A 57,671-nucleotide genomic window follows, 5' to 3' on the forward strand; every position below is an offset into this window, starting at 1 on the left:
GTCACCATGACAGCACCCATCATCGTCGGCGTCGACGGCTCGACGCCCTCGCTACAGGCCCTGACCTGGGCAACGCGGGAGGCGACCCTGAGAAAGGCGCCGTTGCGCGTCGTCCACGCCGCCCTGCGCTGGGCCTACGACGTCCCGCTCGTCCCCCAGCCCGGTCACTGGGGCCCCGCCGAGGAAGCCGCCTGCGAGGAACTCCTTCACCGGGCAGCCGAACAGGTCCGCTCCCACGACCCCGCGCCGAAGGTCACCACCGAGATCCTCGACGGAAACGCCGCGGAGGCGATCGCCGCCGTGGCCGAGAGCGCACAGCTGGTCGTCGTCGGCCACCGGGGCCTGGGCGGATTCGCCGGCCTGCTACTGGGCTCGGTCAGCCACGACCTGGCTGCCCGATCCCCGTGCCCGGTAGTGATCGTCAATCAGCCGCACACCACCCGGGGCAGCGAGATCGTCGTCGGCGTCACCGGACGTCCCGACCAGGACCCCGTCCTGGAGTTCGCCTTCGGCGAGGCGGCCCTGCACCGGCGCCCACTGCGAGCGCTCCACGCCTGGACCCACCCGGCCAGCAGAGCGCCCGGCGACATGCAGCCACTCGTCTACGACGTCGAAGAGGTCGGTGACGAGGAGGCCCGCCTGCTGGCCGAGTCGCTCAGTGGCCGGCGGGAGAGGTTCCCCGACGTGCCCCTCATCGAGCAGGTCGTGCACAAGCATCCGGCCAAGGCGCTCATCGACGCCTCCGAGACCGCTGAACTGGTCGTCGTGGGCGCCCGCGGCCGGGCGATGTTCCTCAGCTCGACCGTACGCGCCCTGCTCCACCACGCTCGGGCGCCCGTCGCCGTCCATCACACCTCGCACGACCATCGGAGTTGAGCCCTCCCGGCACAGACACCGTGACGCCACCTGCCAGGCCGGGAGAAAGGCACGTGTGGCGACATCGGGCACCTTACGAGCGAACGACGGCCCGCCTTCCCGTAGCGCACGCCGGACCTGACACGCCTTTGTTATTCAATGCCGTCTTTAGTCCTTTTGTCCTGTTTATCTGTTTTGAGCTAGTCCGCGCCCTTTACAAAGTAGATCAGCAATGCCTTTCACACCCCCTTCGAACCTTTCGAGCGCGCGCACCACCACCGGACCGGCGGCACAGCGCATGCCCACCGTCATGCCCACCGCGTCCGGCGATGATCCCGATGGTGCGCCGGCCTACAGCAGGGGCGGGAGGACGAGCAGGTCGTCGTCACCGTGCTCAAGCCGTGAGGTGACGTCGACGACGCCTTCGAGTCGGCGGATCGCCTCGACGAGCTGGACGACCTGTGAGCGGTGTTCGACCTTGCCGTCGAGCGTCACCACACCGTTCTCGACGCCGATCACCACCTCCGAAGCGGTGGTGTTCAGGTCGCGGGCGACGGCTTCGGCCTCGGCGCGCAGTTCGGCCTCGGCGCGGTCGAAGACGCGCAACAGGTTCGCCCGGTGCAGGATGCCGGCGAGGCGGCCGGTCACCGGGTCGATCACCGGAAGCTGCTGGATCCTCTTGTCGTGCATGAGTCGCGCCGCCTCCCTGACGGGCATGCCCGGCGTAACGGTGATCGCGGGCGAGGTCATCAGGTCCTTGGCCACGACCGCCGCGGCCTTCTCGTGCTCGCGCCGGCGAGCGGCGCTCTCGAAGATGGAGATGCTGTGGCGCACCGCGTCGCTCTCCTTGAGCAGCAGGTCGTCCTGCGAGACCACCCCGACCGGACGGCGCTCCACGTCGACGACCGTCACCGCGCCCACGGCGAAGCGTCGCATCACGGCCACGATGTCGGCGAAACCCGCGTCCTGCCGCACGGCGATGGCGGTGCGGCCCATCACGTCACTCACGGTGATCGACATTTTCTTCCCCAATTCCTGCGAGTCCTCACGGATGTTCCCGGCCTCCGGGCGCCGCCCGGAGTGGACGACCGCCACATCGCGACGCGCGTGGTGTCCTCCGTCCTCTCCCCCATCAGACCTCCCTCCCGGCGGTCCGCTCCAGGGCCACAGGTCCCGATCTCACCGCGTGAGGGCAGAGTCTTTCGTCCCGGACCCGGCACGCGTCATCGATCGATGTCCCGTCGGCGTCCCGTCGGCGCCCGGCCCGAGGGCAGATCGTCGGTGATGAAGGGGACTTTCGCCCCTAACGTCGCCGGAGAGCGACCGGGCAGCCTTAGGGGCATGAAGCTCGACTCGGCAGGTCTGCAGATCCTCTCGCGCCAGGAGTGCGTCACGCTCCTGGCGTCGGCCTCGATCGGGCGCATCGTGTTCACCGACCGGGCCCTGCCCGCGGTGCAACCGGTCAACTTCGTGCTCGACGGCGAGAACATCGTGATCCGCACGGGTTTCGGGTCCAAGCTCGCCGCCGCGGCCAGCGACGCGATCGTCGCCTTCGAGGCCGACGAGTTCGACCTCACCGCCCGCACCGGCTGGTCGGTCACCGCCGTGGGCCCCGCACGCGCCGTACGCGAACCGAACGAGATCGAGCGCCTGTCCGCACTCCCCCTGCGCACCTGGGCGCCCGCCAACCGTGACCACTACATCGTGGTACGCGCCGAACAGATCACCGGCCGCCGTCTCTCGTCCAGGCATGACGAGCGGGAGACCTGACAGCCCGTTTCCGGCACGCCCACGGGCCGCGTCCGGTGGCAGCCGGCCAGGGACCTCCGGCCCTGCATACGGTTCCCCGACGGGGGTGAGATGGGGATGAGAAGAGCCGGGCAGATGACCACACTCATCCGCAGGAAGTGGAAGAGACCGTTCCCGGAGAACTCCGCCCGGCTCGAAGGTCCGCCGGGCGGACCTTCGAGCCGGGCGAGTGGGCCCGCATCATCACGGGTGGAGAACATGCCATGCGCACCAAGGTAGAGAACGTCATGACCAGGAACGTGGCGCTGGTCACCGCCGACACCCCGTTCAAGGACATCGCCGAGACACTCATCGCGTGCGCGGTGAGTGCCGTCCCCGTCGTGGACGGGGACGGCCGTGTCATCGGCATCGTCTCCGAGGCGGACCTGCTCGCCAAGGAGGAGTTCCGGGAGCAGTACTACCGCGAGGGCTACCAGCCGCCGCTGCGCGCCCGGCTGCGGCACCGGCTGAACCAGGAGGTCCGCGACCCGAAGGCCAGGGCGCGGGGCGACGTCGCCGCCGAACTGATGTCCTCCCCCGCGATCACCGTCACCGGAAAGACGCCGACGGTCGGCGCCGCCAGGCTCATGGAGGCGCACGGCATCAAGCGGCTCCCCGTCGTCGACCAGGACGGCCGCCTGGTGGGCATCGTCAGCCGCCGCGACCTGATCAGGGTTTTCGTCCGGCCCGACTCCGACATCGCCGACGAGGTGCGCGAGGAGGTCCTCGGCCGCTCCCTGCGCATGGAGACCGCGCAGGTCAACGTCCGGGTCGACCACGGTGTCGTCACCCTGACGGGCACCATGGAACGTCGCAGCGAAGCCGAGATAGCGGCCCGGGTGATCGGCCGCGTCAACGGCGTCGTCGACGTGGTGAACGAGGTGCGCTGGATCCAGGACGACGACGCCTGGAGCGGAGGATGAACCGGCCACTCCCCACCCCTCACGCGTCCGGGCCGGGATCCTTCCGAACGGCGAGCGATCCTGGAAGAAGAACGCGATCCGATCGCCGGAAAGCGCGACGCCACGCGATTCGGCTTCGCGATCCCACGACCGCGCGGCAGCGAAACAAGAACGTAACGCGCGATGGCTCACCGTTAATCACACCGTCCTTAGGACGCTCAATAAAGAACCGTTCTTCCGCCCGCCCGAAAACCCGCTGTCGACACCGACGAAGACCCTTATTTCGACAGACAGCAATCTCTTACCATCGTGGCACCGAATGGTTCTGTGATCTTGCTGACGGTGACACCTGGCTGGTGGAAAAGGTGACGACACCCATCGCCGCAGCATCGAGAGTCGATTGACATTCGCCTCTTGCGCCTCCCGCTCATTTATTTCTCCCACTGCCGGATGACGAGACAGTTGACCGTGCCTACGATAACGATCGTCACCGACACAGCCCGCTCCGGCGGGCAGGAATGGGAGTTCAAATGGCGACGAACGAACCACTCCACCTCGATCTGGAGGCGCTCGACGTGATGACGGTCGAGCTCCCCGGCGAGGATCTCGTGAAGGCCCTGGGCATGGGGCTCGGTAACACCGAGGTGGGCGCCTCGGGTCTCACCGGGCGCACGAGCTGGCTCATCTAGGTTCCCCGCACATGGTCTCGACGCGTCGTGGCCTGCCGGGACGCGTCGAGATCGACGCGGCTCGTCGCACGGTGGACGCGACCGTGGTCGCCAGAATCGCCGCGCTGCCGGTGGCGGCACTCGCGGAGCTGAGGTGCACGGCCACCTGGCGGAGCGTCCGGGAGATCCTGGTGATTCGTCGCCGGCTGGCCGACGAGGGCCGGCGGCTCGCGGACGAGCTGGAGCCGGTGATCGGAGCGGTCGGACCAGGTCCGCGGCGGCCGGCGCTGGTGGCGTTGCGCCGGGCGCTGTACAACGCGAGACGCCCGGCGGGCCGCGCCTGGCCGGTGGAGGTCGGTTCCGGCCTCGCTCCGCGCGTCGCGGACTGGATCGCGGACCTCGACCGGCATGACGCGCTCGTCCGGCGACTGCCGGAGGAGCTCGATCAGGAGCGCCGGGACGCCTACGAGGTGCTGCGCCGGTGGGTCGGCACCGATGCCTTCGGCCATGGCGTGCTCCAGGCGGGACCGGCGATGTCCGCCGCGCTGCACCGGTGGCTGGCCGCGCCGCCCGGCACCGCCCCGCCGCGCCAGGTCGCGCTCCGCCTCACCCGCTACCTGGCCCGCGTCGTGGCGAAGACGAGCCCGCACGCGACCTTCATGATGGCGGCTCTCGGGCGGTGGAGCGACGACGGCGAGCCGGTCCGCTGGGAGGGGGCGTGGGCGTGGCGCAGCGCGGTCGAGCCGAACGTCCCCCTGCTGCTGCGGCTGCTCACCGACCTGGCCCGCGCCGACGACGGCCTCGCGGACCTCTTCGTGGTCAGGCCCAACCCGAGCCTCGACGAGGACGACGGCCGCCTGTGGTACGTGACCGGCCAGGAGGACGCCTACCACGGCATCGCCGCCTCCGAGCCGCTCCGGCGGCTGCTGCGCCCGCCGTACGACGATCTCCGTACCAGGGCCGGTGGCGCGCTCGGCAGGCTGCTCGACCTGGGAGTGCTGGAACTCCATCCCCCGGTCGCCGACCAGGCCGCCGCGCACCTCGCCGACCTGACCGATCGGCTCGGCACGCATCCCGCGGGCAAGGCGCTCGCCGCCGCGCAGGAGGCGCTCGCCCGTTACCCGGAGGCGGCCCGCGTGTCGGAACGCGAGGCGCTGCGACGGAAGGTGCGCTCGGCGTTCATCCGGCTGGCCGAAGACGACGCCGACCGCCTGCCGGACCGCAACCTCTTCCACGAGAACGCGGTGCTCACCACGCCCGGACCTCGGCTGGGCCTGACCGCCTGGCGTCCCGCCCTGGGCGACCTGCACGCGATCACCGACTTCGCCGCGCTCTTCGATCGGGACGGCGTCGCCCGGCTGCTCGCCGCCGACCTGTTCGCGCGGTGGTTCGGCGCCGGCGCGCGGGTGCCGTTCGGCCGGTTCCACCGAACGCTCGCCGAGCGAACCCGTCGGGCCGCACCCGGCACCCTCGCCGGTGAGCTGCACGCGCTCATGTATCCGTGGCAGGAGCGGCCCCCGGAAGGCCGGACGCCCGCCGTGCCCCGGCTCGACGAACTTCGAGACGCCCGCGCGGCGGCGCTGGCCGCGGCGCGCGGGCTGCTGCCCCAGACCCCGGACCCGCTCACCGTCGATCCGGCGGTGCTGGCCGGTCTTACCGCCGGCCGTCCCGCGTTCGTCCGTCCCGTGGGGTCGCTGTCGTGCTTCGTGCAGACGATCGGCCCGCCGGAGGAGACGCCGGTTCGGCTGGTGCTCAACGGGCTCGGCCCGGGGCACGGCGCGATGCGCAGCCGCGTGCACCGCCTGCTGCGGGTCGCCGGGGTTCCCGCCGGTGAGAACCGTCCGCTCGGGACGGAACGCGGCGTGCCGGTGGAGATCACCGGGCTGTTCGGCAGCAACGTCAACCTGCGTTCCACGGTGGCGGCCCAGGAGATCGGCTATCCGGGTGTGGTCCCGAGCGGCCCGGCCGTGTTCGACCTGCGTGACCTCGCCGTCCGGCACGAGCCCGGCGCCGGCGGTCTCGTTCTGACGCGCGCCGGGCACGACACCCCGCTCCTGCCGGTGTACACCGGGATGGTCGCGCCCATGCTGCTGCCGCGTACGGCACGCCTCCTGCTCCAGCTCTTCGGCGACATGCCCAGCCCGGTGATGGGGCTGGAGTCGATCTTCTCCCGGCCGCCGGAGTCGGTGCCGGCCCGCGTCGAGCGTACGGCCCGGGTGTCGGTCGGCCGGGTCACCGTGGCCCGTGCCGCCTGGTACGTCCCGGTGCGCGAGATCCCGCGCCGAGGCAGGGGGGACTCCGCCGCGGCGCATCTGCTCGCGCTCGCGGCCTGGTTCGCCGAGCACGCCCTGCCGGAACGTTGTTTCGTCTCCTCGGCCGATCCCGGCGCGCCGGCACGCGACAGGTTGCGCCTGGGGCGGCTCGCCAAGCCGACCTATCTCGATCTGGCCGATCCGGCGCTGGTCGCGCTGTTCGACCGAGGGCTGGACGCGAGCGGATCGATGGTCGTCTTTCGTGAGCCGCTCCCGGACCTCGAGGCGGCGGCCGACCTCGGAGGCGGCGGCGACCACCCCGATCACCGCCGCCATGTGAGCGAGTACGTGGTCGAGGTGGGCCATGCCTGACCGCTGGATCTCCCTGCACGCCTTCCACCGGACCGACACCGACCTGCTGCTCCGCACGGCCGTCGACGGGCTGGTGCGGGAGCTGGACGAACGGCTCGACCGGTTCTTCTTCCTGCGGTACTGGGAGGGCGGCCCGCATCTGCGGCTCCGCCTGCTGCCGCGCGTCCCCGGCGACGCGACGACGATCGAGAAACACGCCACGGCCGTGCTGCGAGAGCACCTCGCGGCGCATCCGACGACGGCCCCGTGGGACCGCGAGGGCTACACGCTGCTCGCCCGGGAGTTCGCCGGGCGGGAGGGCATGGACGCCTACGACAAGCGACTGCGGCCCGACGACCACGTGGAGGCCGTCGCCTACCGGCCCGAGTACGCGACGTTCGGCGGGCCGGAGGCGATCACCGCCGTCGAGCGGCACTTCACCGACTCCAGCAGGATCGCACTCGCGATCCTGCGCGGCGAGCACGACCACCGGCGGCGGCTGGGCCACGCCCTCGCCGCGATGATGCTCACCCTCATCGCCTGGGAACCCGGCCCCCGCCGCCTGGGCCTCCTGCTGGCCGGAGAGCGTGACCGATGGGATCCGGCACCGGCCCGTGCCCGGCAGGTGGAGATCTTCACCAAGCAGCGCGAAGCCCTCACCGCACAGGCGGAGAGGTGCCGGCTCATCGCCGCCCGCGCCGTCTCCTCCCGGAACCACGTCACAGCCGGCCGCTCCGCCGGCGGGCCGTCTTCCGGCGGCGTCCCCGACACCGGCGACGCGTACGACTCGCCCGGCGCCTGGTGGCGCTCGGTCGACACCCTGCACCGGCGCCTTGTCGCGCTCCAGCGGGCCGGGCGCTTCTCCCCGGTCCGCGCCCGCAAGGCATTCCGTACTTCCGGCGCCGTCGACGCCCCGGCGGACGCGGACCGCCACGACGTCCTGAGCGTGCTGGACCGATGCGTCCACCTGTTCTGCAACCGTCTCGGCCTGTCGATCGCCGAAGAGGCGCACCTGCGCTACCTGACCGCAGTCACCCTGGAGGGGTTTGCACGATGCGAGGGAACCCCGTGAGCGACCTCCCCTGGCACGGCATCCAGATCCGCTACTACGACCGGGACAAGGACGCGCTGATCCTGGACTGCGTCCGCCCGCTGTTCCAGCGCCTGGACGGCCTCATCCGGCAGCCCTACCTCGTCCGCCACTGGCGCCGGGGGCCGCACCTGCGGCTCAACTTCCGCGCGACCCCGCGAGACTGGGAACGCGAGATCCTCCCCGTCGCGACCGAGGCGATCACCGGTTATCTGCGTGAGCATCCCTCCACCACCCGCCTCGACGAGCACGAGCATCTCGCCGCCCACCGCCTGCTCGCCGTACGGGAGCACGAGACCGGGCCGCTGCTGCCGTGGTATCCGGACAACTCCCTGCAGACCGAGCCGTACGACGACCGGTTGCGCGTCTTCGGCGGCCGGTCGCTGGCGGACCTGATCGACGCGTCCGCCGCGGAGAGCACCCGGCTCGTCTTCGGCACGCTGGACCGGGTCCGCCGGGGTGAGCTCGCGCTGTTCGCGGTCGCCATCGACCTCATGGTCGCCGTGGCGCACGTGAGCGTCCCTCCGGTCAGCCGCGGTTACATGTCGTACCGCTCGCACGTCGCGGCGGCCACCTCGTGCTGTGAGGACCGGGACGCGGTCATGGCCGCGTTCGAGGCCAGGTACCGCGAGAACGCCAGGCAGATGCGCGCGACGGTGGTCGACGTGGTCGCGTCGATCGACGCGGGCGACCCGGCGCCGCACGTACGCGACTGGATCGCCTTCACCCGCCGCCACAAGGAGATCGCCCTGCCGCTGCTGGCCCGTAAGGAGATCGATCTGGACGCCTCCGAGCAGCCGGTGCTCCAGCGCCACCGGGTCGACTATTTCGACGTGCTCATGTCCACCGACCGGCACCGCACCGAGATCCTCGAATCGGACTGGTTCCTCGCCCACCGCCTCGTGGTCAACATGCTCTACGCCCACCTGGCCCGGCTCGGTGTCACCCCGATCCAGCGGCACCTGTTCTGCCATCTGATCGCTTCTGCGGTGGAGGAGGAGTACGGCGTCTCCCCGCTGGAGAAGGCCCGCGAGTACCTGCTCAGCGGCTGAGCCACCGTCCGCCGGACAGGCCCGGGCACGGCGTCGCTTGACAGGCCGCCTCCGGCGAACGCTAATCTTTATATATGAATAGTTCTTCAGATGAGCGATTCGTGGCGATAGATGGGTGTACAGCCCGGATCGTGGACGCGCCGCGGGTGGCGGTGGTGCGTGAGCGGATGCCCGCCGCGCAGGATCTGACCGACACCGCCGAGGTGTTCGGGCTGCTGTCCGATCCCGGCCGCCTGCGGTTGCTGCTCGCTCTGCTGGAGGGCGAGATGTGCGTGTGCGATCTGGCCGCGGTGAGCGGCCAGAGCGAGTCGGCGGTCTCCCACGCGTTGCGGCTGCTGCGGGCGCACCGCGTCGTGACGGCTCGCCGGGCCGGCCGGATGGCCTTCTACCGGCTGGAGGACGCGCACGTGCGGATGCTGCTCGACCTCGCGCTCGCCCACACCGAGCACACCCAGGCCATCCATCCCGAACGCGACGGAACCCGCTGATGGGCACCGGGCACGGCCACGGGCACGCGGCGGGCCGGCACCGATGGCGGCTCGCGGTCTCCTTCGCCCTGATCGGCTCCTTCTTCGTGGTCGAGCTGGTCTACGGGCTGATATCGGGCTCGCTGGCACTGCTGTCGGACGCCGGGCACATGGCCGCCGACGTGGTGACCCTGGGCGCCGCCCTGGTGGCCACCCGCATCGCCACCCGTCCCGACACCACGGGGCGCCGTAGCTACGGCTCCTACCGCGCGGAGGTGTTCGCCTCCCTGCTGGCCGTGCTGCTGATGCTCGGCGTGGCGGTGTACGTGGTGGCCGAGGCGGTGGGCCGCATCGGCGCCACCGCCGAGGTCTCCTTCGGCCCGATGCTCGTCGTGGGAGCCATCGGCCTGGTGATCAACGTGATCGTGTTGCTGCTGCTGCGCGCGGGCGCGGCCGAGAGCCTGAACGTCAAGGGCGCCTACTACGAGGTGGTGGCCGACACCGCCGGGTCGGTCGGTGTCATCGTCGCCGGATGGCTGGTCGCGACGACCGGCCAGCCGGTCTGGGACACGCTGATCGCACTCGCCATCGGTGTCTTCGTCGCGGTGCGCGCCATCTCGCTCGGGCGGCAGGTGTTCGCGGTCCTTGGCCAGCACGTACCGGCCGGGATGGACGCCTCCGCCGTCGCCAGGGACCTGGAGTCCGTCGAGGGCGTGCGCGACGTCCACGACCTGCATCTGTGGACGTTGACCTCCGGCATGAACGTCGCCACCGCCCACCTGGTCACCTCCGACGGCGCCGACAGCCACGCCGTCCTGGACCAGGCCCGCGACCTGCTGCTCAGGCGCCACAACGTGGCCCACGCGACCTTGCAGGTCGAACCGGCCGACCACCTGGGCTGCGACGAGCTGGGCTGGTGAGAGCCTCACCGTCGCCGCGCTCACCCGGCGACGGTGTCGGCACGGTGGAGGACGTCCGGACCGCCCCGGGCTGCCCCGGGCCGACACGAGAAGGCCCGCTCCCCGTACGGGGGGCGAGCCTTGGGTGATCCGGGGGTGGTGTTCGGAGGACGGATGTGTCCGGGGGACGGTTATCGAAGGACGGGGTAGCGACGCACCAGGGGGGTGGCGGCCCACCAGGTGCCCAGGCCCCAGGTGGTGCCGGCGCCGCTCAGGGCCAGGCCGGTCAGCACGACGGCGTAGACGAGGTGGTCGTCCATGAAGGGGTTGGTCTGCAGAGGGAGTTCGGCGGCCCACATCAGGACCATCATCAGGCCGCCCGCCACGGCGGCGACGCGCAGGCCCGCGCCCAGCAGGAGGGCGGCACCGACGCCCAGCAGGCCGAGCATGAACAGCCAGTCCACCCACGCCTGTCCGGCCAGGCCGCCGAACACCCCGCCCAGGGCGTTCTCGCCGGTGCCCTTGAGGAAGCCGGTGGTGGGGCTGCCGCCGTTGATCCAGGCGCGTTCGGCGGGGGTGGCGAACCCCCAGCCGAAGGTCTTGTCCAGGAACGCCCACAGGAAGATCCAGCCCAGGCTGATCCGGGCGATCGCCCAGACGTAGTCGACCGGACGCCTGGCGGCCGGCGCGGGGACGGTGTCCATGACCGGCCCGGTGTGAACGTCGTGCCTGTGAGTGGTGGCCATGACGGCTCCCCTTTTCGTGGTGTCGCGTGATGCTCGGCGGTCTTCGTGACGTACTCATCACACCGTTTCCCGGAGCCCGGCCACAGTGCCGTACGGACCGCGTCGCGCTCTCGAACGTCCCTCCCCCGCGGGACCTTCGGCCCTGTCACGCCGCGCACGACGGGAACGGGGAGTCTCACCACCAGGGAGAGGACAGCACGCACGCGAACGCCGGCGACACACACCGCCTCCGGCCATGCCGCTCCCCGACCGTTGCCGGCCGAAGGGCACACCGGTCGCGGGAGGGGCCGGTCAGGAGGAGCCGGGAGAGGCCGGAGCGGGGGTGACGACCAGGGGGCAGCCGGCGTGGTGCAGCAGCGAGTGGCTCACCGACCCCAGCAACAGGCCGGTCAGCTCGCCGCGACCACGTGAGCCGACGACCAGCAGGCCGGAACGGGCCGAGACCTCGGCCAGGACACGCACCGGGTGACCGTCTTCGAGCTGCTCGGTGACCTTGACGTCGGGATAACGCTCGCTCCAGCCGGCGAGGGCCTCGGCCAGCAGACGACGTTCGACCTCGGCGCTATCCTCCGCGAAGGGACCGCCCCCGACGACCGGACGGCTCCAGGCGTGCACCGCCCGCAGGCCGACGCCGCGCAGGGACGCCTCGAAGAAGGCGAAGCCCAGGGCGCCCGTACCCGCCTCCGAACCGTCGACACCGACGACCACCTCCCCGGCGGGCCAGGCGGACGGAGCGCGGATGACGGCCACCGGGCAGGCGGCCCGCCCGACGACCCCCAGCGCGACCGAACCGAGCAGCATCCCCGCGAAACCACCCAGCCCGTGGTTGCCGACCACCAGTAGCTCCGCATCCGCGGCGGCCTCGATCAGGATGGCGCGCGGGTCGCCGCCCAGCAGCCGCGGCTCCGCCACGACGCGTGGATCCTCCTGCCGGACGCGTTCCACCGCCGCGTCCAGCATGGACGTGGCCCCTTCGCGCATCCAGCGGCCCACATCGGCGTAACGGTCTTTTTCCGAGATCTCCAAGGGCCAGGCGGGCATGGCGTGCACGACGCTCAGCGTGCCACCGCGCGCCGCGGCCTCCCGCGCCGCCCAGCCCGCGGCCGCGAGCGCGGCCGGCGAACCGTCGACTCCTACTACGATCATGACGTCCTCCCCTCCCCATGGTGCCCAAGGCGCCGTCACACCGGCGGGCGACCGGCCCGCGACGGCGGTAAAGATCCCTTGGCCGAGGAGCCTCCGTCACCGTGTCCGAGGCCCCGGTGCCGTCCCGCCGTCAGGTGAGGGGGACGTGCCAGGTCAGCCGGGTCCCCTCCCGCGGGGAGGAGTCGACCTCGAAGGAGCCGCCGAGCGCCGTGGCGCGTTCCTGCATGTTGCGCAGGCCGCTGCGTTTGCCCTCGCCGGGCAGGCCGACGCCGTTGTCGGTGACGGTGAGGGTGAGCCGGTCGTCGGCCGCCTCGGCGAAGACGTCGGCCTTGGAAGCCTTGGCGTGACGCACGATGTTGGACAGCGCCTCGCGCAGGACGGCCAGCAGGTGCTCGGCGACCGGGGCGGGCACCTTGTGGTCGAGCTGTCCTTCCATCCGCAGGCCGGGCATGAAGCCCAGGTGCCCGCGCGCGCCCTCGACCAGTTCCACGATCCGCGCGCGCAGGCTGGGCTCCTCGGCATCGCGGGGGGTCTGCAGGGCGAAGATGGTCGAGCGGATCTGCCGGATGGTCTCGTCCAGCTCGTTGATCCCGTGCTGGAGCCGCTCGGAGGCCTCCGGATGCTCGACGAGGCGCACGATGCTCATCAGGGTCATCGCGATGGCGAAGAGCCGCTGGATGACGACGTCGTGCAGGTCCTTGGCGATCCGGTCGCGGTCTTCCAGCAGCCCCAGCCGCTCGGCGTCCTGGCGGGCCTCGGCCAGTTCCAGCGCGACCGCCGCCTGCCCGGCGAAGGAGTGCAGTGCCCGCAGCTCGCTGCCGCTGAACGGGATGCGGCCCGGTCGCTTACCCAGCACCAGTACTCCACGCACCACCCCGGCCACACCCAGCGGCACCGCGGCGGCGGGGCCCACCGTCAGATCCCGGATGAGGGCAGCGGGCAGGTCCGCCTCGCCGAGATCGGCGACCATGACCGGCTCGCCGCCCAGCAGGGCCCTGCCGGGGAGCGAACCCGTGACGTCCACCCCGGCCCGGTCGATCCTGCCGGCCTCCGGGCCGTCGGCGATCATCACGCGCAGGACCTCGCGGTCCGCGTCGGGAAGCATGATCATCGTGATGTCGGCGGCGGCCAGGTCCCGCGCCCGCCGCGCGATCAGTCCGAGCACCTCGCGCGGCTCCGCCCCCGACAGCAGACTGGTGGTCACCTCCGCCGACGCCTGCAACCACATCTCCCGGCGCCGCGTCTCCTCATACAGACGAGCGTTCTCGATCGCCACCCCCGCGGCGGTCGCCAACGCCGTCACGATCGCCTCGTCCTCCTCGTCGAACTCCCCCCCACCACGCTTCTCGGTCAGATAAAGATTGCCGAACACCTCCTCACGCACCCGCACCGGCACCCCCAGAAACGACCCCATCGGCGGATGACCGGGCGGGAAACCGTAGGAGGCGGGGTGGTCGGAGATGTGGGCCAGCCGCAGGATCTGCGGCTCCTTGATCAGCAACCCGAGCAGGCCCAGCCCGTGCGGCCAGTGCTCGATCCGCGCGATCTCCTCCTCGCTCAGCCCCACCGGGACGAACTGGACGAGTGTGTTCTGCTCGCCGGCCACCCCCAGCGCGCCGTAGGTGGCGTCGACGAGGGTGGTGGCGGTCTCCACGATCCTGCGCAGCACCGTCTCCAGATCCAGGTCGCTGCCCACCGCGACCACCGCCTCGAGCAGCGCGTGCACCCGGTCACGGGTCGCCAGCACCGCCTCCAGGCGCCCCTGCAACTCTGACAGCAACTCGTCCAGCCGCATGTTCGGGATCAGGGAACGCGACTCCTTTTCCGTCATAGCGCGAAGTCTCGCATCCGGGCAACGCTTAGGACAGTCGGGCGCCGCTCTTCGGCCAGGACACCGCGGTCCCGGCGACGAAGATCACCATGGGTTGTCCTTGAGGTGGCCCTCGACGGTGTCCCGCCCCCACAGCCCGTCGGCGACGACGATCCGGTAACGGCGGGCCAGCGTGTCACCGTCCGGCAGGACGAGTTCCTCGTGGAAGGCGAGAGAGGGGGCGACCGCGGGGAAGGGCTGGTTGCGCACGAACCAGTGGGTGGGCGCGTCGGCGTTGTCCGGGTGCTGCTCGAAGATCAGGGTGGAGGCGGCGTCGACCTCGTCGTGCGGCGAGCCGTAGGCGAGCCAGCCCGCTCTGCGTCCCATGACCTCCTCGCCTTCGAGGTCTCCCTCGGCCAGGATGCCTCCCCAGGTCATGTCGCGGGGCCCTCGCCAGAACAGGCCGGTGTATCCGGCGTTGGGCCGGCCCGCCGTGGTGGGGCTGCCGATCCTGAGCTCCTGCCCGCGCACGTTGGTCAGCTCGGTGCCGAACTCCAGGATCCATGATCGGTTCGCGAGGTCGACGCCGTGGACGCGCACGGTGCGCAGCTCGGTGATCCACCGCTCACCGCGCGCGGTCAGCCAGGTGACCCGCTCGGTGAACGTCAGTTCCCGGCCGTCGCACTCCAGGGCGTCGAATCCCTCGTGGCGCAGGGTCCCGACGTTGTCGCGCTGGACGTAGCCGTGTCCGGGGCCGCCCTCGAAGGTGGGGCCGCCCCAGAAGTTCTGCCCGGACAGGTGGGAGAGGGTCATGGCCAGACCCTTGTGCCAGCGGTGATCGTGCGGCCGGTGCCCCGAGACGACCTGACCGCCCAGGGTACGCAGCGGATGGAAGTAGGGCGCCGGACACTCCGAGGGCGCGGCGCCGGAGCCGAAGGTGTAGCCGAGCAGTTCGACGCCGTGCCCGGTCAGGGTGAAGGCGGTGTCGTCCGGACGGGTCAATGCCAGAGCGGATTCGGTCGAGGTCACGATCGGTTTCCTCCTGTGGTGGCCGTCGGCGCCCAGCCGTCGACGTCGCCGTGCAGCCGGTGGTAGAAGGGGTCGCCGGGGGTCAGGTCGGTGCGCGCCACCGTTGTCCCGGTGAACGCCGAACGGTAGATCGCCGTCACGAGTTCGAGGGTGCGGCGCCCGTCGTGGCCGCTGGCCGGAGGCCGTTCTTCCCGGTCGTAGGCGTCGAGCAGCGCGGTCAGCTGCGCGGTGTGGGAGCTGCGCGTCTCAGAGCCGGGAGCCGACCAGCGCTCCTGGCGTGCCGCGCCGTCCGCGGCTTCGGCCAGGTGCGGCGCCGCGGTGTAGGTCCAGTCGTCGTTGCCGTAGCCGTACAGGTGCCTGAGCTCGACGGTCGCCTCGACGAGGTCGACGCGCACGTAGCTCTCCTCCCGCGGCGACAGCACACTGTTGACGATCGTCGCCAGGGCCCCGCTGTCGAAGCGCACACTCGCCACCGACACGTCCTCGGTCTGCACGTCGCGGTCCAGGCGCCCCGCCATGGCGGCGACCTGCGACCAGTCGCCGAGCAACGTCAGCAACAGGTCCATCTGGTGGATGCCGTGGCCCATGGTCGGGCCGCCGCCCTCGGTGTCCCAGCGCCCGCGCCAGGGCACCTCGAAGTAGGAGTGCGGCCGGTACCAGGTGGTGCTGCAGTGCGCGACGAGGGGACGGCCCAGCTCGCCGGAGGCGATCAGCCTCGCGGCGTGCAGGCCCGCCGCGCCGAACCGGTGCTGGAAGACGACGCTGGCGTAGGCGCCGCCGGCCTGCTCGGCCGCGGTGATCGTGTCGTACTCGGCCAGCGACAGGCACGGGGGTTTCTCCAGCCACACCCACGCCCCGGCGAGCAGGCACTGCTCGGCCTGCCGGGCGTGCAGCCCAGGCGGGGTGCACAGGTGCACCAGGTCGGGCCGGGCGACGTCCAGCATCTCGGCCAGGTCGGTGTGGACGCCGGGAATGGAGTTCTCGGCGCAGAAGGCCTTGACGCGTTCGGTGTCGACGTCGCAGGCCGCGACGATCCGCACCCGGTCGCCCTGGGCTTTCAGTGCGGGCAGGTGACAGACCGTCGCGATTCCGCCGGTGCCGACGATCGCGACCCGTACGGGTGTTCTCTTCGTCATCGAATGTGAGACTCCTTTGGGTTTGACGGCGGCCACCTGACGGTGGAGGCGACCTCTCGACGCTCGGCGCTCAGGCCGTGAATCTCTCCCTCACCTCGGCGATCATCGTGCGGCCGTTCAGCAGGAGCAGCGAGGCCAGCACCGAGGCGAGCAGCACCGCCGCCACCTCGGAGGCGATCAGCGTGACGGTCGCCGCCAGGACCAGCAGGCAGGCGTTGCCCAGCGACGCCCGGGGGGAACGGGTGAGAAAGTACGCGGCCAGGCGGGCGACGTCTCGTGCGCGGAACGCGAAAAGAGAGGTGATCACCAGCGCGTTCGCGATCCAGAGGGTCGCCGCCACGGCGATGACGACCGACGACACCGCCCACCATCCCCCGACGCCGGCGACGGCGAGGTTCGATCCGATGACGGCCATCCACAGCAGCCAGGGGACCCAGAGTTTCACGACCCCTCGGAGGTTGACCCGGTAGCCACGCCAGAACGCCGCCCCGGGACGGAGATCGGTGAGATCCAGGCGGCGGTGGTGCAGCGCGTACAGCGCGGCCGAGAGGGCGGGACCGGCCGGGATCAGGCAGAGCGCCGCCAGCGGGATGTTGCCGGCGTCGCGGCTGAGCAGCACCAGCCCGGCCAGGCCGGGCACGGCCGTGAGCAGGAAGAGCGACTCGACCACCGCGAGGGTGTAGACGAGCGCGCAGGCGCGCGCCAGGGGCCCTTCGCCGAACCGGATTCCGGCCATCCTGTCGGGCAGCGTGTCGCTCATCGAACATCTCCAGTGTGGAAACCCTCGTCCTGGTGGGCGGCCGGCGGTGCGGCGGGGGCCCTCCTCCTTCCGGCAGGGGTGGCTGTCAACCGTGCTGCTTCTTGTACCGCTCGTAGGCGCCGTTCACCATGTCGACGAAGGCGCGCATGTTGTTCGCCTCGAGTTCCTTGACGTAGGCGTCCCACTCGCTCAGATCGCGTTTGCCGAGGATGAACCGGAGCGTGTTCTGGGTGACGTGGTCCTTCAGCGGCGTCTGCCACAGCGTCACCTGCTCGCGCTCCTCGTCGGTGAGCGGGTGCGGGGGCGGCACCGGCAAGGTCTTCCTCGCGTTCATCTCCTTCTGGAACGCGATCTCCTCCTCGGAGAAGGTCGACTGCAGCAGCTCGGTGGACCCGCCGTAGGCGAAGACGCCGTTGGAGAAGCCGAAGTCCTTCTGCAGGTGCTTGGGCGCCTTGGGGTTGAGCCCGACGAAGTCGACGTCGGGGGTGAGCTTGTACTTCCCCGACGCGTCCTTGGTGTAGGTGACCCCCTCGACGCCCCACTTGGCGAACGCCTGCCCCTCGTCGGAGTACCACAGCCAGTCGATGAACTGCATCATGGCGACGAAGTTCTTGCTGTCGCGGGCCTTCTTGGAGATCATGACGCCGTTCTCCAGACGGGTGTTGCCCGCGCCGTACTTGATGGGTCCGAGCGGGCCGACGGGCACGGGGATCTTCACGAGCCTCGCCTTCGGGTTCGCCTTCTGCAGCGGCGGCCGATACTCGTTGACCAGGGTCTGCGCGTTCGAACTGATCACGAAGGACTTGCCGGAGACCAGCTTCTGGATCGCCTGGTCGTCGGACTGCGTGAAGCTCTCCGGGTCGAGCAGCTTCTCCTCCACCAGCGTGTGCAGATACTCCAGCATCTGCCGGTACTGATCCATCGCGCCGGTGAAGGCGAACTTCTGCAGGGCGGGGTCCCATTTCACCCCTTCCCCGTAGCCCCATCCGCCGGGAGCGCCGTAGGAGGTGCCGATGACGTTCAGCAGGCTGGCGCCGGGCGTGAGGGTCCCCCAGCGGTCGGACAGGGGGTAGGAGTCGGGATACTTCTCCTTCATCGCCTTCAGCACGGTGCGAAACTCCTCCCAGGTCCCCGGGATCTCCAGCCCGAGTTCCTCCAGGATGTCCGCGCGCATCGCCAGGGAGTACTCCACCCAGGGCTCCTGGTGAAGACCGGGCAGGAGATAGAAGCGGCCGTCCGACTGCCGCAGCGTGTCCAGGTCAGGCTGCAGGTTCCACTTGGCGACCTTCTCCTTGAAGTTCGGCATCAGGTCCAGGTAGTCACTCACCGGCAGAATGGCGCCGGAGGCGACGAAGGGGGTCTCCTGGCTGGGATACGTCTTGGGGATGATGAGCGGGGCGTCACCCGCGCCGATCACCAGGCTGCGCTTGTTCTCGTAGTCGCTGAGCGGCACCACACTCGGCTGGAACGTCACGTTGGTCCGCTTGCCGAGCTCCGACCAGAACAGCCAGTCGTTCTTGATCGGGTAGATCGGGTGGTTGTTGTACAGGACGGTGAACGAGAGCGGGGCGGTGGCCTTGAACCCGGTGCCGGCGCCGTAGCCGGGCATCGCGCCCTCCCGGTTCGCCGAGAGGTCGTCGGCCTGCTTCTTGGAGTCGTCACTGCCGCAGCCCACGAGTACGGCGAAGGCGCCCATCGCGACCATCGCCTGACGCCGGTTCATCTGGTACATGGAGCCCCTTTTTCTCGGATTCGGAAACGGGTTGAGTGCGGGCGGCGGGGCTACCCCTTGACCGCGCCGAGCGTGACACCGGTGACGAAGTAGCGCTGGACGAAGGGGTAGACCCCCAGGATGGGCAGGATGGTGAGCACCATCGTCACCGCCTTGATGTTGGCGGCCACCGTCATGTTCGTCGCGTCGGCGCCCACCGACGACGCGCCGGTGGCTCCGGCGATCAGGTTGCGCAGGAAGACGGTCACCGGGAAGAGGTCGGACTGGCTCATGTAGAGGAAGGCGGCGAACCACGAGTTCCAGAAGGCGACGGCGTAGAAGAGCACCATCGTGGCGATCACCGCCTTCGACAGCGGCAGCACGATGCGCAGCAGGATGCCGTAGGTGCTCATGCCGTCGATCGCGGCGGCCTCCTCCAGCTCGACCGGCAGCGCCTCGAAGAACGCCTTCATGATCAGAAGATTGAAGACGCTGATGGCGTTCGGCAGGACGATGGCCCAGATGCTGTCCTTCATCCCGAGACTGGTGATCAGGACGTAGTTGGGGATGATGCCGCCGGAGAAGAACATGGTGAAGACGGCGATCCCGATCAGGAACCTGCGCCCCTTGAGATGCTTCTTGGACAGGACGTAGGCGTAACAGGTGGTCATGAACATCGCGATCATCGTGGCCACGACCGTGTACACCACGGTGTTGCGGTAGTTCGTCCAGAACGTCGGATCAGAGATCAGGTACTCGTACGTCGTGAGGGTGAACCCGCGAGGGATGAGGTTGACCTGACCCGAGCGGATGGCGGCCTCGTCGCTCAGCGAACGGGCGACGACGTTGACGAAGGGATACAGGGTCACGATCACGACGGCGGCCAGGACGACGGCGTTGACCGCCTGGAACACCCGGTAGCCCCTGGAGGCGTCCACGGTCACCACAGGCTCGTCCCCACCGTGCGCCGGGAGATGAGATTCGCCGACAGGACCAGGATCAGCCCGATCAGGGCCTCGAACAGGCCGATCGCCGTGGCGTAGCTGAAGTTGTTGGAAACGACGCCCATGCGGTACAGGTACGTGGAGATCACGTCCGCCGTCGGGTACGTCAGCGGGTTGTAGAGCAGCAGGACCTTCTCGAACCCGACCGCCATGAACGCGCCGATGTTCAGGATCAGCAAGGTGACCGCGGTCGGCCGGATGCCGGGGAGGGTCACGTGCCAGGTCTGGCGCCACCGGCCCGCGCCGTCGATCCTCGCCGCCTCGTACAACTGGTCGTCGATGGTGGTGAGCGCGGCGAGATAGAGGATCGTCCCCCACCCGACGGTCTGCCACATCTCCGAGGAGACGTAGATCGTCCGAAACCACTCCGGCTGCTGCAGGAACGAGATGGGATCGTCGCCCGCCGCGCGCAGGATCTGGTTCACCGGCCCGTCGACCGAGAGCAGCTCTATGACGAGACCGGCCACGACCACGATCGACAGGAAGTGCGGCAGGTAGGAGATCGACTGGACGAACCGCTTGAGGCGCCGCTGCCGCACCTCGTTGATCAGCAGGGCGAGCACGATCGGCATCGGGAAGCAGAACAGCAGGGTCAGGGCGCCGAGCACCAGTGTGTTGGTGAACACCTGCCAGAACGTCGGATCGTTCAGGAACATCCGCACGTAGCGCAGGCCCGCCCACTCCTCGCCCAGCACGCTGCCACCGGGCTCGAACTTCCGGAAGGCGATCACGTTGCCGATCATCGGCAGATACCGGAATATCGCGAAGAACAGCAGTGGGAGGATCGCCAGCGAGTACAGCTGCCAGTCGTGACGCAACGCCTGCCGCCAGGTGCGGCCCGAAGTGCGCTTCCGGCGGACGGGGCCGGGACTCGACTCGCGCGGATCCTGATTGTCGGGCGAGGCGTCGATCGTCCTGGTCGCGCTCATTCGCGGGTCCCCGGCCTCATCCGGCGTCCTTGGCGGCTCGGCCCGGCCGGCAGGAGAGGTCTGCGCTCCCCGGGGCCCCTTTCACCGGGCGAACCCACTCGACGCGGAATCCAGGTCGTGGAGTTCCCTTTCTCGCATGCCATCCTTTCGGCCTGCGACGGCGTCACCTGACGCTGCCGGACAGAAGCATCGGAGATCCGGAGACTGAAACTTTCAAGATTTTTTATTAATATTGCGGAAATATAAGCGCCTTACAAAGGCACGTCAAGGCATCAGTCAGATGATCCTGTCACCTGTGAAGGTCGCGCACGCCTCAACCGCAGCTCAGACGTGAGCGATTTGACGGCACCTTCGCGTCCGAAATGTTTCAGCCCGATCGGCGAGCCGGTCTTTTCGCCGGTACACGCCCCGGTATCAAGGCGGTCGGAAAGATCGCGGCCCCCGCGCCGACCGCGGCCGGCCGAAGACGACCGGGCGGCACGTCAGCCCCGTGAGGGTCCGGTGCTCTCCCTCACGATGAGTTCGGGCTCCACCAGCCGCCGTACCTGGCTCGACCTGCCCGCCATCTGGTCGAGCAACACGTGGAAGGCGTGACTGCCGACCTCTTCGAAATCCTGCCGGACCGTCGTGAGCGGAGGCCAGAAATAGGCGGACTCCGGCACATCGTCAAAACCCACCACGCTGACGTCCTCGGGAACGCGCCGCCCGGCCTCGCGCAACGCGCGCAGCACCCCCAACGCCATCTGGTCGTTGCCCACGAAGACGGCCGTGACCTCGGGGTCCTGCGCCAGACGCCGGCCGAGCTGGTAACCGGAGCGCGAACTCCAGTCCCCGCGCGACACCTCGGGCACCCGATGCCCCCCGGCCTCCAGCACCTCGCGCCAGCCCTCGACCCGGCCGTTGGCGTCGATCCAGCTCGCCGGGCCCGCCAGATGCCACACCGTCTCATGGCCGAGGCTGAGCAGGTGCCTGGTCGCCCGCGCGGCTCCCGCCCGCTGATCCACCGTGACGACGGGAACGGAAAGGCCCGCCCCGGCGTCGACCGCGACCACCGGAATCTTCGACGACAGGTGACGCAAGCCGTCGGCCGCCGACTCGTGCGGCGCGACGATGATGACGCCGTCCACCGACTGGGACTGAAACTGGCGCAGGCTTTCCTCGATCGAGCGACGGGTGAGCATGCTCAGGCTCGCGATGCTCACGGAGTAGTCGTTGAGCCTGGCGGCGCGTTCGATGCTGTAGAGGGTCGAGGCCGGACCGTACAGGGTGGTGTCGATGCTGACCACGCCCAGCACCCCGGACCGTCCGGTGGCGAGCTGACGTGCGGCGGTGTTGGGCCGGTAGTCCAGCTCCCGCACCGCGGCCAGCACCCGCTCCCGGGTTTTCGCCTGCACCCGCTCGGGCGCGTTCAGGGTCCGCGACACGGTCATCGCCGACACCCCGGCGAGCGCGGCGACGTCTTCCAGCACCGCGGGCCTGGAACGTGGCAGGCCGTCATTCGATTTCGCCTTCAAAGCAGCTCAACCCCCATGCGGTAACGCTAACAGGACTTCGAGCCTCGCTCCGCTCCGGGCGATACCGTTCACGCGCCGTCGGCGGTGATGTTCTCCCCCGCTCACCGGCCTTTCGCCGTCTCGGCGGCGAAGGCGCTGGATGATACGGCCAAAAATGGACGGAGATCCTGGAAAACAGTAATCTCGGCGTCAGCTGTCCACCGGGTTCCCGGAGGAGAGCGAGCAGATCAGGGAAAGGAGTCGTCAGTGGCTCAGAAGGTGGCTCGAAAGACGGGCGGGCCGGCGGCGGCCCGATCCCAGACCGACACCCGCCGGTCGAAAGCGACCGGCTACGTCGCCGCCGTCCTCGCCACCACCCTGATAGCCGGATCCCTCGGAGCCCTGATCGGCTACAACAGCGGCCGCCCCGACGCCACCCAGAACGCCATCGCCGAGATGCGAGAGGCGGAGGCCAAGCGAGACGTCCAGCAGATCACCGAGCTGACCACCCTGGCGCGCACGACTGCCGACGACCTGAACAAGATCCTGGCCGGGCTCGCCGAGGCACTCCCGGTGGAAGGAACCTCCGACGCGCCACCGGCGGCGCGCGAGCGGGTCGAGGAATGGCAGCGGATCCTCCGCGAGACCGCGGAGAAGCACGCCCCCGCCCCCTCGGGAGCGACCGGGACCAACGTGGCGCGCGGCGGACTCCGCAGCGCGGTGACCGCTCTGGTCACCGCGGTCGACACCTACGCGGCCGGCCTGCGGCTCCCCGAGGGGTCCCGCAAGGACCTCCTCGACCTCGCCGCACGCCAGCGCTCCACCGCCGTCACGATGTGGTCCGTCGCGGCCACCCAGCTCGACCAGCTCAACGTCGACGCCGGCAACGGCCACCAGCACACCTACCTGACGAGCACGCCAGGAGACGGCGCCATCACCTCGGACGGCGTCCCGGAGGGCCACCACGACGACTGAGCGACCGAACTCCTTTGAGCCGTCCAGGACGGGACGGCTCAAAGGAGTCACGCCTCCGGCCGGGCCGCACTGAAACTTTCAGTACCGAGCCGACTCCGCCGCGAAGCGGGAAGACGACGTCGGCCCGCGGCTCCGGCCGCCGGGGAAGCGCAGGTGACGCGCAGGTGACGCGCACAGTGGCCACCGGCCGACGATGACCGCGAGAGCCATGCGGAACACCGGCCGCGCGTCAGGGACTCCGGGAATCTCGCACCTCTCTTGACGGCCGTGACGCCGATGCCAACACTTGGCACACATCCGCCTTCCCGCCTGTGAGGTTCCAGGCATCCGGCGGAAACATCAGCGCCATCAGCATCCGTCGCGCGTTCGTGGACCTATCGTCCGTAACGAGAGGTACCCCCCCGTGAACAGACCCGCCAGCCCTCCCCCGCGACGCGTGCGCCGCCGTACCGGCATCGCCTGCGCGGCAGCCGTCGCGCTGCTGCTCGCGTTGTGCCAGTCACTGGTGGCCGCCGGCCCGGCCGCCGCCGCGACGATCGACACCAGTGCCTGGTATCTCCTGGTGAACCGGCACAGCGGCAAAGCCATCGACGTCCTCGACCTCGCCACCAACGACGGCGCCCCCCTCGTCCAGTGGTCCCGCAACGACGGCGCCTGGCAGCAGTGGCAGTTCGTCGACTCCGGCGGCGGCTACTACCGGCTGCGCTCCCGCCACAGCGGCAAGGTCATCGACATCGCCTCCCGCTCCACCGCCGACGGCGCCAACGTCGTGCAGTGGAGCGACAACAACGGCACCAACCAGCAGTTCCGCGTCGTCGACAGCGACGCCAACCATATCCGCCTGATCAACCGCAACAGCGGCAAAGCCCTCGAAACCTGGGAATGGTCCACCGCCGACGGCGGCCGCGTCTCCCAGTACACCGACCTCAACGGCGCCAACCAGCAGTGGCAACTCGTGAAGATCGGCGGCACCGACCCGGTGCCCGGCGACGCCAAGCAGATGGAGAAGCTGAACCGCGGCCTGATCAGCGTGCGCTCCGGCAACGGCAACCTGGTCTCCTGGCGCCTGCTGGGCACCGAGTCCCGCGACACCACGTTCAACGTCTACCGGGGTGGCACCCGGATCGCCGGCGTCACCGACTCCACCAACTACCTGGACCAGGGTGCCGCGGCCGACGCCTCGTACACGGTGCGCGCCGTGGTGGGCGGCACCGAGCAGGCGGACTCGGAGACCTCGCTGCGCTTCGGCAACGGCTACCTGGACGTGCCGATCAGCCCGCCCAGCGGCAATCACACGGCCAGCGACGCGAGCACCGGCGACCTGGACGGCGACGGCAGGCTGGACCTGGTGCTCAAGTGGGAGCCCAACGACGCCAAGGACAACTCCCAGTCGGGGACCACCAGCCCGGTCTACATCGACGGGATCAAACTCGACGGCACCCGGCTGTGGCGGATCAACCTGGGCCGCAACATCCGCGCCGGCGCCCACTACACCCAGTTCCAGGTGTACGACTACGACGGCGACGGCCGGGCCGAGGTGGCGATGAAGACCGCCGACGGCACGGTCGACGGCCGCGGCACCACCATCGGCAACGCCGGCGCCAACCACGTCAACTCCTCCGGATACATCCTGGCCGGTCCCGAGTACCTGACGATGTTCAACGGCCAGACCGGCGCGGCGATGTCGACCGTCAACTACGAGCCGCCGCGCGGCACCGTCTCCTCCTGGGGCGACAACTACGGCAACCGGGTGGACCGGTTCCTGGCGGGCACCGCCTACCTGGACGGCCGGCGGCCGAGCCTGATCATGGCGCGCGGCTACTACACCCGATCGGTCGTCGTCGCCTGGGACTTCCGCAACGGCTCACTGACCCGCCGCTGGACGTTCGACTCCAACTCCTCGGGCAACGGCGGCTACGCCGGGCAGGGCAACCACAGCCTGTCCATCGCCGACGTGGACGCCGACGGCAGACAGGAGATCATCTACGGCTCGGCCACGATCGACGACAACGGCGTCGGCATGTACCGCACCGGCTTCGGGCACGGCGACGCGTTGCACGTGGGCGACCTGATCCCGAGCCGGTCGGGCCTGGAGGTGTTCACCATCCACGAGGCGGGTGACCAGCCCGCGGCCGACGTGCACGACGCCCGTACCGGGCAGGTCATCTGGCAGCGTCCGGGCAACGGCGGCGTGGAGGGACCCGGCCGCGGCGTGGCCGCCGACATCTACGCGGGCAGCCCGGGAGCGGAGTTCTGGGGCGCGGGAACCAACATGGGCAACCTGTACAACTCCTCCGGGGCCTCGGTCGGCCGCACCCCCTCCTCGGCCAATTTCCTCGCCTGGTGGGACGGCGACCCGGTCCGCGAGCTGGTGGACGCCACCCGCATCGACAAGTACGGCACCGGCGGGGACACCCGGCTGCTGACCGCCTCCGGGGTGCACTCCAACAACGGCACCAAGTCCACCCCGTCCCTCTCGGGCGACCTGCTCGGCGACTGGCGCGAGGAGGTCATCTGGCCCACCTCGAACAACACCGCGCTGCGGATCTACAGCACGCCGATCACGACCACCACCAAGATCCACACCCTGCTGCACGACCCGCAGTACCGGGTCGCCCTGGCCTGGCAGAACACCGCCTACAACCAGCCACCGCACCCGGGCTTCTTCATCGGCGACGGCATGCCCACCCCGCCGCAGCCGAACATCTACCTGCCCTGATCCTTCGCCCTTTCGGACCCCGACTCCGTGGCCCGGCCCCGGCACCGCCTGACACCGCGGACCGGGCCACGGACCGATGGGCGGGTGCCCGCGTCCGCGGCCACCCGCCCATCGCCGCTCCACTCGAGATCACCGGCCATTGACGTGGCAGTGGACCGCTGTCCTGCAACGCCACTCGCCACCCCACAGATCGACCGCGCCACGCACGGCATCCCTACTCGAAGAGGGACGGGTCTCCGGTGCCCCGGCGGAGGATCTCGGGCTCGTCCTGCGAGAGATCGACGACCGTTGTCGGGACGGCGCCGCACTCGCCGGAGTCGATGACGGCGTCCACCGCGTGGTCGAGCCTCTCCTTGATGTCCCAGCCCAGTGTCAGGGGCTCGGTCTCGTCGGGCAGCAGCAGCGTGCTCGACACCAGCGGTTCGCCGAGCTCGGCCAGCAGCGCCTGCACGACGACGTGATCGGGGATCCGGACGCCGACCGTCTTCTTCTTGGGGTGCAGCAGCCGCCGCGGCACCTCCTTGGTGGCGGGCAGGATGAACGTGTAACCACCGGGGGTCGCCGCCTTGACCGAGCGGAACAGCGCGTTGCTCACATGCACGAACTGACCGAACTGCGCGAAGTCCCTGCAGACCAGGGTGAAGTGATGGTCACTTCCGAGGTCGCGGATCTCTCTGATCCGGTCGATGCCCTCCTTGTTGCCCAGCCGGCAACCCAGCGCGTAGCCCGAGTCCGTCGGGTACGCGATCAGCCCGTCGGCACGCAGAAGATCGACCACCTGCCCGATGAGCCGGGGCTGGGGACTGCTCGGATGCACATCAAAGTATTTCGCCACCCCCTGAGCTTAGAAGCAGGAAACCGCCCCGTACGACACACGGGCCCCCGAACATGACACGCGTGCCTCCGGGAACGGCCCGAGGCCGGTCGCCCGCCGAGGCGGTGTCGGGCCCGGCGGCACCGTGGCGCCCCGGCCAGGCCGGTCGTCCTCATCCGATCCTCGTACGGACGCTCAGGTGAAGCGCCGGTAGGTGATGGGGTGCGCCCCGGCCACCGCCTGGATCTTGACGTGGTCTCCCGGCTTCGGGGCGGCGATCATCATACCGTCGCCCAGGTAGACGCCGCAGTGGCTCGCCGGATATCCGAAGAAGACGATGTCGCCCGGCTGCGGCGGGCCGGTGATCGGCTTGCCGCTCGCCTGGTATCCGGCGGCGGTGTTGTCTCCGATCCTGATTCCCGCCTCGTTCAGCGAGACGTGCACCAGGCCGCTGCAGTCGAACGCGTCGGGGCCGTCCGCGCCCCAGACGTAGGGCTTGCCGATGTGGCTCCTCGCGGCGGCCACGATGTCGGCTCCGCTGCCGTCGCCGGTCACCGTGAACGGGATCGCCCGGCCTCCTCCGCCGCCACCGCCCGAGCCGCCCTCGTGGTTCCCCGACGACGATCCCCCGCCACCCTGTCCGCCACCGCTGCCGCCTTGTGAGCCGGGTTCCGTACCGGCGAGCGTGGTGGTGCGGGGCTCGTCCTCCCGGGCCACCGGCACCCATGGGGTGACGCGTCCGGGGCCGGGGACGAAACTCTGGTCTCCCGCGGCCGGGATGGCGGAGAACACCGTGGCGTCGCCGAGATGCTTGTCGATCTCGCGCCGCGCGGTGGACAGCGCGGTCTCGGCCGAGTCGACGTGTCCCCGCACGAGGAACACCGCCCTCTCGACCTCCTCGCCGATGCCCGGTTCGAGCTGCTCCGGAGTGGCGTGCGGGTTGCGACGCCGGTATTCCGCCACCCGGGCCAGCAGGTCGTCGCAGACGCGCTCGGTGTTCGTCCTCGCCGTCTCGACGGCGCCGGCGGCGGCCTCCAGGGAGGTCGCGCAGTCGCCCATCGTGTCCCGCAGGGAGGTGCCCGCACTGCTGTAGCGCCGCATGTACGCCACGAAGGCGTCGGCGGAGGCGCCCTTCCAGGCGGTGTCCACCTGGTCGACCGCCTTCTTCAGGAACGTGAACGGCTCGGCGGACGAGCCGGCCGCCCCACGCCAGCGGGTGGCGATCGCCCGGATCGCGGCGGGATCCCCGTCCGTCCTCTTCACCAGCGCGGCCAGGACCTGCCCTCCGGGCAGCGCCGCCACGGCGTTCATGTCGGTCATAGGACAGGAAGGTGGTTACCGGTGTTCCGCTCGGCCCTGGTCACGTTCTCCTCGATGGTGTCGAGAGCACGCTCGACGCCGTCAAGGCGGCTCTTCACCGTGCCCAGCTCCCGGTCGGCGTACCCTTCGACCCTGCCGATCGCGTCGGCGAGCTCCTGGGCACCCGCCAGGGTCCCGAAGATCGAGGAACTCGTGCCGCCCTTGGCCGGGAAGTCGTCGCCGACGCCGGCGAGTCTTCCCCCCTGGGTGTTCACCGTGACGCGCAGCTTGGCCAGCGCCTCACGGTTCAGGTCGAATCTTCCCACCGGAGCCGGCTCCCCTCCGCGGTCGCCGGGAGACCGGCTGCCCGGACGACGATCTGGCTCGTTGGCCGGTTGCCTGCCCACCGTCCGGCCATGTCCACCAAGAGGCGATCCTATCCGCCCGACAACGATCATCGCAGCACAGAAGCACACCCGTCATCTCGGGTCGCCGCCCGCGACGCGAACGCCCCGGACACCCGCCGGAAAAGGCGCGGGCGTCCGGGGCTTCGGAGCGGGTCAGACCTGCCGGGCGATGCCCTTCTCGACCGCCTCGATGATCCGGGGCCGCAGCTCGGAGCAGCTGATGATCGCGTCCACCGAGCCGACGTCGACCGCCCGCTGGATGCTGTGCACGCGGTCGAACTCGGTGGCCACCTCGGTCAGCTTCTCGGCCCGCACCGACGAGCGCAGCTCGGCCAGCTCGGCGGCGAGCGCGGCCCGGGTGGCGGCCGGCGCCTCCGCGACGCGGGCGGCGAGCGCGAGCACCCTGGGGTCGTTGCCGGTCCGCTTGTCGACGTCTCGCGCGAAGACCACCGCGGCGGCCGGGGCGCCGCCGAGCACCGAGGCGAACGAGCCCTCGACGGCGAGCACGGTCAGGTTCGGGTTGAGCGCCTTGGAGAACACCACGAAGGCGCCGCCGTGATAGCGCGAGATCACGCAGAACACGATCGGGCCCTTGAAGTTCACCACCGCGCGGCCGATCTCCGCGCCGTACTCCAGCTGCAGCTTGCGCATCGACTCGGGGGAGCCGTCGAACCCCGACAGGTTGGCCAGCACGACCAGCGGACGGTTCCCGCTCGCGGCGTTGATGGCCCGGGCGGTCTTCTTGGACGACCGGGGGAACAGGGTGCCCGCGGTGTAGGTGTCCGGGCCGTCGGTGGGCGGGAATCCGCGGCGCGGCACGGACCGCGACTCGATGCCCAGCAGGCACACCGGCCGGCCACCGAGGTGGACGTCCCAGACCGCGGCGGTGTCGGCGTCGGCCATGCCCGCCCACCGCTCCAGCACGGGGTGGTCCTGGTCGGACAGCGCGCGCATGACCGTGCGGATGTCGAACGGCTTCTTGCGGTCCGGGTTGGACTCGGCGGAGAAGATCTGACCCACCGTCGTGAAGTCGCTGTCCGGTACGGCGTGCGGGAACGTCGACACGTCGCGGTCCACCGGGTCGCCGGTGATCGCCTTGCGCGGCCCGCTCTCCCCCGGCGCGACGTAGCTGTGGTCGTAGTGCGACATCAGGATCTCCCGCGCGCCGCGGATGTCCGGCGCCCAGTACTGTGCCTGGCCGTTCGGGCCCATGATCCGGTCGTAGCCGCCGATGCCGTGGTTGTCCTCGGCCGACACGCCGCCGGAGAAGTCGAGCGACTGCTTGCCGGTCAGCACCATCGCGGAGTCCGGCGTCATCACCAGGATGCCCTTGGTGTGCATGAGCATCGTGGCCTCGGCGTTCCAGTACGGCTGGGCGCCGACGTTGATGCCCGCGACCACGATGTTGATCTCACCGCCGTCCTGGGTGAAGGTCACGATCCGCTTCAGCGCGGCCGCCACCCAGTCCATGTTCTCGGTGCCGGACGACATCGAGATCCGGGCGCCCGCGGAGAGCGCGAACCACTCCAGCGGCACCCGCATCCGCTCGGCGAGGTCGAGCGCGGCGATCACCCGTGCGCACTCGGGCTCCGACAGCGCGCCGAGTGCCTTCGTCGGGTCGCCCAGCAGCACGACGCGGGTCATGCCCTCCGGGTGGCGCGGCGTGGGCGTGCTGACGACACCCGCGACGAGCGCGGCGCCGTTGCGGCCCTTGGGCCGGTTCACCGGCACCAGCCTCGCGTACTCGTCCAGGTCGTACTCGGTGAAGGAGCCGAACGGCCCGGCGAGCATGTCGGTCAGCTCGTACGGGTGGTGCGTGCCGCGGCTGTGCGCGCGCAGCACCTCCTGGCGGTAGTCGTCCAACGGCTCGACGGGCTCGGTCGGCGGCGGCACGATGGACAGCCGCACGCCGGAGCCCACGTCGTAGCCGATCCGGACGGCGATGTCGACGAGCTCGCCGGTGACGCCGTCGCGGCGCCTGCCCAGGAACAACACCTCCTCCAGGCCCGCGCCCGCCGTCGTCGGCAGCACGCGCTTCGCCACGGTGTTCAGGTCGTCCGGCGAGAGGTCGTTCGGCGGCCACACGTAGATGACGATCCGGTTCGTGGCGGAGGTCTTCGCGCCGGGCTTCTTGGCCCGGCGGATCGCGTCGAGGCAGGTGGCGAGCACGTTCTCGGCCGCGGGCAGCGCGACGAGCCCTCCCTCGTCGTCGCGCAGCGGGGTCAGGTCGCGGACCTGCCCCAGGGCGACGAGCCGCTCGTCGGACGGGTTCTGCCGTGCCGAGGCCCGGAAGAGGTAGACCTCCTCGTCGGGCGCGGGCAGCCGGGTGAGGTCGAAGTCGCGCAACCGCTCCAGCTGCATGCGCTCGGCGATGCGCGGGTGCAGGCCGCGCAGCAGCCGCTCCTCCACGAAGCCGTCCGCGGACGGCCGGAAGGTGAAGTGGTGGTGCATCACGGCGCCGCTGTCGCCCGTGACGGTCGCGGCGATGCGGCCGATCCGGTGCGACGGCTGCTGCGCGGCCATGACCTCGCGCAGGCGCGCGGCCATCTCCTCGGGGTCGTCGGGAGCGTCCGGCCAGGTCAGGTAGATGTCGGCCACCAGCTCGCCGGTGCCGGCGAACTCGTCGACCGCCTTGACGGCCTCGGCCAGTGCCAGGAAGTCGACCGCGGTGGCCACGACGCGGCCCGCACCGCTCGTGGTGCGGTGGTCGGCGACGACGAACGTGCAGCCCGCCACCTTGCTCGTCCGGATGCCGCTGAGGGCGCGGTTGCCGTAGTAGCGGCGGATCAGCACCTCGAGCAGCGGCACGGGGTCCACGTCCTCGCGGCCGATCCGCTGGCCGACCAGCCGGACGAGCGGCTCGGAGCTGGCGACCATGGCGGAGATCCGCTCGGCGCGGTCGGGCGAGTCCGGGTGCTGGTCGAGGTGGCGCAGGTGCTTGCGTACGGCCGTGTAGACCTTGGCGCGGGTGCGGCGCAGCAGCGGCTGGACGAACCAGGCGAACACCACGCCGCGCGCCAGGTCCGCGACGGCCGGGAACCTGATCTGGGTGGCGGCGATCAGGTGCTCCAGCACCACGCCGACGGCGACGCGGCCGGCCTGGGCGGGCGGGGCCTCCTTGGCCCACTGGCGCAGCAGGGTCGTCACCACGGCGACGTCGGCGGAGGCGCGCCGCTGGGCGAGGAAGATCCGGAAGACCGCGTCCTCCAGCTGCGGCGTGCGCTCCAGGCCTTCGACACCGTAGCGGGACAGCACGTGCGTGAGCCGCTGCTGGAAGCTCTCCGACAGCCCGGACCGGTCGGGGTCGAGGTACTGCAGGTAGGTGTGGAAGTACTCGCGGGGGCTGTGCACCGAGGAGTCGGGCTTGGACTCCTCACCGGCGGGCCGGTTGCGGCTCAGCTCGCTCAGGTCGGCGAACAGGTGCAGCAGCTCGACCTCACCGGCCGGCTCGTGATCGCCCTTCGCGACGAGTTCGGCGCGCGCGGCGAGGTAACCGGTGAGCAGGCGCTTCTCGTCCTGCGGGTCGATGTCGAACCCCAGCAGGAGGCCGCGCAGGTCCTGCAGGCCGCGCGCGGCCCGCTCCGCCGCGGGCACGTCCACCGGCTCCGGCGGCAGATCCAGCTCGATCTCCCGCGCTTCGGCGACGGGACCTGCCGTGCCGTCGCCCAGCGGCTCCAGGCGGAGCAGGCGGGCGCCCGCCTCCACCTGGCTGCCGACCGAGACCGCGAGCTCCCGCAGGCGTCCGCGGAACGGCGCGCGCAGCACGGTCTCCATCTTCATGCTCTCCACCACGAGCAACGGCGCGCCGGCCTCGACCTCGTCGCCCGGCTGCAGTGGCGTGGCCACCACGAGCGCCGGCACGGGCGAGCGCACGATGCCGCCCTCGTCGCGGCTGATCCGGTGCGTGACGCCGTCGACCTCGACCAGGTGGATCGGACCGTGAGTGCTCGTGACGACCTTGAAGCGGACGCCGTTCACGGTGATCTGGCCGCTGTGCTCGTCGAAGCGCTCGATGTCGACGTCGGCCGTGTGCCGCAGGCCGCCCGCCGAGATGCCGACGCGGAACCGGTGGCCGCCGGTGCGCGCGACCTGGACGCGGTAGCCGACGTCGCGGAGCTTGAGTTCCAGCGCGCGGCCGCTCTCGTGCTGCGACTGCGGGCGGCCGCCGTGCGCGGCGGCCAGGAATCGCTGCCGCGTCACGGTCTCCTCATCCTCGTACGCCTCGACGGCGGCGGCGATCAGCGCGATCGCGGAGTGCCGGTGTGACACGAGGGCGCCCTGGGCGCGCACGCGGTCGATCCAGCCGGTGTCGGCCGAGCCGTCGATCACCTCGGGCTCGTCGAGCAGCATGCGGACGAAGCCCTTGTTCGTCACGCCGCCCTCGATGATGACGGTCGTCTGCGTCATCGCGCGACGCAGGCGGGCCAGTGCCTCGGTGCGGTCACGGCCGTGTGCGATGATCTTGGCGATCATCGAGTCGAAGTCGGCGGGGATCGTGTCGCCCTCGCCGAACCCGGTGTCCACCCGGACGCCGGGACCGCTGGGCAGCGCGAGCCGCGCGATCCTGCCGGGTGAGGGCGCGAAGTCGCGGTCGGGGTCCTCGGCGTTGAGACGCGCCTCGACGGCGTGTCCCCACTCCTCGGGGGCCTCGCCCTCCAGGCTGCCGCCCGCCGCGACGTGCAGCTGGGCCTTCACCAGGTCGACGCCGGTGGTGATCTCGGTGATCGGGTGCTCGACCTGCAGACGCGTGTTGACCTCGAGGAACGCGAACAGCCGCTCGCCGGGGTGGTAGAGGAACTCGACGGTGCCCGCGCCCTTGTAGTCCACCGCGAGCACGAGCCGCTCGGCCGCCGCCTTCAGCTCGGCGACCTGTGTGGCGTCGAGGACCGGGGAGGCGGACTCCTCGATGATCTTCTGGTTGCGCCGCTGCACGGAGCAGTCGCGCACGCCCAGCGCCCACGCGGTGCCCTGACCGTCCGCGATGACCTGTACCTCCACGTGCCGGGCGCCCGTCACCAGGCGTTCCAGGAACACGACGCCGCTGCCGAACGCGCGCGCCGCCTCCTGGCGCGTCAGCTCGTAGGCCAGGGTCAGCTCGTCGGGGCCGGAGATCATCCGGATACCGCGGCCGCCACCGCCCGCGGTCGCCTTCAGCATCAACGGGTAGCCGATCCGCTCCGCCGCCGCCTTCGCCTCCTCCAGCGTCTCCACCGGGCCGCGGCTCCACGGCGCGACGGGCACACCGACCTCTTCGGCGATCAGCTTCGAGCCGATCTTGTCGCCCAGTTTGCGCATCGCCTCGGCGCCCGGGCCGACGAACGTCACGCCGATCTCGGCGCACAGCTCGGCGAACGCCGGGTCCTCGGCCACGAAGCCCCAGCCGACCCAGGCCGCGTCCGCGCCGGTCTCGACCAGGGCCTTTCTGAGGACGGCGTGGTCCAGGTAGGGCCGGTTCGCGGCAGGCCCCAGGTCGTAGGCGATGTCCGCCTCGCGGACGAACGTGGCCGTCCGGTCGGAGTCGGTGTACAGGGCGACGGTCTCGATCCGTGTTCCCGTCTCCGCGGCTAGGTCCTGAACGGCATAGATGAGCCGCATGGCGGCTTCACCGCGGTTGACGATGGCGACACGACTGAACACTGAGCGAACCTTTCGAAGCGGTGAACACGGCGGCCGTCCCCGCCCCGATCGTGGTACATACTCCCGGTCGCCCCCCGCTACCGGAAATGGCGGGGACTGAGCGTCTTTCGCGACCGGAGTTGTGAGGCTCGCACAAACGTACCCGCCGGGATGGCGTGGCATGCGACCGACATGATCCCTGACTCGGACTTCCCGGGTACGCGGCTCAACGGCCGTGCTCTTCGCGGGAGCGGTTCAACGGCAGGTCGGCGGCGCGGGCGAGGACCTGTGCCCGGGTGTGGCCGGCGGCGAGAAAGTGCTCGCCGATCGCCACGCGGAAGGCGGGCACGCTGCGGGCCTCGACCCCTCCGGGGGCGGAGCGGAAGGTGCCGATCGGTTCTCGCGGCCTCGCGCGTGACTCACCGTCGCGCGCGAGGCCCACCGTCGCGGTCGTCGTCGAGGCCGCCCGCGGCGAGGTCCGTCACGAGGTGAGGAGCTCCGCGGCGAGGGCCGAGGCTCGTCGCGTGGTGAGCCGCCCGTCGGCGACCACGACGGCGATCGCGCGTTCCAACCGGTCCGGCACGCTCAGCGGGGCGTCCCAGGCCAGGGCCGGTCCGACGCCCGGGTACTCGGCGACGCGCACGAACCACGGGTCGAGCCCGAGGGTCTGCACGAACAGCAGGCTCCAGTCGTCACAGGTGAGCGCGAGCCAGGGCGAGAGGCCACCGTGCACGGCCCGCTCGCCGGAGGTGCCTTCGGTGAAGACCTCCAGCCCGGTGGAGTCCTTGGGCGCCCGCCAGAAGAACCCCCCGTAGCCGGCGCCGGTCCTGCCCTTGCAGGCCGAGCTCTGGATCGACAACGGCGCGCCGGTCCGGTTGTCCAGCGTGAAGGCGACGTCCAGCGCCCAGGCGCCGGGCAGGACGCGGGTGGTGAGGGTCCGCTCCTCGGAGGCCAGGACGGTGCCGTCCGGTCCGACCCAGTCGAGGCTCTCGGCGAAGCCTCCGGGCACGGGACGCAGGGAGCGCCGCCGCTGGCGCCCGTGGTTGGGCAGGATCCGCGGGCCGGTGCCCGGTACGTAGGTGGAGCCGCCCCAGAAGTTGACCCCGTTGACATCGGAGATCGCCACACTCGCCCCGAAATGATGCACGTGGTCGGCGGGCCGGCTCTCGGTCACGACCGTTCCGCCAAGGGTGCGGACCGGATGCAGGTGGGGGCGCGGCGCGTCCGTCGGCTGCAGGTCGCCCCGCTGGAGGTAGGTCGCGACCTGCCGCGAACCGGCCCTCAGCACCGTCTCAGGCCAGACCGTCTCGGACCGGACCGTCTCGGACCGGACCGTCTCGGACCGGACCGTCTCGGACCGGACCGTCTCGGACCGGACCGTCTTCGGTCCGGTCGCCGCCCGGGAGCCGGGGCCGCCGGGGAAGCCGAGTTCCGAGAGGGTTTTCAGCTCGGCCGCCGCGCGCGCGACCAGACCCTCGATGCCTGGCAGCACCAGCCGGGACGGCTCCGTGCGGAAGCCGTCGACGGGCAGCGGATCGGGAGCGCGCCGGATCTCGTCGAGCAGCCGGGTGAAGCCCCCGGTCCGCTCCAGCGGCACCAGCAGCTCCGCCTCCTCCCTGATGTGCGCCAGGAGGTTGCCGAGCAGATCGACCCGGTCGAAGCCGGTGCGGACACCGTCCACCTCGATCTCGTCGAGGGTGTAGAAGAGCAGGGCGGAGCGCGTCTCGCCGTGCAGGTGCAGGTAGGGCTCGGTCCTGCGGTCGCCGCACAGGCTCACGGTGATCGCGATGACGGTGCCGTCGGCGAGGCGGAGCCGCGCGCTGGAGGTGTCGTCGCAGGAGATCGCGTTGGCCCGGTACAGCTCCAGCTCGACGCCCTCGACCGAGGAGGCCGTGTCGGCCCCCGCGACGGCCAGCGCGGTGGCCGTCGCGTGCGCGAACGGATTGGTGAGCGCGCCGTCCATCACGTCCACACCGTCCAGCCTGCGGTGTCCCGCCCAGGGGGCGCGCGAGTAGTAGGTGAACGGGCGTGTCCAGGATCCGGCGACACCGACGCCCCGGAGCGGTTCGCCCAGCACCCCGGCCGCGGCGGGGACGGCGGCCGAGCCGAGCGACTGGAAGCCCACCTGGCAGGCGAGCCCCGTCTCCGCCACGGCGGCGGAGATCCGCTCGAACTCCTCCACCGACGGCGCGGGCGGTTTTTCCAGCAGCACGTGCGCGCCGGCCCGCAGGGCCGCGACGGCGAGCGGAGCGTGGGTGTGGATCGGCGTCGCGATCACCGCGACCTCCGCGCCGGTCTCGGCGATCAGCGACGGCAGGTCCGCCGAGAACGGTACGTCGAGGCCGGGCGAGGGCGACAGGGTGTCGCATACCCCGGCGAGCTCGGCCCGGCCCGCCGCGGCGAGCCGCCGGACGTTCGCCAGGTGGTTCCTGCCATAGCCGTGCACTCCGGCGACCACCACTCGTACCGGCTTCACGACGCCCACCTCGTCGGCGCCCCGGTCGCCCGCAGCTCCGGCCCGCTGATCTCCACCGGGAAGGGCGGGGCGAGCAGCCCGAGGTCGGTCAGCGCGGCCTCCTCCACCCTCTCCACCATCGCGGGGTGGTGCAGCGCGAGGGCGAGCTGGCCCGACAGCTCGGTGAGCAGGTGCGGGTAGACGGGGACGCCGAAGGCGCGGGCGAGCTCGGCGATCCGCAGGAACGGTGTGATGCCGCCGACCCGCACCAGGTTCGGCTGGACGACGTCGCAGGCGCCCCCGGTCAGCAGGTCGCGGAACCCGTGGACGGTGGCGACGTTCTCGCCGACCGCGATCGGGACGGTGACGCCGCGCCGCAGTTCCACGTGGGCGGACAGGTCGTCGGCGGGCAGCGGCTCCTCGATCCAGAACAGGTCGTAGCGCTCCAGGGCCCGCAGCGCGACGCGGGCCCGGTGCAGATCCCAGCGCTGGTTGGCGTCGACCATCAGCAGCCGGTCGGGGCCGATCACCTCACGGACCGCCGCCACCCGCTCGACGTCCTCGGCCGGCGAGGGGCGCCCGACCTTGATCTTGACCGCGGTGTATCCGGCTGCGACCCATCGCCGGGCCTGCGCCCGGAGTTCCTCCAGCGAGTAGTGGAGGTTGACCCCGCTGCCGTAGACGGGGACGCTCTCGCGCCGCGCGCCGAGGATCTCGACCAGCGCCCGCTCCCCACAGCGCAGGTCCCAGAGCGCGAGATCCACCCCGGCCAGGGCGATCGGGACGATCCCGGCCCGGCCCGCCTCGCCGAGGTGAGCCGACAGCCGGTCCCACACCAGCTCCGGATGCGCCGGCAGGCCGATCACCGCCTCGCGGATGTCGTGCTCCAGCAGTGCCCTGATCGCCTGGGCCCCGATCTGCGGTGTCCACGCCATCCCGGTGCCGCGCCGCCCGTCGTCCAGCGTGATCGTGACGAGCAGCGCGTGGTTGTGGGAGACGTCCGGGCCCCAGGGCCGGCTCAGGGGTACCGACCGTGGCGTGACCGTCAAGTCCTTGATCATGACGCTACCAGGGCGAGCCCCGACTTGATCAGCGCCTCCAGTTCGGCCTCGTGCTCGGGCGCGACGGGCACCAGCGGCGGCCGGACCTCGCCCGCGTCCAGCCCGCGCAGCCGCACCCCGGCCTTGACCAGCGACACCGCGTAGCCCGGAACCCTGGAACGCAGCCGCACCAGCGGCGCGTAGAACTCGGTGATCAGCCGCTCGTCGCCGTTCAGGTAGGCGTTGGCGATCTCGGGGGCGAAGCAGAACACCGCGCTGGAGTACAGGCCGACACCGAGCGCCCGGTAGGCGGGCTGGGTGAGCTCCGCGGTCGGCAACCCGTTGAAGAACAGGAAGTCCGGGTGGGTCTCCCGGACGGCCAGCACGATCCGCTGCATCCGGTCGATGTCGCCGAGGCCGTCCTTCAGCCCGATGACACCGGGGATCGCGGCCAGCTCGACCGCCGCCTCCGGTTCGAGCGCGATCGGCCCGCGCTGGTAGATGATCACCGGGAGTTCGGCGGCGATCGCCCGTACGTAGGCGGGGAAGCCGGGCCCCTGGACGAGGTAGGGCGGCATGAGCAGCAGCCCGTCGGCGCCCGCCTCCCTGGCGGCCCGCGCCTGGGCGAGTGCCGCGCCGATCGGCCCGCCCGCTCCGGCGAACACCGGGACGGCCCCGGCCGCCTCCACCGTCACCCGGACGACCTCGGCGTGCTCGGCCTGCGACAGCGCGGTGAACTCGCCTGTCCCGCAGGCGGCGAACACGCCGCCCGGCCGGTGCTCAAGGCCTCGCCGGACGTGGTCGGCCAGCACGCCGGGCGCGAGGTCGCCGTCCGGGCCGAAGGGGGTGACGGGGAAGAAGAGGACACCGTCGAGATTCATGATCAGGGTCTCTTTCTGGAGAGTCAGGAGAGTTCGGTGCGCCAGCCGCGCTTGGCGGTCCAGCCGAGCAGCCGCTCGGCCTTGGCGGAGGAGAAGGCGGGGGCGGTGCCGGTCAGATGGGCGGCGAACGTCTTCGTCTCCGGCATGACGGCCGGCAGCAGCTCGGCCAGCGGCTCGCGCGCCAGGGCGTCGCCGGCGCCCGCGAAGAAGACCTCGCCGTTCGTCTCCAGCAGGGGGAGCCTGGTGAGCAGTGTGTCGACGAAGTCGCCGGCGTCGCGGGCGTCGAGGTAGTTGAACAGCGAGGCTCCGCCTATCTCGGGCCGGTTCAGCCGCTCGGTGATCGTGTGCCCGGACTGGGTGGGCGCGCCCTCCCACTCCTCGGGCGCGACGACGAAACAGGGGCGGAACGCGGCCATCCGGGTGGTCTCGGTGGTGCGGGCGAAGGTCCGTACGGTCTGCTCGGCCACGACCTTCGACAGGTTGTAGGCGTTCCAGGGCTCCGTCGGGTGGTCCTCGTCGAGCGGCAGGTAGGCGGGGGTCCATCCGCCCGGCGCGCCGTATCCGATCACCGTGGGGCTGCTGGCCACCACGAGCTTCTCCACCCCGAGGGCGACCGAGGCCGTGCAGACGTTGAAGGCGAGCTGGGTGTTGACGCGGAACGTGGTGGGCTCGGAACGGCTGAACGGCACCGCGATGGCCGCCAGGTGGACCACCGCCTGCGGCCGGAACCGTGCGATCACCGAGTGGGTCTCCCCCAGGTCGGTGAGATCCGCGGGAAGGGCCGAGGCGGCCTCTCGCGGGGTGCCCGGCGCGCTGTCCACGCCGATCACCTCATGTCCGGCCGCCGCGAGCGAGGTGACCACGCTGCGGCCGAGCCGGCCCGCGCTACCGGTGACGAGCACTCTGCTCACCGTGTGGACTCCTTCTGAAGACTGCAATCAGTTGCAGTAAACAATCGCGTCAGGCGAGACAATACGTCAAGTGAGCGGGGTCAATCGCCCGCAACCGGTCTCAGGATGGTTAGCTGATCTGCAAACGATTGCGTTAGGGTGTGCGCATGTCAGTGACCATTCGGGACGTCGCCCACGCCTCAGGTGTTCACGTGTCGACGGTCTCCCGAACCTTCTCGGCACCTCATCTGGTGAACGCCGAGACCCGGACCCGGGTGCTCGCGGCGGCCGAGAAGCTCGACTATCGGCCCAACCGGGCGGCCCGCTCCCTCAAGACGGGCCGCACCAACAACATCGGGCTGATCGTGGCCGATCTGGCCAATCCGTTCTTCCCTCCGCTGATCAAGGCCGCGCAGGCCGCCGCCCGCCGCCAGGACTACCACCTGTTCGTGGCCGACACCGGCGAGGACCCCACCGAGGAGGAGAACCTCGTCCTGGCCTTCTCCAAGCAGGTCGACGGCATCGTGCTGTGCAGCCCGCGCCTGTCGAACAAGGCTCTGGAGAAGCTCTCGGAACGTGTCTCGTTCGTGCTGGTCAACCGGCGTATCCGCGGGCTGACCACGGTCGTGATGGACGTCGCCCACGGCGCCCGCGTCGCGATGGAGCACCTCGTGCGACTCGGCCACCGGCGCGTCGCCCTGGTGACGGGCCCGGCCGGATCGTGGACCAGCGGGGAGATCCGCAAGGCCGTCGCGGAGATCCCCGGTCTCGACACGGTCGTCATCGGCCCCAACTCCCCCACCGAGGAGGGCGGCATCGCCGCCGCGGCCAAGGTGGCCGAGGCCGGGGTGACCGGCGTGCTCGCCTACAACGACCTCGTCGCCATCGGCCTCATCGGAGGACTGGAGGTCCTCGGCGTCGACGTGCCGGGCGACGTCAGCGTGATCGGCTTCGACGACAGCATCACCGGGCGGCTGCACCGCCCCAAACTCACCACGGTCGCGATGCCCGCGAGCGACGCCGGCCGGATGGCGGTCGACCTCCTCATCCAGTCGATGAGCGCCACGACCGTCCTGGAGACTCACCTGGTGGTCCGCGAGTCCACCGCACCTCCCAGACAGACCCCGTGAACTTCCCGAAGGCAGCCGGGCGGGCAGCGCGCCCGCCCCACCGGCCGATCGGCTGAGACGGGCGCCGCCCTCGGCGACCACACCTCCGAAGGAAGGCGCGTCCGCCCGCAGGGGTGACTCCCCGGCCGATGAGACCCGGGCCACCGCAGGCACCCGGCCCGGCGCCCCTGCCGGAAACGGGTGCGCCGGGGGCCGCCCGCACGGCGTTGACCAGGCGTTTTCCGCTCGCCGCGACGGGGGCACGCGTATGCCCACAACTGCAATCGGTTGTACAAACTCGTCTCCGTGCGAGATTTTTCCATTCGGAACCCGACAGGGAATACCTCGTCTGACCTGCGGTAATACTAAAAGCTAACGTTACGATTCGTGATCCAGCTCACTGCAAAGGGTTGACGTATTAGTTCGTGACGCTATAGGAAAAGCGCATCCCATTCACCAACTCCCCGAAGGGCCAGTGATGACGCTGAGTCCCGCACCGGCGGGGACGGCCGAGATACCGGTCGCACCCCGGGAAAAGGCGGGTGCCCCCCGCCCAGGGCGTCTCAAGAGCTCCCGCGGCCGATCGCAGGCGCTGGCCGCCTATCTGTTCCTGGCCCCTTGGTTCATCGGCCTGTTCGCGATCACGCTCGGTCCGATGATCGCCTCGCTCTACCTGTCGTTCACCGACTACAGCCTGCTGAGCGAAGCCCACTGGGTGGGCCTGGACAACTACGAGAAGATGTTCGTCCAGGACGACCGATTCATGGCCTCGCTGCAGGTGACGACCACCTATGTGGTGGTCTCCGTCCCGCTGCAGCTCGCCTTCGCCCTGGCACTCGCGCTCGTGCTGGACAGGGGCCTGCGCGGCCTGCCGTTCTACCGCTCGATCTTCTACCTGCCGTCGCTGCTCGGGGGCAGCGTGGCGATCTCGATTCTCTGGCGGAAGATCTTCGGGACCGACGGCATCGTCAACTCGTTCCTCGGCCTGTTCGGCTACGAGGGCCACGGCTGGGTGACCAGCCCCGACACCGCGCTGTGGACGCTGATCATCCTGCACGTCTGGACGTTCGGCGCCCCGATGGTCATCTTCCTGGCCGGGCTCCGCCAGATCCCGCAGAGCCTGTACGAGGCGGCCGCGGTCGACGGCGCCGGCAGGTGGCGGAAGTTCCGCTCGATCACCCTGCCGCTGCTCACCCCGATCATCTTCTTCAACCTGGTGCTGGAGGTGATCAAGTCGTTCCAGTCCTTCACCCAGTCGTTCATCGTGAGCGGCGGCAACGGCGGACCGGTCGACTCGACCCTGTTCTACACGCTCTACCTCTACATCAAGGGCTTCAAGAACTACGAAATGGGTTACGCGGCCGGCATGGCCTGGGTGCTGCTGCTCATCATCGCCGCGCTGACCGCCGTCAACTTCCTCATGTCTCGATTCTGGGTTTTCTATGGCGACGACAAGTAAGCGCGTACCGGCCCTCTTCCGGCCCGCCCCGCGCCTGGTCAGGCACCTGCTGCTCATCGCCGCCGGGCTGCTCATGCTCTATCCGCTGCTCTGGATGGTCTCCAGCTCGTTCAAGCCCGAGGAGCTGATCTTCCGGGAGCCGGGGCTGATGCCGACCGCGGTGACGGCCGAGAACTACACCGAGGGCTGGGGCGCGCTCAAGCACTCCTTCGGCTACTACCTGTGGAACTCGGCGGTCCTCACCGCCCTGGCGGTGATCGGCAACCTGGCCGCCTGCTCGCTCGCGGCCTACGCCTTCGCCCGGCTGGAGTTCCCGCTGAAGAAGATGTGGTTCGCGATCATGCTCGGCTCGATCATGCTGCCGCACCACGTCACGGTCGTCCCGCAGTACATCGTGTTCGCCAAGATCGACTGGATCAACACGATCTGGCCGATCGTCGCGCCGAAGTTCCTCGCGACCGACGCGTTCTTCATCTTCCTGATGGTGCAGTTCATCCGCACCCTTCCCCGGGAGCTGGACGAGGCGGCGGCGATCGACGGCGCGGGCCAGTGGCGCACGTTCACCCGGGTGATCATGCCGTTGTGCGTCCCGGCGCTCGCGACCACCGCGATCTTCACCTTCATCTGGACGTGGAACGACTTCTTCACCCAGAACCTCTACCTGACCAACTCCGACAACCTCACCGTTCCCGTCGCGCTCCGGCAGTTCATGGACTCCAGCGGCGAGTCCTCCTGGGGGCCGCTGTTCGCGATGTCGATCATCTCGCTCGGCCCGATCTTCGGATTCTTCCTGGCGGGCCAGAAGTATCTCATCCGCGGTATGGCGACCACCGGTCTCAAATAACCCTCCCCATCCCCCACCCCCCGGAGGTATCCCGATGAAGCGCATCCTGGCGGCCACCGCCATCACCCTGCTCGCCGTGTCGGCAACCGCCTGCGGCAGCGACGACAGCGGTGATTCCGGCGGGAAGACGAAGGTCGTCTTCTCGTACTGGGGCAGCGACGCCCGGCAGAAGCTGACCGAGTCGGCCATCGCCGCTTTCGAGAAGAAGAACCCGACGATCGACATCGAAGGCGACTTCTCCGACTGGGACAGCTACTACGAGAAACTGGCCACCAAGACCGCGGCCGGCGACGCCCCCGACGTCATGTCCATCGAGATCCGCGGCCTCGCCGAGTACGCGGGCCGCGCCACCCTCGCCGACCTCACCGGCAAGCTGAACACCGCCGACCTCGACCAGGAGGTGCTCAAGGCCGGTCAGATCGACGGCAAGCAGTACGCCGTCCCCACCGGCGTCAACACCTTCCCGATCATCGTCAACAGGGCGACGGTGGAGAAGGCGGGCGAGAAGGTCCCCGACGACACGACCTGGACCTGGGACGACTACATCTCGATCTCCCAGAAGGTGACCGAGAAGGGCGACGGCAAGATCTGGGGCACCGAGTGGAACGTGAACCCCGCCTTCCTGCAGCTGTTCGCCGCCCAGCGCGGGGAGCAGTTCTACAAGGACGGCAAGATCGGCATGTCGGAGCAGACCATCAAGGACTGGTGGGCCCTGCTGCAGAAGATCGTCTCCACCAAGGCCGGTCCCGGCGCCGCCCAGATGCTGGAGACCGGCACCAAGGTCGACCAGGCACTGCTCGCCACGAACGCGAGCGCGTTCGGCAGCTGGTGGAGCAACCAGCTCACCGCGCTGAACAAGGGCTCCGGCCAGGAACTCGACCTGCTGCGGATGCCCAAGGCCGAGGGCGCGACCACCGCCGGCATGTTCCTGCAGCCGGCGATGTACTACACGATCTCGTCGAAGACCGAGCAGGCCGAGGCCGCGCAGAAGTTCGTCGAATTCCTCGTCAACGACCCCGAGGCCGGCGCCATCCTGCTCAGTGACCGCGGCCTGCCGACCAACGCCAAGGTCGTCGACGCCGTCAAGGACAAGCTCACCCCGACCGACCAGAAGGTGCTCGCCTTCATCGACTCGATCAGGAGTGAGCTGAGCCCGATCGTGATCCCGCCGAAGGGCGCGATGGAGATGGAGGACATCCTCAAGCGCGCCAGCGACTCGGTGCTGTTCGGCAAGGCCTCCGCGGACGACGCGGTGAAGTCCTTCCTCAACGAGGCCAACGCCGCCATCTCCCAGTGACCGGCCTCCCCTGACGTGTGCCGTACGGCTCGCGCCGAGCCGTACGGCACACCTGCCACTTTCCCGTCCCCTGATGGAGTTCCTGATGCGATACGCCTTCGTCGGACTCGGCCACCGGGTGCAGCTGTACATCGACGCGCTGCTCGGCGAGTGGGGCGACACCGGCGAGATCGCCGCCCTCTGCGACGTCAACCGGACCCGGATCGGCTACTACCTCGACCGGATCGGACGCGACGTCCCGAGCTTCGCACCGCACGAGTTCGGCAAGTTGCTCCAGCTCGCCGACGCCGTCGTGGTCGCCACCGTCGACGCCGCCCACGCCCGTTACGTCGTCGCCGCGCTGGAGGCGGGCAAGGACGTCATCGTGGAGAAGCCGCTGTGCACCACCGCCGAGGACTGCGCGGCCATCGTCGAGGCCGCCGAGCGCAGCACCGGCCGGCTCGTCGTCACCTTCAACTACCGCTACTCGCCGCGCAACAGCGCCGTCCGCCGGCTGATCGCCGACGGAGCGATCGGCGACGTCGCCTCCGTGCACTTCGAGTGGGTGCTCGACACCATCCACGGAGCCGACTACTTCCGCCGCTGGCACCGCGACAGGTCCAGCTCAGGCGGGCTGCTGGTGCACAAGTCCACCCACCACTTCGACCTGGTCAACTGGTGGCTGGCCGACACCGCCCGCTCCGTCTACGCCCGGTCGGCGCTGCGCTTCTACGGAGCCGCCAACGCCCGCGCCCGTGGCCTGCGCGACCGGCCACAACGCGCTCACGGCGCACCGGAACTCGGCACCGACCCCTACCTCCTCGACATCTCCGCCGATCCCCGGCTCAAGCGCCTGTACCTGGACGCAGAGCACGAGGACGGCTACATCCGCGACCAGGACGTGTTCGGCGAGGGCGTGAGCATCGACGACAACATGGCCGTCCTCGTCGGCTACTCGCGCGGGGCGACGCTCACCTACTCACTCAACGCCCACGGCCCCTTCGAGGGCTACCGGGTGGCCTTCAACGGCACCGCGGGACGGCTGGAGCTGGAGGTCGTCGAACGCGCCTGGACCCCGCCGCGCGCCGCGATCGACCCGACCGCCGCCGACAAGGCCCACGCCCCCGGCGCCTTCGAACGGCTCGTCCTGCACCGGCACTGGAGCGAACCGGAGGAGGTCGCCATCCCCTCGGGCGCGGGCGGCCACGGCGGCGGCGACGCCCTCATGCTGAACGACGTCTTCCGCGGCGCGGGCGAGGATCCGCTGGGCCGCCAGGCGGGGCACCTCGCGGGCGTCGCCGGCGTGATGGTCGGGATCTCGGCGAACCTCTCCGCCGCGACCGGCGCCCCCGTTCTCCTCGACGAGGACGGCACCCGGCTCGCGAGCTGACCCGGTAGAACCAGGCGCGCCGTCGAAGCGAGCGGATCGCCCGGGGACGCGGAGTCGTTCACGTCAGGTTTGCAGGGCGGAGCCTAACTTCGCTCCCATGCGAAAGACTCTTCCAGCGATCACGGCCGTCTTGATGGCGGCGACCCTGGCGGCGTGCGGCGCCGGTCCCGGTGGCCCGCGACCGCCGCGGGCCACCGAGTCCGGCGCCACCCGGTGCGACCACCGGCTGGAGGTGGCGTTCGGCGCGTGGGCCGACGCGGGGTTCAGCGGATCGATCGCGATCCTCGAAGGCGGCAGGGCCACCTGCCTCGCCGCCTACGGCACGGCGGACGACGCCACGGGAAGGCCGAACACTCCGCAGACGGTGTTCAGCATCGGATCGGTCACCAAGGCGTTCACCGCGGCGGCGGTGTTCGCCCTGGTCGAGGAGGGAAGGCTCGCGCTCGACGACCGGGCGGGGAAGATCCTTCCCGAGCTGGGCGGCGCCGCGGCCAAGGCGACGGTGAGGCAGTTGCTGCTGCACACCGGCGGGCTCAACGGCTCACACGGTCACGGTGACTACGAGCCGCTCGACCGGGACGCCGCAGTGGCGGCGATCGGCGCGTTGAAACCGGCCTTCAAGCCCGGCCGCGGCTACCTGTACTCCAACGCCGGCTACACCTTGCTCGCGCTCATCGTCGAGAAGGCGTCGGGCAGGAGTTTTCGCGCCTACCTGGCCGAGAGGGTCCTGCGACTGCCCGACGGCCGGGTCGCGGGAGGATTCTGGGAGGGCGAGCCGGCCGTGACGGGGCCTCGGGCCGTCGGGCGGCTCGACAACGGCACGATCGGCCGCTCAGGCGGCTTCGCCGGGCCGTACTGGGCGGTGGAGGGCAACGGCGGCCTCGCGATGACCATGCGGGATCTGGCGACCTGGACGCACGCGCTGTTCACCGGAGGGCTGCTCTCCCGCGAATCGGCCGAGATCATCGGCAGGCCGGGGCACGATCTGAGCGGCGGCAGGTCCGAGACCCCGGGGTGGGTGGCGTTCGACGGGTCGCTGTTCGGCGAGCCGTTCCTGAGCACCGCGGGGGGCGGCGGCGACGTCGGCCACAACACCGCCGTCGCGTGGATCCCCGGGCAGGAGCGGGTGGTCGCGATATCGGCGAACAAACCGGAGGTGAGCGCCGAGGACCTGCTGCGGGTGGTGGGGCCGGCGCTGCTCACCGGCGGCCCGCTGCCCACCCCCACCGCGGCGGCCCGCGGCGTCGGCGATCTCGCCGCTATCGTCGGGTCGTACGAACTGAAGACGGGAGGCTCCCTCGACGTGAGCACCTCCGACGGCGGGCTGACGGTCTCGGCCACCGGCCCCGACGCGGTCGCGGCGCTGTTCCCGCCCCGCGATCCCACCGCGGGCGATCCGCGCGGGCACGACGAGCGCGTGCTGGCGCTGCTGGCCGGTAAGACGCAGGAGGGCCGCAAGGAACGCGCGTCCCTTGAGGCCGCCTTCGGGCCCCTCGGCGCCGTCACACCTGCCGGCACGGTGACCGGCGGCGGCCAGGTGCGCACCTACGTCACCCTCACCGCCGGAACGCGACCGGTCCTCGGCTGGTACTCCGTCAACGAACAGGGGGGTATCGAGGCGGCCGAGGTTCCCACGAAGGCCCCGGAACTGACCTTCGTCGCCTCCGGAGACGGCCGCTACCGTCCCAACGACCCGGCCGGCACCGGGCCGCGGGTGAGCCTCTCCTTCAGGGACCGGCAGCTGCTCGTCTCCCGGGCGGACGGGACGACGTCCGCACGACGGACCGACTGACGCGCCGTGCGTATCCTCCTCGTCGAGGACGACCCCGATCTGGCCGAGGTGGTCGCCCTCGGCCTGCGCAACGAGTCGTACGCGGTCGACCTGGCGGCGACCTACCGTGAGGCGGAGGAGGCGCTGCGGACCACGGCCTACGACGTGGCCTGCTTCGACCTCTCGCTGCCCGACGGCGACGGGCTCGACCTGGTGCGCCGGCTCGCCGGCGATCCCGACCTGCACCGGCCCCGGCGCACGCTCGTGCTGACCGCCCGCGACGCCGTCGCCGACCGGGTGGCCGGGCTGGACGCCGGCGCCGACGACTATCTCGTCAAGCCGTTCCACTTCACCGAGCTCGTCGCCCGGTTGCGGGCGCTGGGCCGGCGCGCCGACGAGCACGGATCGATCCTGCGGGTGGGCGAGCTCACCCTCGACCTCACCGCTCACCGGGTCTGGCGGTCCGGCGTCGAACTCGATCTCACCTCGCGCGAGTACGCGCTGCTGCGCTATTTCATGCACCATCCCGGCGTGACGCTCTCGGCCGAGGACCTGCTGGAGCACGTGTGGGACGCCCACGCCAACCCCTTCACCGCCTCGGTGCGGGTCATCCTCAGCCGACTGCGCAGGAAGCTCGGCGAGCCCGCCCTGATCTTCACGATCACCAATGTCGGCTACCGGCTGAAGAGGCCCCCCTCATGATCCGTCCCTGGCGGTCACTGCGCGCGCGCCTCGCCGTGCTCGGATTCCTCGCGATCTACCTCCCGGTTCTGCTGCTGTTCGGCGTGATCCTCGTGACCGACACCGAGACGACCTTCCAGACGCTCGACGGCGCGACAAGCGTCCGGAGCACCTCGGTGCACCGGTCCGCGTGGGTCAGTTGGACCATCCTCGCGCTCGCCCCGGCCGCCGCCGCGCTGGCCTGGTGGTGGGCGGGCCGGGCGACGGCCCCGATCGAGCGGGTCCGCGCGGCGGCCGACGACATCGGCGGAACGGACCTGAGCCGGCGTATCGCCCTGGAACGCGGGCCGGCCGAGGTGATGGCCCTGGCCGCCGCCTTCGACGCCATGCTCGACCGGCTGGAGCAGGCCGCCGCCACGCAGTGGCGGCTGATCGACGAGACCAGCCACGAGCTGCGCGTACCGCTGTCGGTGCTGATGACCAACGCCGAGGTGCTCCTCGACCACCCCGCGCCCACCGTCGAGATCTACCGGCGAGGGCTGGAACGCTCGCGAGCGGCGTCCGAGCGGCTCCAGACGACGATCGACCACCTGCTGGTCGACGCCCGCGCGCGGGCCCGCGCCGTCGACCGGCGACCGGCCGACCTGATGGCCCTGGTACGCGGCGTCGTCGAACACGCCGGCGTGCTGGCGGCAGGCAAAAAGATCGGCCTGTCGGTCACCGGCCCGCCCAGCGCCGTGTGCTCCGTCGACGAGCCCACCGTGAACCGCGCGATCTCCAACCTCGTCGACAACGCGATCAGATACGCCCCGGCCGGCTCGCGGGTGGAGATCGACGTCGAGGTCGGCGACACCGAGGCGACGCTGGTCGTGACCGACCACGGCCCCGGCATTCCCGCCGACGAACGGGAACACGTCTTCCAGCGCTTCTGGCGTGGCCGGCGCGACGTCCCCGGCACCGGTCTCGGCCTGCCGATCGCCAGGCAGATCGCCCTGGCCCACGGCGGCGACCTCACGCTGGATCCTCCCCCTCCGACCGGCGGCTGTGCCTTCCGGCTCACCTTGCGCCGCTTTATATGAGCACTGTTATATTAGTGCTATGACATCTTTTGACCCCACCGCCTCCCCCGGACGATGGGACGCGGTCCACGCCATGCTGGCCACCCTGGACGCCCAGATCGAAACCGTGTACGCCGAGCGGGGCATCGAGGGAGTGCGCCCCAGGTTCGCCTATCCGCTGATCCGCCTCGCGCACACCGGCCCGCTGACGATCCGTGAACTCGCGGACTCACTGGGCCGCTCGCACTCGGCGATGAGCCAGACGATCACGGCGATGCGACGCGAAGGGCTGGTCGACTCCGAGCTCGGCACCGACGCCCGCACACGCCGCATCACCCTGACCGGCCGCGGCCGCGCCCTCATCCCCTTCCTCGAGGCCGAGTGGCGCGCGACCGAGGCCGCCGTCGCCGAGCTCGACGACGAGGTCCCGCACGCGCTCAGCGCCGTCGTCGCCGAGCTGGAGCGCGCCCTGGCACGGCGGCCCATGCGAGACCGGATCCTCGCCCACCTCGACGAGCCGTCCGCCGCCCCGGCGGAGCCGTCCCCGTGACCTGGCGCGAACAGCTGATCGACGTCCGTCCCCTGCGCACCAGCCGGCCTTTCCGCGACCTGTGGATCGGATCCTCCCTCGCCTCGCTCGGTCAGCAGGTCGCCGGGGTCGCCGTCCTCCTGCAGGTCTGGGACCTCACCCGCAGCCCGCTCTGGACCGGCGCCATCGGCCTCGCCACAGCCGTACCCCTCCTCGTGCTCGGACTGGTCGGCGGATCGCTCGCCGACGCCGTCGACCGCAGGAACCTCGTCCGCGCCACCACCGCGGGCCAGGTCCTGATGGCCGTGGGCCTCGTGGCGCAGGCCGCCGCGGGCAACCGCTCCGTCCCGCTGCTGCTCGCCCTGATCGCCGCGCAGTCCGGCTGCGCGGCGCTCGGAGCCCCGGCGAAGCGCACCTTCCCCGTCCGATTGCTCCCCGCAGACCAGGTCGCCGCCGGGCTCGCCCTGCAGAACGTCGCCTTCCAGGCCTCCATGCTCGCCGGACCGGCCCTCGCCGGCCTCGTGCTCGCCCGGTGGCACTATCCCGCCGCGTACGCGATCCAGGCCCTCGCCGGCGTCGCGTCGCTGATCGCCGTGATGCGGCTGCCCGCGATGGCCGTCTCACGCACCGGCGACGAGCGGCCGCCCGCCGACGGCGCGCACCGGCCGCGCGGTCCGGCCGACGGAGGCCGGCGGATCATCCTGCGGCGCCCCACCCTGTGGGGCGCCTTCGCCACCGACCTCGCCGCCACGGTCCTCGCCATGCCGATCGCGCTCTTCCCTCTGATCAACGAGATCCGCTTCGAGGGCGACCCCCGGACGCTGGGGCTCTTCCTGTCCGCGATCGCGGTCGGCGGGCTCGGTGCGGGCCTGCTGTCCGGAACCGTCACCCGACTGCGTCGCGGCGGCCTCGTCCAGCTCGTCGCGGCCACACTCTGGGGTCTCGCCCTGGCCGGCTTCGGCCTGGCGGGGCCGCTCTGGCTCGCCCTCGGCTGCCTCGTGATCGCCGGTGCGGCCGACACCGTCGCCGTGGTCACCCGCAGCGCACTGGTCCAGCTCGAGACACCCGACCGTTACCGCGGGCGGGTCTCCTCGGTCGAGCACGTCATCGGCGTCGCCGGCCCGGAGGCCGGCAACTTCCGCGGAGGACTTCTCGCCTCCCTCACCTCCGCCCCCGTCGCGCTCGTCGCGGGCGGCCTCGCGGCCGCCCTCTGCGTCGTCGCCGTCGGCCTGGTCAACCGCCCCCTGCGCGACTACCGCACCCCGTCCGGACGCGAGGAACGCGAAGCACTTGATGCGCCTCCACTTCCCGACGCGGCACCCGATCGCGAGATGTCACCCGGGTGCTGAGCCGCACGTGGTTCGCCGGAGACGGCGGACGGCACGCCCCCCGGCTATGAACACCGTCACGAACGCCGTCACGAAGGAGCTTCGCGCGACGCGGCCCGCAGAGAGGCGGGCGGTTCACCGCCGCCGGCCACCTGCTCGATCAGTTCGAGGACGGCTCCGGGGCCGCCGTTCACCCGGAGCCACCGGCTCACCCGGCACGCGGCCTTGGCGTACGCGTCCGGGTCGGCTTTCGCCGTGCGCAGCCACTCATCGAGCGTCCGAGGCGGCGCCTCCCCCTCAGGAACCCGGCAGCGGTCACCGGCCGTGTCGGGCTTCAAGTAGCGGAGGTCGTCGGAGACCACGACGGCCAGTCCCTCGTCGAACCACTGCGGGAGCGGCGCCGCACCGGACCCGAGGCGGGCGTGCACCTCGACGTGCGACATCTCGTGTGAGGCGATCACCGGGTTGACACCGCCCGGCGACAGCATGATCGCACGGTTCAGCACGGCGATCCCGCGTTCCCCGCCGCCGCCGATTCTGCGGTAGCACGAGGCGGTGAGGCAGGCCAGGATGTCGGGAGAGCTCCGGCGCCCGCCGTAGAAGTCCGCCACCCGCCGGTCGGCCGCGTCGATCACCTCCACCACCTGCCGCTCCCTGTCCGCCGTCAGGCCGGACTCCACGTACAGGCCCGGCCTGACCTGTCTCATCCCGTAACAGGTCGGGCAGGTCGTGGCCGCGAGCGAAGGGAAGGCGAGCGCGGTGCCCGCCACCGCGGCCACGACCAGCCCCGCGACGACGACCGGCAGCCACCGCCACACCCTGTACTTCCGGCTCATCACACCACTCCCCATGTCGACGTCGCCGACGAGCGCGGCGCGGTCGCCGCCGTCCGATTCCCGACCGGCTCGATCGTCCCCCAGTTGCTCAACGCCTCCTGAACGATAGGGAACGCGACCGCCGCGACGGCCTCACCGGGCTCGCCGGGCTCGCCGACCTGCCCGGGCGTGGCGATCCGCGCCTCGACACGGACTCCGTGAGACCTCGGCGGGAGGTGCTCACCTACGTCATCTCCGTCAGTCGGTGCCGAACTCCATCGCGGCGCGGTCGAGCATCTCGTCGTCGCCGGAGACCTCGCCGCGTGAGGCGATGGCCTCCGCGCCTCCGCGTGGCATCGCGCCGATCAGCCCGGTCGAGGCCGCCTGGGCGGCGCCGATGAGCGCGGGATGGGTGGTGCCGACCATGCCGAGGCCGGCGTACTGCTCCAGCTTGGCGCGCGAGTCGGCGATGTCGAGGTTACGCATGGTGAGCTGGCCGATCCGGTCAACCGGGCCGAACGCCGAGTCCTCGGTGCGCTCCATCGACAGCTTGTCCGGGTGGTAGCTGAAGGCCGGTCCCGAGGTGTCCAGGATCGAGTAGTCCTCACCGCGGCGCAGCCGCAGCGTCACCTCTCCGGTGATCGCCGTGCCGACCCAGCGCTGCAGCGACTCTCGCAGCATCAGCGCCTGCGGGTCGAGCCAGCGGCCCTCGTACATCAGCCGGCCGAGCCGCCGTCCCTCGTTGTGGTAGCTCGCCAGGGTGTCCTCGTTGTGGATCGCGTTGACCAGCCGCTCGTACGCCGCGTGCAGCAACGCCATCCCCGGCGCCTCGTAGATGCCCCGGCTCTTGGCCTCGATCACCCGGTTCTCGATCTGGTCGGACATGCCCATGCCGTGCCGCCCGCCGATCGTGTTCGCCTCCATCACCAGGTCGACGGGGGTGGCGAACTCCTTGCCGTTGATCGTCACCGGGCGGCCCTGCTCGAAGCCGATGGTCACGACCTCGGGGGCGATCTCGACCTCGGGATCCCAGAAGCGCACGCCCATGATCGGGTTCACGGTCTCGATGCCGGTGTCGAGGTGCTCCAGGGTCTTGGCCTCGTGGGTGGCGCCCCAGATGTTGGCGTCGGTCGAGTATGCCTTCTCGGTGCTGTCACGGTAGGGCAGGCCGTGGGCGAGCAGCCACTCCGACATCTCCTTGCGGCCGCCGAGCTCGGAGACGAAGTCGGCGTCCAGCCAGGGCTTGTAGATGCGCAGGTGGGGGTTGGCGAGCAGGCCGTAGCGGTAGAACCGCTCGATGTCGTTGCCCTTGAACGTCGAGCCGTCGCCCCAGATCTGCACGTCGTCGTCGATCATCGCCCGGACCAGCAGGGTCCCGGTGACGGCGCGGCCGAGCGGCGTGGTGTTGAAGTAAGGGCGTCCGGCCGAGCGGATGTGGAACGCGCCGCAGGTGAGCGCGGCCAGGCCCTCCTCGACCAGCGCCGCGCGGCAGTCGACCAGGCGTGCGATCTCGGCGCCGTACGCCAGCGCGCGGCCGGGCACCGAGGCGATGTCGGGCTCGTCGTACTGGCCGATGTCGGCGGTGTAGGTGCACGGAACGGCACCCTTGTCGCGCATCCACGCGACGGCGACCGAGGTGTCGAGGCCGCCGGAGAAGGCGATGCCGACGCGCTCGCCCGCGGGCAAGGAGGTGAGAACCTTGGACATGAGACAAGAGTATGCATCACGACGCATGACTATGCAAAATTCCGACCCTCCACCTCTCGGAGCAGCCCGACTTCTTGCCGAGCCTATCGAAAATCGATATATTTACATCGTTGATCGATAGAAGGAGAGACGATGGGAAGATTAACGGTGCTCGCGCTTCGCGCCGTGCTCGTGGTGTTGCTCGCCGGATCGGTGTTCGTCCAGGCGGTGATGGTGCCGCTGTTCGCCGTCGACCTGGAGGCGCTCGACGCGGACGTCGCGTACCTGCGCGCCCCGCTCCTCGTGATCGTCTTCCTGGGCGTCGTCACGATCCAGGTCGTCCTGGTCTGCGTGTGGCGGCTGGTGACGATGGTGCGACGCGGAACCGTGTTCTCCCACGCCGCCTTCCGGTACGTTCACATCGTGATCGGCGCGATCACGGCGGCCGCCCTCCTGGTGTTCGCGCTCGCGGTCGTCCTGACGCCGGGCGACCCGGTCCCCCCGGGCATGGTCCTGCTGATCTGCGGGGCCGCCACGGCGGTCCTGGGGGTGGCGCTCGTCGTGCTCGTGCTGCGGATGCTGCTCGCCCAGGCCGTCGCACGCGACGTGGAGGCGGCCCGGATGCGGGCGGAACTGGAGGAGGTGATCTGATGCCGATCACCGTCGACATCGACGTCATGCTGGCCAAACGGAAGATGTCCGTGGGCGAGCTCGCGGACCGCGTCGGGATCACACCCGCCAACCTGGCGGTGCTCAAGAACGGCCGCGCCAAGGCGGTGCGCTTCACGACGCTCGCCGCGCTCTGCGAGGTGCTGGAGTGCCAGCCGGGAGACCTGCTGCGCTGGCAGGCCGAGGACGCCGCGGACGGATGAGGCCGGCGCCCGGCGCCGGGATCCGGCGGTCCGTGTCAGTGCCCCCCACGTCCTCCTGCGCCGATCACCGGGATCTCAGCGTCTCGCGGAAGCTCTCCGCGAGCAGTCTCAGACCGGGTTCGACCCTCTCCGTGGGGATCGAACCGTACCCGAGCAGCAGTCCCGCCCGCGTGGAGGTCTCGCCGTAGTAGGGGGCGAGGTCCTGCAGCGCGATACCCGCCTTTCGCGCGTACGCCCTCACAGGAGCCGTGTCGGTCCCGGCGGCCGGGGTCAGATAGGCGCAGAGGTGGAGGCCGGCGGCGGAGGGAACCGGCTCCAGCCAGTCGCGAAGCTCATGCCGCAGGACGGTGACGATTCGCTCGCGGCGGGCCGCGTACTCGCGCGTCGCCCTGCGGACGTGCCGCCCGAGCAGGCCCTCGTCGATGAAAGCGGCCAGCGCCGCCTGGCTGGAAAGGTCTCCGCACCAGTCGGTGAGCCGCTTGGCGGCACGCAGGGCGGGCTGGAGCGAGGCGGGGGCGACCAGGAAGCCCAGCCTCAGCATCGGCAGCATCGTCTTGGAGAAGGAGCCGACGTAGATGACGTGGCCGCCGCGGTCGAGGCTCTGGAGCGGTTCGAGCGGACGGTCCTCGAAACGGAACTCGCTGTCGTAGTCGTCCTCGATCACCACGGCCCCACGCCGCCCGGCCCATTCGAGCAGCGCGGCGCGGCGGCCGAGGGACATCGGCATCCCCAGGGGGAACTGATGCGACGGTGTGACGTAGACGAGGCGGGCGGAGTCGGGAAGGGCCGCCACGTCCAGTCCCTCCTCGTCGACGGGGACGCCGACGACCCGCGCGCCCAGCGACTCGAACAACAGCCTGGCCGGAGGGTAGCCGGGCTCCTCCACGGCCACGCGGCAGCCGGGCTCGATCATGACGCGGCCGATCAGGTCGAGTGCCTGCTGGGCTCCCTGCGTGACGAGAACGTCGTCGGCGCCCGCCCGAACGGAGCGGGAGAGGCCGACGTGGCGGGCGATCGCCTCTCGCAGTCCCGCGTGTCCTGAGGGGTCGCCGTAACCGGCGGAGCGCGCCAGCGCCGGGCGCAACTCGCGGGTGACAAGCCTGCGCCACGTTTCGAGCGGGAACAGCTGCCCGTCGGGAACGCCCACCCCGAAGTCGTAGACCGGTTCCCCTTCCGGTTCGGCCGGCGGTGCGGTCTCAAGGCGCCAGTGGCGGCGGGGACGTACGCCGCCCGCGGGCGCGTTCCTCGAACGGACTTCGGCGAGGGGCCCGGCGAGGGGCTCGGTGCACACGAAGGTGCCCGCCCCGACCTGGCCGACGAGAATTCCCTCGGCGGCCAGCCGCTCGTAGGCGACGGCCACGGTGTTGCGCGACACGTCGAGCCGCCGCGCCAGCTCCCGGGTCGCGGGCAGGCGCTCCCCCGGGCGCAGGCGGCCGTCGAGGACGGCGTCCAGGAGCTGCCGGTAGATGCGGGCGGACAGGTCGCCGCGCCCGCTGAGGCTCACGTGAAAATCCATCTCGCCCTCCCACATTGGCCCAATGAGTTGACCGCATATTGGATCTTATGCGGGGTCAATCGGCTCCCTAGGGTTGCCCCTGGGCCGGCGAGGAGCCATGTCGGCCACGTAGCGACCGAGGAGTCCCGTGTTCAGCCGGATCATGCCCCCTGCCGGGCCGCCCAGAGTCCTCGCCCTCGCGCAGCTCACCAATTCCATCGGGGACGGCGCGTACTACGTGTGCTCGGCGCTCTACTTCATCCGGATCGTGGGACTCTCGCCGACCCAGGTCGGCTTCGCGCTCACACTCGGCTGGGCCGTCGGCTTCGTGGCGGGGGTCCCGCTCGGCCACCTCGCCGACCGCCGTGGACCTCGCGGCACGGCGGTCCTGCTCGCCGTCGCCACCGCCGCCTCGGTGGGCTCGTTTCTGTTCGTCCGCTCCTTTCCCTGGTTCGTGCTGGTCGCCTGCCTGTACGCGACCTCGCAGTGCGGTCTCGCCGCGGCCAGGCAGGCGCTGCTCGCCGGGCTGGTGGACAGGGGCCGGCGCACCCGGATCCGGGCCCACCTGCAGGCGACGGCGAACGCCGGGCTGGCGGTCGGCGCCGCGCTCGGCGGGGTGGCACTGCACCTCGACACCCGGGCCGCCTACCTGACGGTCCTCGCGATGGACGCGCTGAGCTTCCTGCTCTCGGCCCTGATCCTGCTCCGTCTTCCCTCGGTGCCGCCCACCGCGGCCGCGCCGGCGGGCGAACCGGCACTGGCGGTGCTCAGGGACAGGCCGTACGCGCTCGTCTCCCTGCTCAACATGGTCACGCTGCTGAACATGCCGCTGCTCAGCCTGGTCATCCCCCTGTGGATCGTCCAGCGGACCGAGGCCCCGAGCTGGACGGTCTCGGCCCTGCTGGTCCTCAACACCCTGGGCGTCGTGCTGTTCCAGGTACGGGTGGCCCGGCGGGTCACGGATCTGGAGACCGCCTCCCGGTCCGTACGGCGGGCAGGTGCGGTGCTGTTCGCCGCGTGCGCGGTGTTCGCCCTGTCGTCGGCCTGGTCCTCGGCGTGGGCCGCCGCGTTCGTCCTGCTCCTCGCGGCCTGTCTGCAGGTGTTCGGCGAGATGGCGCACGCCTCCGGCGCCTGGGAGATCGGGTTCGATCTCGCCCCCGCCGACAGGCAGGGCCAGTACCAGGGTTTCTTCGGATCCGGTGCGGCGGTCGCCAGGATGCTCGGCCCCCTACTGCTCACGACGCTGATCCTCACCTGGGGAACTCCGGGTTGGCTGGTGCTCGGCGGCCTGTTCCTGCTGGCAGGCCTCGCCACGGGACCGGCCGTGCGCTGGGCCCTGCGGACCCGGCGCACGGAGCCGATCACGGCGACGGGTGGCCGGTGAGACGGACAGCCCATGCCGCGGTGGAAGCGGTGGCGCGCTGCCCGCGCCGGACCGCCCCCGCTTTCCCGCTTTCCCGCGAAAAACGGTTTGTGGCTCCACCACCTCGGACAGCATGCTGGACGTCGTGCCGATCAGAGATGCGACGCCCGGCGACTGGCCGGCGATCTGGCCCTTCCTCCACCGGATCGTGGCCGCCGGTGAGACCTACACCTGGGACCGCGACGTCAGCGAGGAGCGGGCCCGGGAGATGTGGTTTCCCGAGCCTCCGGGCCGCACGGTCGTCGCCGTCGACACCGACGGGACCGTCCTGGGCTCGGCCAAGATGAATCCCAACCACATGGGGCCCGCCTCGCACATCGCCAGCGCGAGCTTCATGGTCGACCCCGGCCACGCCGGGCGCGGCGTCGGGCGGGCCCTGGGCGAGCACGTCCTGGAGTGGGCGCGCGCCGAGGGCTACCGGGCGATGCAGTTCAACGCCGTCGTGGAGACCAACACCCGGGCGGTGGCACTGTGGCGCTCGCTGGGCTTCGAGGTGCTGGCGACCCTGCCGGAGGGCTTCGAGCATCCGGACAAGGGCTACGTCGGACTGCACATCATGTACAGGTCCCTCTGATCGCGCGGCGCCGGTGGGGTCGCGGGTGACCGCGACCTCCCGGCGCCGTGACCGTGGAGGTGCTTCTCGCGCCGGGTGTCACGCACCGCGGGGCGGACGGACTCGCTCTCGGTGGATGTGCGCTCCGCCCCCCGATGTCGTGCACGGTGCGGCGGACGGACTCGCTCGCGGTGGACG

48 protein-coding genes are annotated in these 57,671 nt (G+C 70.7%); 25 read left to right on the forward strand and 23 right to left on the reverse strand.

Annotated elements, in window-relative coordinates; translation table 11 throughout:
- Window positions 1-6 precede the first annotated feature (6 nt).
- Complete coding sequence (locus tag AB0B96_RS21005; RefSeq protein WP_362900933.1) at window positions 7-876, forward strand: universal stress protein; 870 nt, start codon at window positions 7-9, stop codon at window positions 874-876.
- A gap of 330 nt (window positions 877-1,206) precedes the next feature.
- On the opposite strand, the gene AB0B96_RS21010 is transcribed toward AB0B96_RS21005, so the two are convergent.
- Entirely contained in the window at window positions 1,207-1,875 is a 669-nt protein-coding gene (locus tag AB0B96_RS21010) for a CBS domain-containing protein (protein ID WP_362900935.1), read from the reverse strand.
- 321 nt (window positions 1,876-2,196) lie between these two features.
- On the opposite strand from AB0B96_RS21010, the gene AB0B96_RS21015 reads away from it, so the two are divergent.
- The 8 genes from AB0B96_RS21015 to AB0B96_RS21050 all read left to right on the forward strand — a co-directional run bounded on the left by AB0B96_RS21015 (window position 2,197) and on the right by AB0B96_RS21050 (window position 10,345).
- Entirely contained in the window at window positions 2,197-2,625 is a 429-nt protein-coding gene (locus AB0B96_RS21015; protein ID WP_350946145.1) for a pyridoxamine 5'-phosphate oxidase family protein, read from the forward strand.
- A gap of 242 nt (window positions 2,626-2,867) precedes the next feature.
- Window positions 2,868-3,566, forward strand: coding sequence for a CBS domain-containing protein (locus tag AB0B96_RS21020; protein ID WP_362900938.1), 699 nt, complete (start codon window positions 2,868-2,870; stop codon window positions 3,564-3,566).
- Window positions 3,567-4,075: 509 nt separating this feature from the next.
- Window positions 4,076-4,234, forward strand: coding sequence for a hypothetical protein (locus tag AB0B96_RS21025; protein WP_350946147.1), 159 nt, complete (start codon window positions 4,076-4,078; stop codon window positions 4,232-4,234).
- A gap of 11 nt (window positions 4,235-4,245) precedes the next feature.
- Window positions 4,246-6,837 carry a lantibiotic dehydratase gene (locus AB0B96_RS21030; RefSeq protein ID WP_362900940.1) on the forward strand — a complete coding sequence of 864 codons (2,592 nt, stop codon included), beginning with the start codon at window positions 4,246-4,248 and terminating at the stop codon, window positions 6,835-6,837.
- Window positions 6,830-7,888 carry a lantibiotic dehydratase C-terminal domain-containing protein gene (locus tag AB0B96_RS21035; protein ID WP_362900942.1) on the forward strand — a complete coding sequence of 353 codons (1,059 nt, stop codon included), beginning with the start codon at window positions 6,830-6,832 and terminating at the stop codon, window positions 7,886-7,888. Before AB0B96_RS21030 ends, AB0B96_RS21035 begins: the two co-directional genes overlap by 8 nt.
- Window positions 7,885-8,958, forward strand: coding sequence for a thiopeptide maturation pyridine synthase (locus AB0B96_RS21040; RefSeq protein ID WP_362900944.1), 1,074 nt, complete (start codon window positions 7,885-7,887; stop codon window positions 8,956-8,958). Before AB0B96_RS21035 ends, AB0B96_RS21040 begins: the two co-directional genes overlap by 4 nt.
- A 131-nt stretch (window positions 8,959-9,089) precedes the next feature.
- Window positions 9,090-9,446, forward strand: a complete 357-nt coding sequence (locus AB0B96_RS21045) for a metalloregulator ArsR/SmtB family transcription factor (RefSeq protein WP_350946151.1) — start codon at window positions 9,090-9,092, stop codon at window positions 9,444-9,446.
- Window positions 9,446-10,345 carry a cation diffusion facilitator family transporter gene (locus tag AB0B96_RS21050; protein WP_362900946.1) on the forward strand — a complete coding sequence of 300 codons (900 nt, stop codon included), beginning with the start codon at window positions 9,446-9,448 and terminating at the stop codon, window positions 10,343-10,345. The genes AB0B96_RS21045 and AB0B96_RS21050 overlap by 1 nt, the downstream gene beginning before the upstream one ends.
- Before the next feature lie 170 nt (window positions 10,346-10,515).
- On the opposite strand, the gene AB0B96_RS21055 is transcribed toward AB0B96_RS21050, so the two are convergent.
- The 10 genes from AB0B96_RS21055 to AB0B96_RS21100 all read right to left on the reverse strand — a co-directional run bounded on the left by AB0B96_RS21055 (window position 10,516) and on the right by AB0B96_RS21100 (window position 22,061).
- Window positions 10,516-11,028, reverse strand: a complete 513-nt coding sequence (locus tag AB0B96_RS21055; RefSeq protein ID WP_350946377.1) for a hypothetical protein — start codon at window positions 11,026-11,028, stop codon at window positions 10,516-10,518.
- A 333-nt stretch (window positions 11,029-11,361) separates the two neighbouring features.
- Entirely contained in the window at window positions 11,362-12,216 is an 855-nt protein-coding gene (locus AB0B96_RS21060; protein WP_362900948.1) for a universal stress protein, read from the reverse strand.
- A gap of 130 nt (window positions 12,217-12,346) precedes the next feature.
- On the reverse strand, window positions 12,347-14,047 hold the full coding sequence (locus tag AB0B96_RS21065; RefSeq protein ID WP_362900950.1) for a GAF domain-containing sensor histidine kinase: 1,701 nt from the start codon (window positions 14,045-14,047) through the stop codon (window positions 12,347-12,349).
- A gap of 84 nt (window positions 14,048-14,131) precedes the next feature.
- On the reverse strand, window positions 14,132-15,055 hold the full coding sequence (locus AB0B96_RS21070) for a PmoA family protein (protein WP_362900952.1): 924 nt from the start codon (window positions 15,053-15,055) through the stop codon (window positions 14,132-14,134).
- On the reverse strand, window positions 15,052-16,191 hold the full coding sequence (locus AB0B96_RS21075) for a Gfo/Idh/MocA family oxidoreductase (protein ID WP_362900954.1): 1,140 nt from the start codon (window positions 16,189-16,191) through the stop codon (window positions 15,052-15,054). Before AB0B96_RS21075 ends, AB0B96_RS21070 begins: the two co-directional genes overlap by 4 nt.
- Before the next feature lie 70 nt (window positions 16,192-16,261).
- Complete coding sequence (locus AB0B96_RS21080) at window positions 16,262-16,951, reverse strand: hypothetical protein (protein ID WP_362900956.1); 690 nt, start codon at window positions 16,949-16,951, stop codon at window positions 16,262-16,264.
- Window positions 16,952-17,036: 85 nt separating this feature from the next.
- Window positions 17,037-18,683, reverse strand: coding sequence for an extracellular solute-binding protein (locus AB0B96_RS21085; RefSeq protein WP_362900958.1), 1,647 nt, complete (start codon window positions 18,681-18,683; stop codon window positions 17,037-17,039).
- Between the two features lie 50 nt (window positions 18,684-18,733).
- Window positions 18,734-19,606: a carbohydrate ABC transporter permease gene (locus AB0B96_RS21090; RefSeq protein WP_350946159.1), complete on the reverse strand. Its 873-nt coding sequence runs from the start codon at window positions 19,604-19,606 to the stop codon at window positions 18,734-18,736.
- Complete coding sequence (locus AB0B96_RS21095; protein ID WP_362900961.1) at window positions 19,603-20,595, reverse strand: ABC transporter permease subunit; 993 nt, start codon at window positions 20,593-20,595, stop codon at window positions 19,603-19,605. Before AB0B96_RS21095 ends, AB0B96_RS21090 begins: the two co-directional genes overlap by 4 nt.
- 482 nt (window positions 20,596-21,077) lie before the next feature.
- Window positions 21,078-22,061: a LacI family DNA-binding transcriptional regulator gene (locus tag AB0B96_RS21100; RefSeq protein ID WP_350946378.1), complete on the reverse strand. Its 984-nt coding sequence runs from the start codon at window positions 22,059-22,061 to the stop codon at window positions 21,078-21,080.
- A 294-nt stretch (window positions 22,062-22,355) separates the two neighbouring features.
- Between AB0B96_RS21100 and AB0B96_RS21105 the strand changes: the two genes are divergently transcribed.
- Both AB0B96_RS21105 and AB0B96_RS21110 read left to right on the forward strand, forming a co-directional pair.
- Window positions 22,356-23,063, forward strand: a complete 708-nt coding sequence (locus AB0B96_RS21105; RefSeq protein ID WP_362900963.1) for a hypothetical protein — start codon at window positions 22,356-22,358, stop codon at window positions 23,061-23,063.
- A gap of 403 nt (window positions 23,064-23,466) precedes the next feature.
- Window positions 23,467-25,782 carry an RICIN domain-containing protein gene (locus tag AB0B96_RS21110; RefSeq protein WP_362900965.1) on the forward strand — a complete coding sequence of 772 codons (2,316 nt, stop codon included), beginning with the start codon at window positions 23,467-23,469 and terminating at the stop codon, window positions 25,780-25,782.
- Between the two features lie 214 nt (window positions 25,783-25,996).
- On the opposite strand, the gene AB0B96_RS21115 is transcribed toward AB0B96_RS21110, so the two are convergent.
- From AB0B96_RS21115 to AB0B96_RS21155, 9 genes are all read right to left on the reverse strand, one after another.
- Window positions 25,997-26,617, reverse strand: a complete 621-nt coding sequence (locus tag AB0B96_RS21115; RefSeq protein WP_350946163.1) for an L-threonylcarbamoyladenylate synthase — start codon at window positions 26,615-26,617, stop codon at window positions 25,997-25,999.
- A 174-nt stretch (window positions 26,618-26,791) separates the two neighbouring features.
- Window positions 26,792-27,916, reverse strand: a complete 1,125-nt coding sequence (locus AB0B96_RS21120) for an NlpC/P60 family protein (RefSeq protein WP_362900967.1) — start codon at window positions 27,914-27,916, stop codon at window positions 26,792-26,794.
- Entirely contained in the window at window positions 27,913-28,221 is a 309-nt protein-coding gene (locus AB0B96_RS21125; RefSeq protein WP_362900969.1) for a hypothetical protein, read from the reverse strand. The genes AB0B96_RS21120 and AB0B96_RS21125 overlap by 4 nt, the downstream gene beginning before the upstream one ends.
- Window positions 28,222-28,455: 234 nt before the next feature.
- Window positions 28,456-33,939, reverse strand: a complete 5,484-nt coding sequence (locus AB0B96_RS21130; protein ID WP_362900971.1) for a carboxyl transferase domain-containing protein — start codon at window positions 33,937-33,939, stop codon at window positions 28,456-28,458.
- A gap of 205 nt (window positions 33,940-34,144) precedes the next feature.
- Entirely contained in the window at window positions 34,145-34,360 is a 216-nt protein-coding gene (locus AB0B96_RS21135; protein ID WP_362900973.1) for a hypothetical protein, read from the reverse strand.
- Between the two features lie 39 nt (window positions 34,361-34,399).
- A complete protein-coding gene (locus tag AB0B96_RS21140; RefSeq protein ID WP_362900975.1) occupies window positions 34,400-36,394 on the reverse strand; it encodes a DUF6807 family protein in 1,995 nt (664 codons plus the stop codon).
- On the reverse strand, window positions 36,391-37,434 hold the full coding sequence (locus AB0B96_RS21145; RefSeq protein ID WP_362900977.1) for a mandelate racemase/muconate lactonizing enzyme family protein: 1,044 nt from the start codon (window positions 37,432-37,434) through the stop codon (window positions 36,391-36,393). Before AB0B96_RS21145 ends, AB0B96_RS21140 begins: the two co-directional genes overlap by 4 nt.
- A complete protein-coding gene (locus AB0B96_RS21150) occupies window positions 37,431-38,294 on the reverse strand; it encodes a 5-dehydro-4-deoxyglucarate dehydratase (protein ID WP_362900979.1) in 864 nt (287 codons plus the stop codon). The genes AB0B96_RS21145 and AB0B96_RS21150 overlap by 4 nt, the downstream gene beginning before the upstream one ends.
- Window positions 38,295-38,317: 23 nt before the next feature.
- Window positions 38,318-39,205: an NAD(P)-dependent oxidoreductase gene (locus AB0B96_RS21155; RefSeq protein ID WP_362900981.1), complete on the reverse strand. Its 888-nt coding sequence runs from the start codon at window positions 39,203-39,205 to the stop codon at window positions 38,318-38,320.
- Window positions 39,206-39,351: 146 nt separating this feature from the next.
- Between AB0B96_RS21155 and AB0B96_RS21160 the strand changes: the two genes are divergently transcribed.
- The 10 genes from AB0B96_RS21160 to AB0B96_RS21205 all read left to right on the forward strand — a co-directional run bounded on the left by AB0B96_RS21160 (window position 39,352) and on the right by AB0B96_RS21205 (window position 50,650).
- A complete protein-coding gene (locus AB0B96_RS21160) occupies window positions 39,352-40,314 on the forward strand; it encodes a LacI family DNA-binding transcriptional regulator (protein ID WP_362900983.1) in 963 nt (320 codons plus the stop codon).
- Between the two features lie 457 nt (window positions 40,315-40,771).
- Entirely contained in the window at window positions 40,772-41,752 is a 981-nt protein-coding gene (locus AB0B96_RS21165) for a sugar ABC transporter permease (RefSeq protein ID WP_362900985.1), read from the forward strand.
- Window positions 41,736-42,596, forward strand: coding sequence for a carbohydrate ABC transporter permease (locus AB0B96_RS21170; protein WP_350946173.1), 861 nt, complete (start codon window positions 41,736-41,738; stop codon window positions 42,594-42,596). The genes AB0B96_RS21165 and AB0B96_RS21170 overlap by 17 nt, the downstream gene beginning before the upstream one ends.
- Before the next feature lie 34 nt (window positions 42,597-42,630).
- Entirely contained in the window at window positions 42,631-43,893 is a 1,263-nt protein-coding gene (locus tag AB0B96_RS21175; RefSeq protein ID WP_362900988.1) for an extracellular solute-binding protein, read from the forward strand.
- 73 nt (window positions 43,894-43,966) lie between these two features.
- Entirely contained in the window at window positions 43,967-45,262 is a 1,296-nt protein-coding gene (locus tag AB0B96_RS21180; RefSeq protein ID WP_362900990.1) for a Gfo/Idh/MocA family oxidoreductase, read from the forward strand.
- A gap of 97 nt (window positions 45,263-45,359) precedes the next feature.
- Complete coding sequence (locus AB0B96_RS21185; protein WP_362900992.1) at window positions 45,360-47,054, forward strand: serine hydrolase domain-containing protein; 1,695 nt, start codon at window positions 45,360-45,362, stop codon at window positions 47,052-47,054.
- Window positions 47,055-47,060: 6 nt separating this feature from the next.
- Window positions 47,061-47,735: a response regulator transcription factor gene (locus AB0B96_RS21190; RefSeq protein WP_362900994.1), complete on the forward strand. Its 675-nt coding sequence runs from the start codon at window positions 47,061-47,063 to the stop codon at window positions 47,733-47,735.
- Entirely contained in the window at window positions 47,732-48,793 is a 1,062-nt protein-coding gene (locus AB0B96_RS21195; protein ID WP_362900996.1) for a HAMP domain-containing sensor histidine kinase, read from the forward strand. The genes AB0B96_RS21190 and AB0B96_RS21195 overlap by 4 nt, the downstream gene beginning before the upstream one ends.
- 19 nt (window positions 48,794-48,812) lie before the next feature.
- The gene (locus AB0B96_RS21200; RefSeq protein ID WP_362900998.1) at window positions 48,813-49,322 is read left to right on the forward strand and encodes a MarR family transcriptional regulator; all 510 of its coding nucleotides are present in this window, start codon (window positions 48,813-48,815) and stop codon (window positions 49,320-49,322) included.
- On the forward strand, window positions 49,319-50,650 hold the full coding sequence (locus AB0B96_RS21205; RefSeq protein ID WP_362901000.1) for an MFS transporter: 1,332 nt from the start codon (window positions 49,319-49,321) through the stop codon (window positions 50,648-50,650). Before AB0B96_RS21200 ends, AB0B96_RS21205 begins: the two co-directional genes overlap by 4 nt.
- Before the next feature lie 68 nt (window positions 50,651-50,718).
- Here the strand turns inward: AB0B96_RS21205 and AB0B96_RS21210 are convergent, their stop codons facing one another.
- Window positions 50,719-51,465 carry a hypothetical protein gene (locus tag AB0B96_RS21210; RefSeq protein ID WP_362901002.1) on the reverse strand — a complete coding sequence of 249 codons (747 nt, stop codon included), beginning with the start codon at window positions 51,463-51,465 and terminating at the stop codon, window positions 50,719-50,721.
- 237 nt (window positions 51,466-51,702) lie between these two features.
- Window positions 51,703-53,151: an argininosuccinate synthase gene (gene argG / locus AB0B96_RS21215; protein ID WP_362901004.1), complete on the reverse strand. Its 1,449-nt coding sequence runs from the start codon at window positions 53,149-53,151 to the stop codon at window positions 51,703-51,705.
- Window positions 53,152-53,283: 132 nt separating this feature from the next.
- Here argG and AB0B96_RS21220 point away from each other — a divergent pair, with 132 nt between their 5' ends.
- Window positions 53,284-53,781, forward strand: coding sequence for a DUF2975 domain-containing protein (locus AB0B96_RS21220; protein WP_362901006.1), 498 nt, complete (start codon window positions 53,284-53,286; stop codon window positions 53,779-53,781).
- Window positions 53,781-54,002: a helix-turn-helix transcriptional regulator gene (locus AB0B96_RS21225; protein ID WP_350946189.1), complete on the forward strand. Its 222-nt coding sequence runs from the start codon at window positions 53,781-53,783 to the stop codon at window positions 54,000-54,002. Before AB0B96_RS21220 ends, AB0B96_RS21225 begins: the two co-directional genes overlap by 1 nt.
- Window positions 54,003-54,066: 64 nt before the next feature.
- On the opposite strand, the gene AB0B96_RS21230 is transcribed toward AB0B96_RS21225, so the two are convergent.
- Window positions 54,067-55,518 (reverse strand): PLP-dependent aminotransferase family protein, encoded by a 1,452-nt coding sequence (locus tag AB0B96_RS21230; protein ID WP_362901008.1) that lies wholly within the window; start codon window positions 55,516-55,518, stop codon window positions 54,067-54,069.
- 127 nt (window positions 55,519-55,645) lie between these two features.
- Here AB0B96_RS21230 and AB0B96_RS21235 point away from each other — a divergent pair, with 127 nt between their 5' ends.
- On the forward strand, window positions 55,646-56,881 hold the full coding sequence (locus AB0B96_RS21235; protein WP_362901010.1) for an MFS transporter: 1,236 nt from the start codon (window positions 55,646-55,648) through the stop codon (window positions 56,879-56,881).
- Between the two features lie 124 nt (window positions 56,882-57,005).
- Entirely contained in the window at window positions 57,006-57,494 is a 489-nt protein-coding gene (locus AB0B96_RS21240) for a GNAT family N-acetyltransferase (RefSeq protein ID WP_362901012.1), read from the forward strand.
- Window positions 57,495-57,671: the final 177 nt, after the last annotated feature.

Origin of the sequence: Streptosporangium sp. NPDC049046 (genome assembly GCF_040649155.1) — a bacterium.
Taxonomy (GTDB): Bacteria; Actinomycetota; Actinomycetes; order Streptosporangiales; family Streptosporangiaceae; genus Streptosporangium.

Excerpts from the sequence above, each read along its gene's own strand:
- AB0B96_RS21060 (WP_362900948.1), bottom strand. The coding sequence starts at position 12,216 with ATGATCGTAGTAGGAGTCGACGGTTCGCCGGCCGCGCTCGCGGCCGCG.
- AB0B96_RS21145 (WP_362900977.1), bottom strand. The coding sequence starts at position 37,434 with ATGATCAAGGACTTGACGGTCACGCCACGGTCGGTACCCCTGAGCCGG.
- AB0B96_RS21085 (WP_362900958.1), bottom strand. The coding sequence starts at position 18,683 with ATGTACCAGATGAACCGGCGTCAGGCGATGGTCGCGATGGGCGCCTTC.
- AB0B96_RS21220 (WP_362901006.1), top strand. The coding sequence starts at position 53,284 with ATGGGAAGATTAACGGTGCTCGCGCTTCGCGCCGTGCTCGTGGTGTTG.
- AB0B96_RS21025 (WP_350946147.1), top strand. The coding sequence starts at position 4,076 with ATGGCGACGAACGAACCACTCCACCTCGATCTGGAGGCGCTCGACGTG.
- AB0B96_RS21020 (WP_362900938.1), top strand. The coding sequence starts at position 2,868 with ATGCGCACCAAGGTAGAGAACGTCATGACCAGGAACGTGGCGCTGGTC.
- AB0B96_RS21095 (WP_362900961.1), bottom strand. The coding sequence starts at position 20,595 with ATGAGCGCGACCAGGACGATCGACGCCTCGCCCGACAATCAGGATCCG.
- AB0B96_RS21005 (WP_362900933.1), top strand. The coding sequence starts at position 7 with ATGACAGCACCCATCATCGTCGGCGTCGACGGCTCGACGCCCTCGCTA.
- AB0B96_RS21050 (WP_362900946.1), top strand. The coding sequence starts at position 9,446 with ATGGGCACCGGGCACGGCCACGGGCACGCGGCGGGCCGGCACCGATGG.
- AB0B96_RS21200 (WP_362900998.1), top strand. The coding sequence starts at position 48,813 with ATGACATCTTTTGACCCCACCGCCTCCCCCGGACGATGGGACGCGGTC.
- argG (WP_362901004.1), bottom strand. The coding sequence starts at position 53,151 with ATGTCCAAGGTTCTCACCTCCTTGCCCGCGGGCGAGCGCGTCGGCATC.
- AB0B96_RS21195 (WP_362900996.1), top strand. The coding sequence starts at position 47,732 with ATGATCCGTCCCTGGCGGTCACTGCGCGCGCGCCTCGCCGTGCTCGGA.
- AB0B96_RS21185 (WP_362900992.1), top strand. The coding sequence starts at position 45,360 with ATGCGAAAGACTCTTCCAGCGATCACGGCCGTCTTGATGGCGGCGACC.
- AB0B96_RS21010 (WP_362900935.1), bottom strand. The coding sequence starts at position 1,875 with ATGTCGATCACCGTGAGTGACGTGATGGGCCGCACCGCCATCGCCGTG.
- AB0B96_RS21015 (WP_350946145.1), top strand. The coding sequence starts at position 2,197 with ATGAAGCTCGACTCGGCAGGTCTGCAGATCCTCTCGCGCCAGGAGTGC.
- AB0B96_RS21080 (WP_362900956.1), bottom strand. The coding sequence starts at position 16,951 with ATGAGCGACACGCTGCCCGACAGGATGGCCGGAATCCGGTTCGGCGAA.
- AB0B96_RS21175 (WP_362900988.1), top strand. The coding sequence starts at position 42,631 with ATGAAGCGCATCCTGGCGGCCACCGCCATCACCCTGCTCGCCGTGTCG.
- AB0B96_RS21120 (WP_362900967.1), bottom strand. The coding sequence starts at position 27,916 with ATGACCGACATGAACGCCGTGGCGGCGCTGCCCGGAGGGCAGGTCCTG.
- AB0B96_RS21165 (WP_362900985.1), top strand. The coding sequence starts at position 40,772 with ATGACGCTGAGTCCCGCACCGGCGGGGACGGCCGAGATACCGGTCGCA.
- AB0B96_RS21030 (WP_362900940.1), top strand. The coding sequence starts at position 4,246 with ATGGTCTCGACGCGTCGTGGCCTGCCGGGACGCGTCGAGATCGACGCG.
- AB0B96_RS21055 (WP_350946377.1), bottom strand. The coding sequence starts at position 11,028 with ATGGACACCGTCCCCGCGCCGGCCGCCAGGCGTCCGGTCGACTACGTC.
- AB0B96_RS21210 (WP_362901002.1), bottom strand. The coding sequence starts at position 51,465 with ATGAGCCGGAAGTACAGGGTGTGGCGGTGGCTGCCGGTCGTCGTCGCG.
- AB0B96_RS21230 (WP_362901008.1), bottom strand. The coding sequence starts at position 55,518 with ATGGATTTTCACGTGAGCCTCAGCGGGCGCGGCGACCTGTCCGCCCGC.
- AB0B96_RS21075 (WP_362900954.1), bottom strand. The coding sequence starts at position 16,191 with ATGACGAAGAGAACACCCGTACGGGTCGCGATCGTCGGCACCGGCGGA.
- AB0B96_RS21160 (WP_362900983.1), top strand. The coding sequence starts at position 39,352 with ATGTCAGTGACCATTCGGGACGTCGCCCACGCCTCAGGTGTTCACGTG.
- AB0B96_RS21035 (WP_362900942.1), top strand. The coding sequence starts at position 6,830 with ATGCCTGACCGCTGGATCTCCCTGCACGCCTTCCACCGGACCGACACC.
- AB0B96_RS21170 (WP_350946173.1), top strand. The coding sequence starts at position 41,736 with ATGGCGACGACAAGTAAGCGCGTACCGGCCCTCTTCCGGCCCGCCCCG.
- AB0B96_RS21065 (WP_362900950.1), bottom strand. The coding sequence starts at position 14,047 with ATGACGGAAAAGGAGTCGCGTTCCCTGATCCCGAACATGCGGCTGGAC.
- AB0B96_RS21225 (WP_350946189.1), top strand. The coding sequence starts at position 53,781 with ATGCCGATCACCGTCGACATCGACGTCATGCTGGCCAAACGGAAGATG.
- AB0B96_RS21150 (WP_362900979.1), bottom strand. The coding sequence starts at position 38,294 with ATGAATCTCGACGGTGTCCTCTTCTTCCCCGTCACCCCCTTCGGCCCG.
- AB0B96_RS21180 (WP_362900990.1), top strand. The coding sequence starts at position 43,967 with ATGGAGTTCCTGATGCGATACGCCTTCGTCGGACTCGGCCACCGGGTG.